We start from the raw sequence: 55816 nt of genomic DNA on the forward strand, positions 1-55816 counted from the left end.
TCCCCTTCGCTACAAATGACAATTCACAGTTGTGATGACTGTGCATTGCAGCGTGGAAGAAGTATACGTCGGGTTTTCCCTCAAAAAGCACTCCATGACACTTTTTTGTCGAAGTCGCTCTAACCAACCTTCGCAAGAGGGCGCTTCATAATTCTTCCATGGCATTGATTACTCTGATGAACGCCCAGCTGGCGTTCGGGCATGTAGCGCTGTTGGACCATGCCACGTTCGCGCTGGAATCCGATGAGCGCGTGGGACTGATTGGGCGCAATGGTGCAGGGAAGTCGTCACTTCTGAAAATTCTGGGCGGCTTGGCCCATGCAGATGACGGCACCCTGAGTGTCCAGCAGGGCCTGCGCATTACCTATGTGGCCCAAGAGCCTGATCTACAGCCTGAGGACACCGTCTTCCAATCCGCCGCCCGCGGGTTGGGCGAAGCTATCGCGCTGCGGGAACAATACCTGGGGGGCGCCACAGGCCTTGATTTGGATGCATTGCAATCTCAGATCGAGGCTTATGACGCCTGGAACTGGGAGCAACGGGTAGAGGAAACTTTGCACCGCCTGCACCTTGCCCCGGAGGCCATCGTGGGCACCCTCTCGGGAGGGACACGCAAACGAGTCGCGCTGGCGCAAGCCCTGGTGGCTCGCCCGGACGTGCTGCTGCTGGACGAGCCCACCAACCACCTAGACCTCGACTCTATAGAGTGGCTTGAAGAACTGCTACTCGACTTCAAGGGTGGCATCGTCACGATCACCCACGACCGTGCGTTCCTCGACCGGATCGCCACGCGCATCGTGGAGCTCGACCGAGGACAGTTGCGCTCCTATCCCGGCAACTTTGCGCAGTACGTGGCGCAAAAGGAAGAGCAGTTGGCGCAAGAGGCCGTCATTAATGCACGGGCGGACAAGCTGCTGGCGCAGGAGGAGGTCTGGATCCGCAAGGGCGTGGAGGCGCGCCGCACGCGCAGCCAGAGCCGCATCAGCCGACTGGAGACCCTGCGCGCCAATCGCGCCGCGCGCCGTGACGCGGTTGGCAGCGTCAAGATGGACATCGCCTCGGGCAGCCAGAACAGCTACCAGGGGAAGATCATCGCCGAGCTGGCGCACGTAACCAAAACCTTTGGCGACAAAACCATCGTGCGGGACTTCAGCGCCACCATCCTGCGGGGCGACAAGGTGGGTTTGATCGGTCCCAACGGTGCGGGGAAAACCACCCTGCTCAAGCTCATCCTGGGTGAACTGGAGCCTGACAGCGGTACGGTACGCCGCGGCGCCAACCTGCAGGTCGCGTATTTTGACCAGATGCGCCACAGTATCGACATGGATGCCACGCTGGAGGACTTCATCAGTCCTGGCAGCGAGTGGATCGAGATCGGCACGCAGCGCAAGCATGTGAAGAGCTACCTCGGCGATTTCCTGTTCTCCCCCGCCCGGGCGCACTCCCCCGTGCGCTCGTTGTCCGGCGGCGAGCGCAACCGCCTGCTGCTGGCACGGCTGTTTGCGCGGCCCGCCAACGTGCTGGTGCTGGACGAGCCCACCAACGATCTGGACATTGACACCCTCGAGCTGCTGGAGGAGCTGCTGCAGGATTACGACGGCACGGTGTTCGTAGTGAGCCACGACCGCACCTTCTTGGACAACGTGGTCACCAGCACCCTTGCGTTCGAGGGGAATGGCGTGTGGCGTGAGTACGAGGGCGGCGTGCAGGACTGGCTGGCCCAGTCGAACCGCAGCCGTTCACTCGCGGGCGGACCGGCGGTTCCTGAGAAAAATACAAGCAAAAACGAGCAAAAACGCCCGTCAGATAAGCGCGAGCAGCTACAAAAAAAGAAGCTTAGCTACAAGGAGCAGCGTGAACTGGAGCAGCTACCTGCCCAGATCGACGCGCTGGAGGCCGAGCAAAAGGCGATCCGCGAAGAATTGGCGGACGGCAGCCTGTACAGCCGGGACGGCGCGCGGGCGACGGCGCTGCATACGCGTGACGGAGAGATCGAAGATCTGTTGATGCAGGCGCTGGAGCGCTGGTCCGCGCTCTCGTCCTGACGAAGCCGCGGTCAGATGCGGTGATGCAACCGGTCGGTGGAACCGCGCAGGCGCGCAATCAGCGCCTGTGCGATCTGCGACAGCGGCAGCACCTCGTCGGCAGCGCCATGGGCGATAGCCTCGCGCGGCATGCCGAAGACGATGCAACTGGCTTCGTCCTGCACGTAGTTGTAGCTGCCTGCGTCGCGCATCTCACGCATGGCAGCAGCGCCATCGCCGCCCATGCCGGTGAGCATGATGCCGTAGGCATTGCGCCCCACCACGGCGGCTGCCGACTTGAACAGCACCTCCACCGAAGGCTTGTGCCGGTTGACCGGCGGGCTGTCATCCACCACCGCTACATAGTTGGCGCCGCTGCGTGCCAGGTAGAACTGCCGCCCCCCCGGCGCAATATAGGCATGGCCGGGCAGAATCCGCTCGCCGTTCACCGCCTCTTTGACCGTGATCTGGCACAGGCTGTTGAGCCTCGCTGCAAAACTGGTGGTGAACCCTGGCGGCATGTGCTGGGTGATCACGATGGCCGGAGAGTCCGCCGGCATATGGATCAGGACCTCGCGGATGGCCTCGGTGCCGCCGGTCGACGCGCCAATGCAGATCACCTTTTCGGTAGAGACGCGCCCCAGCAGCGCCGACGCCGCGGGAGCGGGAGCCGGCGCGGTAGCGGCACCTGCATCGGGGTGGACAATGGCGGCGGCGCTGCGCGCGGGGGCGCGCCGCACATGGGCCACGGCCGCAACGCGGATCTTGTCCACGATCTGAGCCGCCAATTCGTTCAGTCCGCTGGACAGCCCCACGCGTGGCTTGGCGACGAAATCCACGGCCCCCAGTTCGAGCGCCCGCATGGTCACTTCGGCGCCGCGCTCGGTCAGGGTCGAGATCATCACCACGGGCATCGGCCGCAGGCGCATCAAGCGCCCGAGGAAGTCGATACCGTCCATGCGCGGCATCTCCACATCGAGCGTGATCACGTCGGGATTTTTCTCACGGATCATCTCGCGCGCGATCAGCGGGTCGTTGGCCGTGCCGATGCACTCCATGTCGCTCTGGCGGTTGATGATCTCCGACAGCAGGCTGCGCACCAATGCCGAATCGTCCACCACGATCACCCTGATCTTGCCGCTCATGCCTTTCAAATCCTTGCTGTATTGTTAGTGCCGCCGATCAGAACAGATCCACGGAGCCTCCGCTGGTGGCGCGCGCCACGGTAGCCGCGTTGCCCCGCACCACTTCCTGCTCCAGCGTTTCGGGATGGGCATGCGCCAGGCGCTTGACCATCACCTTGCCCGTCACCGGAAAGAACACCACTTTGCGCGGATAGATGTCGAGCACGTCCTCCGACACCACCGGAATGCGCTCTGTGGCCAGATAGTCTTGCACAAAGCGGGTGTTGCGCTCGCCCACGTTGAGCGTGGTGAAGTTGTGCATCACCTGGGCACCGCCGAAGATCTTGGCCTGCAGCGTCTCGCGGCGAGCGCCCAGCTTCATCATCTCATTGATGAGCAGTTCCATGGCGTAGGAACCATACCGGCCCGACGCATCGGCGCTGTCCCCCTCGGGCAGCATGAAGTGGTTCATGCCTCCCACGCGCATGCGGCTGTCCCACAGACAGGCGGCAATGCACGATCCCAGCACCGTCATGATGGCCAGGCTGTCGTGCGATACAAAAAACTCGCCTGGCAAGACCTTCACCGCGTTGTGCTGGAAATGGTGATCGAAAAAGAAGAACGATGCCTCACCCGGCCTGCGCGGACAGGCCTTGAGCTCCTGGAGCGACATGGCAGGCGCGGCGCCTGCGGAGGCATTCGCAGGCAAAGGCGTGATGCGGGGCGTGCGCCGGCGCTCCAGCCCCCCGCCCGGCAAGGCAGAGGGCCGTGGATCAGCTCCGGGTGTGATGCTCATGGATTCGCCAGCGCCTCGCGGTAGGTCAAAAATGCCCGCATCAGATGCGTTCGTACACCGTCTTGCCTCGCAAGGCAAAAAGGTCGCGCGAATCGCTGAAGTTCTCGGCATGCCCCACGAACAGCATGCCGCCGGGCTTGAGCACACGGTGGATGCGCTCCAGCACCCGTCGCTGGGTGGGGCCGTCAAAATAAATCATCACGTTGCGGCAAAAGACTACGTCGAAGGGCTCGCGGAACGGCCAGTCGTCGCGGATCAGGTTCACGCTCAGGAACTCGATGGGTTTTCGCAACTCGGGACGCACACGTGCCAGCCCGGCGTTGCCGCCCTTGCCGCGCAGAAAGAAGCGCTGCAGACGCTCTTGGCTCAAGCCCTTCAGACCGTCGAGGCGATAGACCCCGCGGGCGGCCGTGGCCAGCACCCGCGAATCGATGTCGCTGGCCGTCAGCTTGAAAGACGCGTTGTTGCCCAGGGTTTCCAGGACGGTCATGGCGATCGAGTAAGGTTCTTCGCCGGTCGAAGCCGCATTGCACCAGATGTTCCATGGCCCGGCAGAGCGCATGCGCAGCAGCGACGCCAGGATCTCGAAATGGTGTTGCTCGCGAAAGAACGCCGTGAGGTTGGTGGTCAGGGCGTTCACGAACTCCTGCCACTCCGGCCCGTCGTGGCCTTCCAGCCAGCTCAGGTACTCATGAAAGCTGTCGTACCCGGTATCGCGCAAGCGGCGCGACAGGCGGCTGTACACCATGGCGTGCTTGCCATCATGCAGGCTGATGCCGGCGCGCTGGTAGATCAGGGACTGCACCCGCGCGAAGTCCTGATGGGTCCAGGCGAACTCGCGCCCTTCGCCACTCTCGGCCACGGGAGCAGCAGCCCCCGCAGCGGGGCGGGCCGGACGCCGCGGCGCGGGGGTGGGGCTGGCGGTCAGGCTCATGGCGCGCTCGTCAACGTGTGTATAGCGGGAAGGCTGCGGCTCGCCGCATCAGTCCCCGGCCATGGCAAGGCCCATGTCCATGCCGGCCATGAGTTTTTCGATGTCCAGCAGGATGAGCATGCGGTCGCCCACCGAGCCAAGCCCGCGGATGCACTGCGCGTCGATGGAGCTCTCGATGTCCGGGGCCGTGCGTACCTGCTCGGGCGCCAGCTCCATCACGTCGCTCACGGAATCCACCACGATGCCCACCACCCGCTCGCGCAGGTTCAGGATGATGACGACCGTGAAGCTGTTGTACTCGGCCTGCGCACAGTTGAAGCGCAGCCGCATGTCCACGATCGGCACGATGGTGCCTCGCAGGTTGGTCACCCCTTTGATGAAAGCCGGCGCATGGGCGATGCGCGTGGGGTTTTCATAGCCGCGGATTTCCTGCACCTTGAGGATGTCGATGCCGTATTCCTCCTGGCCCAGGCGGAACGTCAGGTATTCCCTCGCGCCCGCAGCCGTGGTCTCTGCGCCCTTGTCCACCAGACTCATGCCCTCACTCCTCGTCGTTCAGCGTTTCGCAATTCAGTGGCGCGCACGGCGCACCAGGGCAGCCGTGTCCAGAATCAAGGCCACGGTGCCATCCCCCAGAATGGTGGCGCCCGACACGTTGGGCACCTTGCGGTAGTTGGTCTCCAGGTTCTTCACCACCACCTGATGCTGCCCCAGCAGTTCGTCAACCAGCACGGCCACGCGGCTGCCATCGGCCTCCACCACCACCATGATGCTGCTGGTGGAATTCGCGTCGGGGCGCGGCACCTGGAAGATCTTCTCCAGCGCCACCACGGGCATGTATTCGTCGCGCACCTTCACCAGTTGGGAGCCCTGGGCCACGGTGTTCACTTCGCCACCGTTGACCTGGAACGACTCCACCACCGACGACAGCGGCAGGATGTACACCTCGTCGCTCACGCCCACCGACATGCCGTCCATGATGGCCAGCGTCAGCGGCAAGCGCACGGACACACGCATGCCGTAGCCTTCAGCGGAATCAATCTCCACCGAACCGCCCAGCGCGGTGATGTTGCGCTTGACGACGTCCATGCCCACGCCGCGGCCCGAGACATCGGTCACCACATCTGCCGTGGAGAACCCGGGCGCGAAGATCAGGTTCCAGACCTCGCTGTCGGGCATGGCGTCGGAAACATCCAGCCCACGCTCGCGCGCCTTCTTGAGGATCTTCTCGCGCGACATGCCCTTGCCGTCGTCGCGCACCTCGATCACGATGGAGCCCCCCTGGTGCGATGCCGACAGCGTGATGGTGCCGTGTTCTGGCTTGCCCGCAGCCAGGCGGTCGGCGGGCATCTCGATGCCGTGGTCGCAGCTGTTGCGCACCAGGTGGGTCAGCGGGTCGGTGATCTTCTCGACCAGGCTCTTGTCCAGTTCGGTCGCCTCGCCGTGGGTGACGAAATCCACCTTCTTGCCCAGCTTGCCCGCCAAGTCACGCAGCATGCGCGGGAATCGGTTGAACACGATCGACATGGGAATCATGCGGATCGACATCACGGATTCCTGCAGGTCGCGCGTGTTGCGGTCCAGGTCGGCCAGGCCTGCCAGCAGTTGCTGGTAGACGCCGGCGTCCAGGCCACGGCTGTTCTGCGCCAGCATGGCCTGGGTGATGACCAGTTCGCCCACCAGGTTGATGAGCTGATCCACCTTGCTCACCGCCACGCGGATGGTGGACGATTCCATGGAGGCCTGCGCGCCGCCCTTGGCCTCGGCGGAGGCGGCACGCGCGGCGGGCCGCTCAGCGGCACTGGCCGGTGCGGCGGCAGGAGCGGCCTCGACAGGCACGCCCGGCGCGCCGGCAAAGAAGCCGTACGGCTCGGCCAGTGCCGCAGCGGATGGCTCCAACGGCTCATGCGCCTCTTGCGCGGCAGGCGCTGCGGAGGTCGCCGCGTCGTGGATGGCCACCTGCTCCTTCGCCACATGGAATGCGAACAGGTCCAGCAGATCCTCGTCCGTGGACGTGGTCTGCACTGCGAACCGGCGCATGCCGGGGCGGTCTTCCGGCAGATCGTTGATGCTGCCCAAGCCCGGGATGTCGCGGAACAGGTCCTTGATCGCATCGGCCAATGTCACCTGGGCCAATGGACCGATGTAGATCTCCAGCGAGCGAGCGCCGCCGGGGACCGCCGCAGCGGGCACCACCGGCGCAACCGCGGGCGTGGGCGCAGGTGCCGCAGCAACCACAGGCGCTGGAGCGGGTACCGCTGCGGCGGGCGCTGCCGCTGGCACGGCGCCGGCTGCCAGTTCGCTGATGCGGCGCACGAGGTCATGCGTGGAAACCGCCTCACCCTGCCCGCCCGCCTGATGGCGTGCCAGCAGGCTGCGCGAGGCGTCCGCCGACTCCAGCAGCACGTCCACCATCTGCGGGATCAGCTGCAGTTCGTGGCGACGCAGCCGGTCCAGCAGCGATTCCATTTGGTGCGTGAGTTCCGCCACATCCGAAAAACCGAAGGTGGCCGAGCCGCCCTTGATGGAATGCGCGCAGCGGAAGATGCCGTTCAGCTCTTCGTCGTTGGCGGCATCCACGTCCAGGTCCAGCAGCATCTGCTCCATCTGGTCCAGGTTCTCGCCGGCCTCTTCGAAGAAGATCTGATAGAACTGGCTGAGGTCAAAGTCCGCGCCTGCGCCCTCTTGGTAGGTATCCGCCATGGTCCCGAGTTCCTGTGTGCTACGTCGTAGGTGTTGGTGTGGCCGGCGCGATCAGCGGATGACCTTTTGGATCACTTCGATGAGGCGCGTGGGGTCGAACGGCTTGACCAGCCAGCCGGTGGCGCCCGCGCTGCGGCCGGCCTGCTTCATCTGGTCGCTGGATTCCGTCGTGAGGATGAGGATGGGAATGCTCTTGAAACGCGGATGCTCGCGCAGCTTGCGCGTGAGACCGATGCCGTCCAGGCGCGGCATGTTCTGGTCGGCCAGCACCAGATGGATGTCGTGGGTCTCGGCCTTTTCCAGCGCGTCCTGGCCATCCACCGCTTCCACCACGTGGTACCCCGCTCCGGTGAGCGTGAAGGAAACCATTTTCCGCATGGACGGAGAATCATCGACCGCAAGAATGGACTGCATGTAAAGCTCCAACGACTTTTGATTTGAATAAGGTTAATGGGTTGGGAGATACGGGAACCGCGCCTGGATCAGAACAGCTCGATCGAGCCGGCCTCCATCTCGCTTTGCGTGACAGGGTTGGGCCGATCGGGCACCACGCCCTCCAGCGGCGCGGCGTCCTCCCCCTCTTCTTGTCCCATGGTCTCGGCCGCCAGGCGAAAGGCGCATCCCTGCAACACCTTGGTAGTGTGGATGATGAGTTGGGTCGCCATGTCGTGAAACTGCAACTCCGTCACTGCACTGCGCAAGGCGGTGCGCAAATCGGCCAACTCTGCCGACGCGCCGATGAGCTCATCCGTCAGCGAGGCGTTGGCCTCGCCGAAACGCGCGAGGAGGTTCTCGGTGGCGTGGTTGAGCAGCCCTTCCAGCCGGTGCAGGTCGTGCATGGCCATCAGCAGGGAATCCTGCAACTCGGCCGCCACCATGACGGGCACCTGCACGGCAGGCCCATCTGGCGTATTTAGCGTAGATTGCATCGTTTCTCCATTGCTGCTGGCGCACAGCCGGCGGCACCATCGTCCGGGGCCCATTCCTGTCGCCTGTACTGCAGCATTACGGCATCCGTTGTACCGCGCCACAGGCTGAAATGACCGTTTCGGGCCCAATTTGTTCCAATATGTATCCTATGATACCCACTCCCACCGATCTTGAGCCCCCGAAAAGACCCGTGCGAGTGCTGCATCTCGAGGACTCAACCGCCGACCACGCGCTGGTGCGGCTGACGCTGCGGCGCGCCGGGCTGTCCCATGAGATCCACCAGGTGGACTCCCTGGAGGCCTTCACCGGGTGGCTGGAGCGGGAATCGTTCGACGTGATCCTGGCGGACTACCGCCTGCCCGGCTTCACGGCGCTGGATGCCTGGCGCATCGTGGACCAATGCCCGGGGCACCCGCCCTTCGTGCTGCTGTCCGGCGCGATCGGCGAGGCCGCCGCGGTGGACGCCATGCGGCTGGGCTTTGCCGATTACCTGCTCAAGGACGACATGGCGCGCCTGCCGCATGTGCTGGCGCGTGCGATGGAGGTCGCGCAGGCCCGCCGCGCGCGCGAGGAGGCCGCGGCCGAGTTGGCCGAGTCCCGGCAGCAGTTGGCCGACCTGGCCGAGCACCTGCAGACCTCCATCGAGGAAGAACGCGCCGCCATCGCGCGCGAGATCCATGACGACATCGGCGGCGCGCTGGCCGCGGTGAAATTCGACCTGGCCTGGATCGGCCGCCACGCCGGTGAGGACGGCCTGCGCGAACACGCCGGCACCGCCACCGAGATGCTGCAGCACGCCATCGACGCGGCCCAGCGCCTCATGATGAACCTGCGACCGCCCGTGCTGGACCAGGGCCTCGTGGCCGCCGTGCGCTGGCTGGCCGAGACCTTCGAGCGCCGCACGCGCATCCCCGTGCGCGTCACCGCCAGCCGCGAGGCGCTGGACGTGCCGCCCGCGCTGCAACTGGTGGCCTACCGCACCGCGCAAGAGGCGCTGACCAACGTGCAAAAGCATGCGCAGGCCGGCCACGTGCGCATCGATCTGTCGGACCACGAGGACGTGCTGACGCTGGAGGTGACCGACGACGGCCGCGGCATGGCGCCCGAGATGCGCAAGAAGCCCCGCTCTTTCGGCCTGCAGGGCCTGCAGGAGCGCGCGCGGCGCGCGGGCGGCTGGATGGACATCAGCAGCCGGCCGGGCCATGGCACGTCGGTGATCATGACCGTGCCGCTAACATCGCCCGCAGGCAAAGCAGGAGATGTGCAGTGATCCAGGTGGTGCTATGCGATGACCATGCCGTGCTGCGGCGCGGCATACGCGACACGCTGACCGAGTCGCCCGATATCCACGTGACCGGCGAGGCCGGCAGCTATCCCGAGTTGCGCGAGGTGCTGCGCACGGCCGCCTGCGACGTGCTGCTGCTGGACCTGAACCTGCCCGGGCGCAGCGGCCTGGAGGTGATGGCCAGCCTGAAAGAGACGCACCCGGACATCAAGGTGCTGATCGTCTCGATGTATCCCGAGGACCAGTACGCGCTGCGCTGCCTGAAGGCCGGGGCGCACGGCTACGCCAACAAGGCGGGCGACCCGGTGCAGCTCATCGCCGCGGTGCAGACCATCGTGCAGGGGCGCAAGTACCTCACGCCCGAGGTGGCGCAGTTGCTGGCCGACAGCCTGGCGCAGCCCACGCCCGAGCTGCCGCATGAATCGCTGTCGGAGCGCGAGCTGCAGACGCTGGTGAAGATCGCCTCGGGCAAGCGCCTGTCGGACATCGCCGAGGAGCTGATGCTCAGCCCCAAGACCGTGAGCGTGTACCGCGCGCGGGTGCTGGAAAAGCTCAAGCTGGCCAACAACGCGGAGCTGACGGTGTATGCGATCCGCAATCGGTTGGTATGAAAGCAATAGCTGCCACCGCTTAATGCACAGGCATTTCAATATGCTTTGATATTGAGAATGGCTTGCAGCAAGCGCTGGCAGCTCTCTTTTTTGACCGGCTAACGCGGCGCGGCGAACAGGTCGATGGACTGCTGCAGCAGCGCCAGCATGGGCTGCTCCAGCATCGGCAGCGTGGCCGTGATGCCCAGCATGCCCACGGTGAGCGTGACCGGGAAGCCCACGGCATAGATGTTCATCTGCGGCGCCACGCGCGAGATGATGCCCAGGGTCAGGTTCACAAACAGCAGCAGCGCAATCATGGGCAGCGCGATCCACAAGGCGCTGGAGAACAGCGACGCGCCCAGCTCGTGCAGCCGCATCTGCCCGATGGCCTGCAGAAAGTTACCGCCCACGGGGAAGCTGTCGAAACTCTTGACCACGGCCATCAACACCATCAGGTGGCCGTTGATCACCACGAACAGCAACATGGAGATGTTGCCGAAGAAGCGCGCCACCGCGCTCACCTGCGCATTGCTCGCGGGGTCGAAGAAGGAAGCGAAGTTCAGGCCCATCTGCAGGCCGATGATTTCGCCGGCCAGCTCCACGGCCGCGAACACCAGACGCACCGCAAAGCCCATCGCCAGGCCAATCCCCACCTGCTGCACCACCGCGCCCGCAGCCTCGCGGCTGTTCAGGCTGATGACCGGCTGCTCGGGCAGCACTGCCTGCGCGCACACCGCCACCAAAAAGGCCAGCCCGATGCGCGTACGCACCGGGATCACGCGCATCGAGAACACCGGCGCCGACGTGAACAGCGCCAGCACGCGCAGGAACGGCCACAGCACCGGCGACAGCCAGGCCATGATCTGCGCCTCGGTGAACGTGATCAAGATGCCTACCCGACGACGGACGGAATGGCCTCGATCGTGCGGCGCAGGAAGTCCACCAGCGTGGTCAGCATCCACGGCCCGGCGATCGCGAACACCACCACGGCCGCGATCAGCTTGGGCACGAAGGCCAGCGTGGCCTCGTGAATCTGCGTCACGGCCTGGAAGATGCTCACCAGCAGGCCCACGGCCATCACCACCCCCAGCACCGGCATGGCGATCATCAGCAGCAGGGTGAGCGCATCGCGGCCCATGGTGAGCACGAACTGGGAGGTCATGCGAAATCCTTCACGTCGCGAAGCTCGCGGCCAGCGAGCCGATAAGCAGGTTCCAGCCATCGGCCAGCACGAACAGCATGAGCTTGAACGGCAGCGCCACCAGCACCGGCGACAGCATCATCATGCCCAGCGACATGAGCACGCTGGAGACCACCATGTCGATGATCAGGAACGGAATGAAGATCATGAAGCCGATCTGGAAGGCCGACTTCAGCTCGCTGGTCACGAAGGCCGGCACCAGCACGCGCAGCGGCGCGGTCTCGGCCGTCACGCCCTCGTCCAGCTTGGCCAGGCGTGCGAACAGCGCGAAGTCGGACTGGCGCGTCTGCTTGAGCATGAAGCCGCGCATGGGCGCCTCGGCCTTCTGGATGGCCTGCTCGAAGGTGATGGCGTTGGCGGTGTAGGGCACGTAGGCCTCCTGGTACACCTTGTCCAACGTGGGCCCCATGACGAACAGCGTGAGGAACAGCGACAGGCCGATGATGACCTGGTTGGGCGGCGCGGACTGCGTGCCGATGGCCTGGCGCAGCAGCGACAGCACGATCACGATGCGCGTGAAGCCCGTCATCATGAGCAGCACGGCCGGCAGGAACGACAGCGCCGTGAAGAACAGCAGCGTCTGGATGGGCACTGAGTAGCTCGTGCCGCCCGGCCCCGAGCCGATCACCAGCGGCAGCGCACCCGCGGGCTGCTGCTGCGCCCAGGCGGCGCCCGCCAGCAGCAGGCCAGCCGCACCGGCCGCGATGCCGCGCACGGCCTTATGCATGGCCGTCTCCGCCCGCATGCGCCGGTTGTACGGTCTGCGCGCGCGCGGCCGCCATCTCGGCGGCAAACGAAGGCACTGGGGCCGACCCCGGCGCTGCAACCGCCGGCAGTACATGCAGGCAGTTGATCTGCTGCGCGGTCACGCCCAGCACCAGCAGCGTGCGCTGCTGCGGCGGGCCGACCTCCACGGTCACCACGCGCTGCTGCGGCCCCACGGCCACCGCCGAAAGCACACGCGAGGCGCCTCCCGCATGGGCCTGCAAGCCGGCTTGGCGCTGCTGCAGCCGGCGAATCAGCCATGGCAAGGCCGCCAACGCGCCGACGAACAGCACCACCAGCAGCAGCGTCTGCGTCATACCCACGCTATCCACGGCTGACGCGGCGCAGCCGCTCCGAAGGCGTGACCACGTCGGTCAGGCGGATACCGAACTTATCGTTCACCACCACCACTTCACCCTGGGCGATGAGGTAGCCGTTGACCAGCACGTCCATGGGCTCGCCGGCCAGCGCGTCCAGCTCCACCACCGAGCCCTGGGCCAGCTGCAGGATGTATTTGATCGGCACCTTGGTGCGGCCCAGTTCCACCGACAGCTGCACCGGAATGTCCAGCACCATGTTGATGTCGTGCACCTGCGGCTCGCCGCCGGCGGCATAGGGGCGCGCGGGCTCGCCCGACAACGGGCCTCCCTGCTCGGCATCGATGGTCTGCCCGTCGACGCGCTTTTGCTCTTCCAGTGCCTCGGCCCAGCCGGCAAACGGGTCGTCCGCAGCGGACCCGCCAGAGTTGTCGTTGTGGTCGGATTCAGTTGACATTCTTTTCTCCCATCCAGTGCGCTTCGGCACCGCGCAGGCATTCCTCGATGCGGATCGCGTACTTGGAGTTGTGCGTGCCGTACTGGCACTCGAAAACGGGCACCCCCTCGATGGAGGCGCGGATGCGCGGCTCGCGCTCCAGTTCGATGAAGTCGCCCGGCTTCATGGCCAGCAGTTGCTCCACCGTGGCGTCGGCGCGCGCCAGCTCGGCCACCAGCGTGACCTCGGCGGCCTGGATCTCGCGCGTGAGCACGCGCACCCAACGCCGGTCCACCTCGATCGCGTCACCCTGCACCGACGAGTACAGCACGTCGCGGATGGGCTCCAGCGTGGCATACGGCATGCAGATGTGGATCGCGCCGGCCAGGTCGCCGATCTCCAGTTGGAAGGCGGTGGACACCACGATCTCGCTGGGTGTGGCGATGTTGGCGAACTGCGGCTGCATCTCCGAGCGCTGGTAGGCCAGCTCCAGGGGGTAGATGCCTTGCCAGGCCTTCTTGTATTCCGCGCAGATCACGTCCACCAGGCGGTTGATCACGCGCTGCTCGGTGGCCGAGAAGTCACGCCCTTCGATGCGGGTCTGGAACTTGCCCACGCCGCCGTACAGCGTGTCGATGATGCCGAACACGAGCGACGGTTCGCATACGACCAGGCCGCTGCCGCGCAGCGGACGAATGGCGACGATGTTGAAGTTGGTCGGCACCACTAGCTCGCGCAGGAAGGCGCTGTAGCGCTGCACCGACACGGTGCCCACGGAGATCTCAGGGCTGCGGCGGATGAAATTGAACAGGCCGATGCGGAAGTTGCGCGCAAACCGCTCGTTGACGATTTCCATCGTCGGCATGCGGCCGCGCACGATGCGCTCCTGGCTGGAGATGTCGTAGTTGCGGACGGCGCCGGCCTCGATCTCCTCCTTGACGGTCTTCTGGCTCTCGCCTGTCACGCCCTCCAGCAGGGCATCGACTTCTTCCTGGGACAGAAAGGACTCACTCATGGCTGCAACCTTTCCTCACTGGATGATGAAGCTGGAGAACAGCACCTGCCGCACCGGATTGGTGTCGGCGCGGGGACGGGGTTCTTCTTCTTCGACATCCTCGTCCAAGGGATCGCGGCTGACCGAGCGCTTGCGCGGCTTGGGCACGCTGTAGCCCAGCGGGCGCGACACCTCGCGGCGGATGTCCACCGCCAGCTTCTCCTTGCCCTCGCGCGTCAGCAACTCGTCGGTCGTACGCTGCGACAGCAGCAGCAATACGCCGCTGCGGATGGTGGGCATGTAGGCCTTCACCTGGTCCGCCGTCTTGCCGTCGGCCAGCTCCAGCGTGATGCCCACCTGGGCAAAGCGGTCGCCACCGGGGTCGGCCAGGTTGACCACCATGTTGTCCATGGGTAGGAAGGTGGGAGGTGTCTTGGGCGTGCCCGCCTGGGCGACCGCCCGGCCGCCGCCCTCCTCGTCCTCGGCCGCGTGGCGCTGGGACAGCATCATCCAGGCTGCGGCGCCGCCCGCCACCAGCACCAGGGCGAGAACGGCCAGGATGATGATCAGTTTCTTGCTTTTGGCCGGGGCAGCAGTGTTGTCGGACACGTTGGGGCTTTCTTGCGCAACAAGGGCAGGGGAAGTGGGCCGCGGGCGGCGGGCCGAAAGGCCCTTCCCCGCAGTGATGGCCGATTATTGAACGCCCCGGCGCCCCGCGAAAGCCTGAATAAGCGCCCAAAACCCGGGTTTTCAGCCGCATGCGCCTCGATGCGCACCACTGCCGCTGGGGCGGCACAGGGGCCACCCCGGCGGTGCGTCAGACGAAAATATCCACCGAGCGCTCGGCCACGCCCCGTCCGCCACCGGCCTGCCCCGCAGGCGTGGCGGCCTGCACGGCGGCCTGGCGCGCGCCCGGGCGGCCCTCGTCCCGTCGGCCCTGCCGGTCGGCGGCACCGCCACCCGCCGTGTCCACCGTCACGCCGGCGAGCTGCAGCCCCTCGCGCTGCAGCATCTCCCGCAGCTGGGCCGTGCTGCCGTCCAGCCACTGGCGCGCATCGGCTTGGTCGCTGCGGAAGGTCACATGCGCCTCGTCGCCCGTGAGCGCCACCCTCACCTCCACGGGCCGGCCATCCTGGTCCAGCGTCAGTTCGGCATTCTGGGTTTTCTGGTGCACCCAGTAGGCCACCTGCTCGGCCAACTGATCCGCCAGGGCGTCCTCCGCCCCGGCCATGCCCGCCAGCGTGGCGTCGGCCGACTCCAGCCCGGCCCCCTCGGCAGGTGACCTGAAAGGCTCCGCGCCCGAAGTGCCTGCGGCAGCGTCCGCACCCCGCAGTCCCGCGGTGGTGACCGCCCCGCCAGCGCCCGCCGCTGCGGAGCCGGGTGCGGCGCCCGAGATGCCCGCGGGGGCTGCCTGCGCAGCCATCCATTCGCCGGGCTGGGCCTGCAACGGCGTGCCAGCGACCGGCACGCCGTCGCGCCGCTGCGCGGTCGCATCCACGGCCTGGGACACCTGCGCCGCAAGGTGCGACACCGTGTCCGCTGCCTGCTGCAGGCCAGAGCGCGCCGCATGGACACCGGCGCGCAAGGCATCCCCTGCGGCCCCGGCGGCGTCCTGTGCCGCAGCCTGCAGTGCCATGCCTTGCGCGCGCCAGGCTGTGCCGCGGCCCGCGGCGGCGCCGGGCCCCGCCATGGAGGCCCCGCCCTGCAGAGCCGCCCGCTCCGCCGCGCCATCCAGCAGGGCGGTCTGCCCCACCAGCGTATCCTGCCCCGCGCGCACCAGGCCCAGGCCCAGGCGGCCGGCCAGGGCATCCGCCTCGGCTGCGATCGACTCACCCGTCCGCTGCGCGAGCGCGGCTCCCGGCTGCAGGCCGGCCGCCCAGGCCGCCAGCGCGCCCGCGTCCGGCAGCGCCTCAGGCGACTGCAATGCCTCGCCAGCCACCGCCAGCGTGTCCAGCACCGTGGCCGCGCCCTCGCCGCCCAGAGCCGCCAGCAGCAGGGCAAAGCCGTCGCCCTGCGCTGCCGCCTGGTCGTCAGCGGCGGCGCCTGCCTTGGCGGAGGTGCCCCGGGCGCCGCGCGCCTCGTGCGCAGCCGTGGAAGGCGAGGAGGAAATACGGGTCTGTTCCATGGTCAATACTCCTGATCCTGCGGGGAGCGTGCCCCCCGCCCGGCGCGCAACGCGGCGCGCTCATCGGTTTGTTTCTGCTCACGGCGCTGCTGCTGTAAGGCCACCTCGGCGCGCCGCCGCTCCAGCACCTTGCGCAGGCTGGCCAGGCGCAGTTCGGCCTCCAGCAGCGCCTGCCGGGCCTTGTCCACACGCACGTCCTGCCCGCTCACCACGCCCGTCTGCAGGCCGATGGCATGGTCCAGCCGGCCCATGAATTGGTAGTGGTGGTACATCACCTCGGGTTGCATGGCGCTGTCGGCCTTCATGCCCCAGCGGCCTTGCGTTTCCGCGGCGTAGCCCGTGAGCTGCTCCAGCTGGGCCTGTGCGGCGTGGCGCGCGTCCTGCACGTTCTTGAGCGCCTGGCGCGCGGCGTCGCGCCGGCGTTCGGCCAGCTCCACCGCCACCTCGAAGGCCTTCAGCGACGACATGCGGCGTGCCCTTCCATCGCCCTAGCCTCACGCGCCTTCCAGCGCCTGGCCCATGGCGGCGATGCTGTCGTCCATGGGAGCGGCCTCGAACATGCTCTGCTGCAAAAAGGCTGTCATGCCCGGCTGCAGGCGGATCGCCTCGTCCAGCTGCGGGTCGGATCCGCTCATGTATGCGCCGACCTGGATCAAATCACGGCTCTTCTGATAGCGCGAGTACACCGCGCGGAAGCCGCGCGCCAACTCGAAGTGCGCGCGCGGCACGACGTTGTGCATCACGCGCGAGGCAGATTGCTCGATGTCGATGGCCGGGTAGTGCCCGCTTTCGGCCAGCGCGCGCGACAGCACGATGTGCCCGTCCAGGATCGCGCGGGCTGCGTCGGCGATCGGGTCCTGCTGGTCGTCGCCCTCGGACAGTACGGTGTAGAAGGCGGTGATGGAGCCCACGCCGTTCAGTCCGTTGCCGCTGCGCTCCACCAACGCCGGCAGCTTGGCGAAGCAGCTGGGCGGGTAGCCCTTGGTGGCCGGGGGCTCACCGATCGCCAGGGCAATCTCGCGCTGCGCCATGGCGTAGCGCGTGAGCGAGTCCATGAGCAGCAGCACATGCTGGCCCTTGTCGCGGAAGTGCTCGGCAATCGCCGTGGCATAGGCCGCGCCCTGCATGCGCAGGAGCGGCGGTGCATCGGCCGGTGCGGCCACCACCACGGCGCGGCCGCGGTCCTGCACGCCCAGGATGTCTTCGACGAATTCCTTGACCTCGCGCCCGCGCTCACCGATCAGGCCGACCACGATCACGTCGGCCTGGGTGTAACGGGCCATCATGCCCAGCAGGACGCTCTTGCCCACGCCCGAGCCGGCGAACAGGCCCAGCCGCTGGCCACGGCCCACGGTGAGCAGGGCATTGATGGCGCGCACGCCGGTGTCCAGCGGCTCGCGCACCGGGTCGCGCTCCATGGCATTGATGGGGCTGCGGTCCATGGGCTGGGCCGTCACCTGCGCCAGCGGTCCCGCATGGTCCAGGGGGTTGCCCTGCGAATCCACCACACGGCCCAGCAGGCCGTCACCCATGGGAAGGAGCAGTGCGCCCACGCCCGCGCCGGCTTCCTCCACCGGCGCCGCGCCCAGGTGCAACGCCGGCACGTAGGCGGGAGCCGGCATCACGCTGGCGCCGCTGGACAGGCCATGGATGTCTCCCGCGGGCATCAGGTAGGCCGTGTCGCCCGCGAACCCCACCACCTCGGCCAGCACTGGCTCCTGGCCGTTCATCTGCACCTGGCACTGCGACCCCACGGGCACGCGGATGCCGGTGGCTTCGAGTACCAGGCCGGTCAGGCGGGTGAGCGTGCCGCGCGTCTCCAGCGGCTGCTCCGGCGCCAGGCGCGCGCGCGCCTGTGCCATGAAATCATCCCAGGCGCGGGCCGGCTCAATCGCCATGGTCCACGTCCTTCCAGGCCGCGGTCAGGCCCAGCGCGGCAATGGCACGGCGCCAGCGCTTGTCCAGCGACCCGTCCACCACCATGCCGCCCGACTCCACCTGGCAGTCGCCAGGCTCCACGGCGGTGTCGGCCAGCCACTGGATGCGGCCGGCGGGAAACTCCTCGCGCAGTGGCTGCTCCAGCGCGGCCCAGTCGCCCGGGTTCAGGCGCACGGTGGCGGGCCGCGCCTCGCTGACCAGCATGCCCAGCGCCTCGCGCACCACGGGCAGTACCGCCTGGGAATTGCCCGCGACCTCCTGGCGCACCACCTGGCGCGCGATGTCGCAGGCCAGTTGCAATACCTCCTGCGCCATGCCCTGCTGCATGCCGGTGAAGCTTTCTTCCAGCGCCTGGGCGAGCCGGGCCAGCCGCTCGGCGCCTTCGCGCCCCTGGCCGGCCACGTAGTCGTCCATGCGCTGCTGCCACTGCAGCCGCGTCTGCTCCTGGCCTTCGGCCAGGCCCTGGGCATAGCCCTCTTCGCGCGCCTGCTGCACCAGGGCCTGGTGCTGCGCCTCGTCGATGCCAGGCTCCACGGGCGCCGCCTCGGGCTCCAGCACCGGCGGCTCGGGCGCCAGCGGCTGGCTGCCCGGGGGAAACTCCACGTCACCGAACTCCCAACGGGTGACGTCGCCCACCTCTTCGCGCGGGATGAAGCGGGTGTAATAACGCAGGGACCGGGTCATTGATCAGTCCTACACAAAGGCGTCGTCGCCGCCGCTGGCCAGCGCGATCTGGCCCTCGTCGGCCAGGCGCCGCACCGTCTTGAGGATTTCCTTTTGCTGCGCCTCCACCTCGGACAGGCGCATCGGGCCGCGCGACTCCAGGTCTTCGCGCAGCGCCTCTGCGGCGCGCGAGGACATGTTGGACAGAATCTTGTCGCGTACCTCGGGCTGCGCGCCCTTGAGCGCAACCACCAGGGTCTCGGAAGCCACTTCGCGCAGCACGGTCTGGATGGCGCGGTTGTCGAGCTTGACGATGTCGTCGAACACGAACATCTTGTCCATGATCTTCTGGGCCAGGTCCATGTCATAGCCGCGAATGGACTCCAGCACCGCCGCATCCATGCCCGAGCCCAGCAGGTTGATGATCTCGGCCGCCGCCTTGATGCCGCCCAGCGAGCTCTTGCGCACCTTGTCGCCGCCGGCCAGCACCTTGAACAGGACCTCGTTCAGGTCCTTCAAGGCCGTGGGCTGTATGCCCTCCAGCGTGGCGATGCGCAGCATCACTTCGCTGCGCTGGCGCTCGGTCAGGTGCATCAGGATGGCCGAGGATTGCTCCGCGTCCAGGTGCACCAGGATGGCCGCGACGATCTGCGGATGCTCGTTGCGCAGCAGTTCGGCCACCGACAGCGGATCCATCCACTTCAGGCTTTCGATGCCCGACACGTCGCCGCCCTGCAGGATGCGGTCGATCAGCAACGCGGCCTTGTCGTCGCCCAGGGCGCGCTTGAGCACGGCACGCACGTAGTTGCTGGTGTCGGACACCAGCAGGCTTTGCGCGGCCGCATCGCTGGTGAAACGGTTGAGCACCTCGTCCACCTTCTCGCGGGAGACGGTGCGCATGCGCGCGATGGTCTCGCCCAGCTTCTGCACTTCCTTGGGCGACAGGTGCTTGAAGACCTCGGCGGCCTCTTCCTCGCCCAGGGACATCAGCATGATGGCGGCGTCGTTCAGGCCTTGCTCGTCCATGACAGTCTCGTGATTCGGTGCGGGCCGGCGGCGTCAGTCGCCATTGACCCAGGTTTTGAGAATGCTGGCCACCGCGACGGGGTTGTCGCGGGCCAGTTGGCGCGCCTCTTCCAGGCGCAGTTGCTCCGCCGTGGGCTGCAGCTCTTCGGGTTGCGCGGGCGCCGGCAAGCCGGGGCGCTGCAATTCTTCGGAGGCGATGGCACTCAGCTGCGCCCCCGCCGGCTGCTGCGCCGCCATCTGCACGGCGCGGGCGCGGGCCTTGAGCGCCGGGCGCAGCAGCCCCAGCAGCAGGATGGCCGCGGCCAGAGAGATGCCCAGCGGCCAGCCCAGCGTCTTGGCCAACTCGATCGTTTCGGGCTGCTTCCACAGCGGCAGTTCGCCCGGGGGGACCTCCTCCACCAGGAAGGGGGCATTCATGAGGTTGACGGAATCGCCGCGCTCCTTGTTGAAGCCGATCGTCTCGCGCACCAGCGCCGTCATCTGCTCCAGCTGTTCAGGCGTCAGCGCCTTGTTCACCGCGGGCTTGCCCGGCCCTTCGCTCACGGGCTGGTAGTTCACCACCACGGCCGCGTTCACACGCTTGATGGCGCCGGCACCGCCGCGCGTCACCTGGGTGGTCTTGTCCACCTCATAGTTGGTGATGGACTCGCGCTTGGCCTGGCCCGCAGCGCCGCTGCCCGGCGCGCCGCCGGCCGCCGTGGGCGCGGGGTTGGCACCGTTGATGGGAGCCGCAGAGGCCTGCGGCGGCTGGTTGGTCACCGCGCCAGGCACGCCCGTGGGTGGCTGCGCGCCGGGCGTGCCGCCGCTTTCCACCACCTGCTGGCTGCGTACCGCGCTGGCATCGGGCGCCAGGTTGGGCTTGTGCTGCTCGACGGTGGACTCGGTCTGGTTGAAGTCCACTTCGGCGGTCACCTGGGCCTTCACGTTGTTCTTGCCCACGACGGGCTCCAGCAGGTCCAGGATGCGGCGCGCGTACTGCTGCTCGATCTGCTGCACATAGGCCAGTTGCTGCGCGTCCACGCCGGCGCCGGCCATGTCGGGCGTCTGCGACAGCAGCTTGCCGGTATCGTCCAGCACACTCACGGCTGAGGGAGCGAGTTCCGGCACGCTGGAGGCCACCAGGTGCACGATGCCTGCGAGCTGTGCGCGGTCCAGGAAGCGCCCAGGGTACAGGCTGAGCAACACCGAGGCCGAGGGCTTTTGCTGCTCGCGGAAGAAACCGTTTTGCTGTGGCAGCGCCAGGTGCACGCGTGCGCTCTGCACCGAGGCCAGCGCCTGGATCGAGCGCGTGAGCTCCCCCTCCAGCCCGCGCTGGAAGTTCAGGCGCTCCTGGAACTGGGTGACACCGAAGCGGTTGGTCTCCATCAGCTCGAACCCGGTCACCGATCCCTTGGGCAGGCCCTGCGTGGCCAGGCGCAGGCGCACGTCGTGCACGCGCTCGGCCGGCACGAGGATGGCACCGCCCCCTTCGGTGTACTTGTAAGGCACATTCATCTGCGACAGCTGCGCCACGATGGCGCCGCCGTCCTTGTCGTTCAGGCCGGAGAACAGCACCCGGTAGTCGGGCTGGCGGCTGTAGAAGAATGCGGCCAGCAGCGCCGCGACCAGCAGCGCTGCCACCACCCCCAGGCGCAGGCGTGCGGGACGGTCGAGCGAGGCCAGCCGCTGCGGCCAGCCAGGGCTGGCGACGGGAGGCGGAGCGACGGGAACTTCGGCAACTGCAGACATCGGGTTTTCCACAAAAAGACGGGCGCCAGGCGAGGCTCTGGCGTGCGGCGATTATGGAATCCGCCCCGTCCGCCGTTCAGCCGATAAAGCGCGGCTTTGGCCATCATTTCCCGCCTCTGCGCGCCCCACGGCGCCCTACGATTGCGCCATTCCTGACATTTCCCGATCCAACCATGGACCTGCGCATCAACAGCACCCAGTTTCCCCTCACCGGCACCCAGGTGGCGCGCCGCGTCACCGCGCCGCAGGAAGGCGTGCAGGAGGCCGGCTTTTCCTCGGCGTTCAAGAACGCGCTGCAGTCCGTGAGCGCCGCGCAGGACCAGGCCAGCGGCCTGCAGCGCGAAGTGCAACTGGAAAACCCCAACGTCAGCATCGAGGAAACCATGGTCGCCATGCAGAAAGCACAGATCGGCTTCCAGGCCACGCTGCATGTGCGCAACCGCATGGTGCAGGCCTACACCGACATCATGAACATGCAGGTGTAAGGTGCGCATCGACGCGACTTTAGCTCATGATTTGATAGCTGCTAGCGCTTACCAGATAAGCGCTAGAGGCATATTTCGCATATAAAAAAGCCGGCCACCTTGCGGTGCCGGCTTTTTGCATTGCCCCTGCAGCCCCCGCGCGGCGCCACCACGCCGCAGCCAGGGAAGGAAGCACAACGTCAGTGCATCATCTGCGGCTGCCCGTCGAACAGGTGCTCGAACTGCGCCAGCCAGGGCTCGGCCAGGCAGCGGATCTGGGCATCGTTGCGCAGGATGCGCTGCATGATGCGGGCCTTTTCCTTGCGGTGCTCAGGCGCCAGTTCCTGCTGCTGCGACTGGTAGCGCAACTGCTCGATGAGCACCGCGCAGGTGCCCTCGTAGCGCACCACGCCGTCCCAGTCCTTGAGCTTGGCCGCCTCCAGCATCTTGGCGCTGCTGTCCTCGATGGCCTTGTAGTAGTCAATCAGCATGTCGGGCATTCTTCAGGCCTCCGCCAGCGCGGGCTGCGCCACGTCGTTGGCCGCCTCGGTACTCTTCTTCATCTCTTTCCAGGCCAGCGCGATCGGCTCGATCAGGCGGGCCACCTCCTGCAGCTTTGCGTCGTCATTGCCGGCGTTCGCCTCAATGAGCCGGCGCAGCGCGTAGTCGTACACCGCCTCCAGGTTCGCCGCCACCTCGCCGCCCGACTCGCGGTCCAGCGCGGTCATCAGGCCCTCTTCCAGGATGCGCACGGCCTTGGAGATGCTGTTGCACTTGGTCAGCACGTCGCTGCGCGCCAGCGCGCCACGGGCGGTGGCCACGGCACTCAGCACGCCATCCAGCAGCAGGCTGACCAACTGGTGCTGGTCGATCGTGTGCATGCTGGTTTCGACATTGATCCGCTGGTAGGCGGACGCTGCGCGGGGGTTGAGGGCACTGAACATGGCGGTAATCCTTGAGCTGGCTGCTATTCAATTTATCGGCATTGCGCCGTCAAACTGAAGCGCTTTCAGCCCGAGGACTTGTTCCAGGTGGTGACCTGCTGGGCGATGTAAGCGTTCAGCGCATTGAGCGACGCCATCTTCGTGTCCAGCGCCGTGTAGCGTTGCGTCAGGCTCTTTTCCAGGCGGTCGGCGCGGTCGGTGATGCGCTCGATCTCCTTGGCGTTGAGTTTGAGTGCGCTCTCGTACAGCTTGGTCTTGGAGGCAAAGAACCCGTCCGTGTCGAGCAGCTGGGACGTCATGGCCTTGAACTTGCCGGCAAAGCCGTCTTCCACGCGCCCGCCCTCGGGCCCGCGGAAGAATTCCTTCACGGCGTCGGGGTCTTCCATCGCCTTGTTGAATTTCGTGGCGTTGAGCTCCAGAGAGCCGTCCGGCGAAACGTTCCCCAGCCCCAGCCCACCCGCGGACACCACACCGACGGCCGACAGGTTGCGCAACGCACCCGAGCTGTTGACGGACTGCAACGCCATGCGCAGCGTGTTCTGCAGGGCCAGCACGGTGGAGTCCCCCTGGAGCAGGCCGGCGGTCTGCGTCTCCTTGTCGTACTTGGTGCTTTCGTTGAGCGCGCTGTTGACAGCGTTGTACGCGGCAACGAAGGCCTCGATGTTCTTCTTGACCGCCGAAGTGTCCTTCTCCACGGTCAACGTCACGGCCTCCGTGGTGACCTTGTTGGCCGTGAAGGTCACGCCCGCCACGGTATCGGCGAACGCATTGGTCGCGGAACTGACGGCGATGCCGTTCACCGTGGCGTTGGCATTGCGTGCGTATTCCGTGGTCATTCCGGTGGACAGGCGCGACAGGCCGGCGCCGTCGGCCAGGTTGCCGTCCGCGTCGGACACGCTCAGTTGGAACCCGGCCGCCTCGCCGGTGGTCTTGCTGCGCAGCAGCAGCCGTTCGCCCGACGCGTCGTTCAACACCGTGGCGGTCACCCCGGCCTTGGACCCGTTGATCTTGCTGGCCACGTCGGCCAGCGTGTCGGTGGCGCTGATCTCGAGGTTGACCGCCTCGCCGCTACCCGCGGTGAATGCCTTGGGATCGCCCGCCCAGGTTCCCGTGGCCAGCGTCAGCGTGCCCGCACCCACCGGCTGCTTGGTGGGCTGCAACGCGGCCGACATGGACGACTGGGCCATCGCCAGGTTCTGCACCTGCACGCTGAAGGACGTGACCGCTGCGCCGCCCACCGCGCTGACGGATACCGCGTCGGCATTGGAGGAAGTGGCCTTGACGCCATTCCACCCGGTGACGCTGGTGAGTTTGCTGGCCGCGTCCGCCAGCGTGGACACCAGCGACTTGAATTGGCCGAAGGTAGACACCTTGGCACTGGTGAGCGCCGCCTGCTGTTGCAGGCCGTTGGTCTTCGTGATGGGCAGCTTGACGGCATCTACCGACGCCTTGATCAGCCCATTGACGTCCACATTGCCGCCCAGGCCGATACCGATCGAGGAAAAACTTGCCATGACCATCTCCGTATGCATGCAAACCGGCATGCGTGCCGGTAACGCCAGAAATTATCAAGCCGAAGGGCCCTGTGCGTCTCGTTGAATAGGACGGAAGAATCCTGCCAATCCCGCACGTCACGCTCGCCATGCCACCCCACAAGCGGGAAAGCGCGGCCGTGAGAATCTCACTGCCGCGCTCGGGGAGAGATGCGGGAACGAATCCCGCGTCTCACCTGAAGGCTGCCGTATCAGCGCAGCAGGGCCAGCACGCCCTGGGGCAGCTGGTTGGCCTGGGCCACCATGGCGGTGCCGGCCTGCTGCAGGATCTGGGTGCGCGACAGGTTGGCCGTTTCAGCTGCGAAGTCAGCGTCCTGGATGCGGCCGCGCGAGGCGGACATATTTTCGGAAGAAGTCTGCAGGTTGTTCACGGCGGTCTCGAAGCGGGACTGCAGGGCACCGAAGCTGGCGCGCTGGCCGTTCACGGCAGCCAGGGCCGAGTCGATGATCTTCAGGGCCTTGGTGGAGCCTTCCACGGTGGACACGTCGATGGTGTTCACTGCCTTCAGGGACGACGCGGCTGTGGTGGACGCCAGTGCAGACGTACCGGTGATCGAGTAGCCCTTGTCGGACGAGAACTCCAGCGTGCCGCGGGAAACCACGGCACCGCCAGCCGCAGCGGCAGCCGTCGCCGCACCGAAAGTCGGCGTAGTGGTGGCTTCTGCGTTCTGTGCAGCCAGCGTGACACCAACCGTCGCGCTGTTGTTCGTCAGGTTGATATCGGCGCCGGCCTCGTTGGTGAGGATGATGCCATCCGCCGCGGCATTGAGCTTGGCGGTGACGCCGGTCTGCGAGGACACGTCGTTGAACGCCTTGACTGCCTCGGCCAAGCCGGCAGCCGTATTGCCCGACACGTTGAACGTGACGTTAGCAGCGGTGGAGTTATCACCCTTCACTGCCAGGGACACGGCACCCGTGGCGGCAAACTTCAGTTCCGACACGTTGCGTGCAGATGCGGTCACGCCAGTGGCGTCAGACAGTGCATTGATGGCTGCAGCAGCGGTAGCGGCAGTGTCCGAGGCCCCAAGGGTAGCCGTCTTGGTCTGCAGGCCGGCGATCACCACCGTGCCGGTCAAAGCGGTGGCCGTCGCTGCGGCGTCCACCAGCTTGCTGTTGTTGATCTGTGCACCGTAGGTGGTGGTGCGGAAGTTGCCCGTGGTGGCAGTGATGGTCTGGTTGGCATTCGCGCCCACCTGGAAGGTGGCGGAGCCAAACGAGCCGTCCAGCAGTTTCTGGCCGTTGAACTCGGTGGTCACGGAGATGCGGTCCAGTTCGGACAGCAGTTGGCCCACTTCAGCCTGAATGGCCTTGCGGTCGGAGGCGCTGTTGGTGGCGTTGGCCGACTGCACGGACAGTTCGCGCACACGCTGCAGGATGTCGCCGGACGCCTTCAGTGCGCCTTCAGCCGTCTGGGCCAGCGAGATGCCGTCGTTGGCGTTGCGCACGGCCTGGTTCAGGCCGCGGATCTGGCTGGTGAAGCGCTCGGATATGGCCAGGCCGGCGGCGTCGTCCTTGGCGCTGTTGATGCGCAGGCCCGACGACAGGCGCTGGATGGAGGTGTTGAGGGAGGCCTGGCTCATGCCCAGGTTGCGCTGGGCGGTCAACGAGGCGACGTTGGTATTGATGGTCGATGCCATTGCAAATCTCCTGAAAGAACTGACTGAATAAGGCGTTACCGCCATCTGGGCCCAGAACCGTCTGGCCTCAGGGTTCACAGGGCCCCCTTGGGCGCCTTGTTGAACGGCGGGTCGTCACTTCTTGTTTCAAACGGCCCGTTGAATGTGTTTTCGGGCTGTGGCTGGAAAACTTTAGGGACAAACGCACGGACTGGACGGTTTTTGCGCCGCTTATCGCGGCAACGCCCCCACGCCGGCTCTCCACAATCTGCCCATCGTTCCCGCACAGTCCGCCGGAGGGGCCACGCTTAAGCCGGCAGAAATCATCGTTTCCAGCCACGCAGGAGTTCCGCCATGGCAGCTACCATCAATACCAACGTCGCCTCGTTGACCGCCCAGCGCAATCTGGGGGTCAGCCAGGGTTCGCTCAATACCTCCATCCAGCGCCTGTCGTCGGGCCTGCGCATCAACAGCGCCAAGGACGACGCCGCCGGCCTGGCCATCTCCGAACGCTTCACCAGCCAGATCCGCGGCCTGAACCAGGCGGCACGCAATGCCAACGACGGTATCTCACTGGCGCAGGTGGCCGAAAGCGCCCTGGCGGGAGCGGGCAACATCCTGCAGCGAGTGCGTGAACTGTCCGTGCAGTCGGCCAACGCCACCAACAGCGCCTCCGACCGCAAGGCCCTGCAGGCCGAAGTGGGCCAGCTGCTGTCCGAGCTGGACCGCCTGGCCGTGACCACCGAGTTCAACGGCCAGAAACTGCTGGACGGCTCGTTCGGCTCCGCCACCTTCCAGGTGGGCGCGAATGCCAACCAGACCATCACCGCCACCACGGGCAACTTCCGTACTGCCACCTACGGAGCGCAGTTGAAGCAGTCCGCGCCAGTGGTGGTCACCGCCACCAACACCCCCACGCCGCTGACCGGCACGTTCGACGTGGCGGGGCTTCAGACCAAGACGATCAACCTCACCGCTACGGACACCCTGGCGACGGCTGCAGCCAAGATCAATGCGGCGTCGGAGGCCACCGGGGTGACGGCCTCCGCACGCAACCAGGTCGAGCTGACGACCTTTGTGGCCGGTGGTTCCTATTCCCTCGCGGTGGTGGGCGATAACGCCACTGCGGCAAACGTCACCTTCAGCGTCAGCACCGCGGGCGCCACCGCGGCGGGCCTGGCCGAGGGCATCAAGGCCTTCAATGACGTGTCCTCCCAGACGGGCATCACCGCCAAGCTGAATGCGGACGGGGACGGCATCATCCTGATCAACGAGTCGGGGGCCGACATCCAGATCCAGAACAATTCCGCGGCCGGCAACACGCTTGCTGTGGGCGCCTACGATGCCGTGACGTCTGCCAGCTCGGGAACCCCGACTTTCGTGGCCGGCGTGGCCGCCGCGCCGGCGGGAGGGTACGCGACGGCCCGCGGTTACCTGGAAATGAACTCCGACAAGGGCTTTTCCATCGGGAACCTGACCGGCACGCCTCCCGTCACGGCAACGCCTTCCACGCTGAACTCCGTCAATACCATTGACGTGTCCACCGTGGACGGCTCCACCAAGGCGCTGAAGATCATCGATTCCGCCCTGGCGGCAGTGAACGGCCAGCGCGCCAGCTTCGGCGCCTTGCAGGCCCGCTTCGAGACGACGATCGCGAACCTGAACACCTCTTCGGAGAACATGTCCGCCTCGCGCGGCCGCATCCAGGACGCCGACTTCGCGGCCGAAACGGCCAACCTGTCGCGCACCCAGATCCTGCAGCAGGCCGGCACCGCCATGGTGGCCCAGGCCAACCAAATCCCGCAGGGCGTGCTGGCCTTGCTGAAATAAGGCGGTCCGTTACTGCTTCCAAAATAAGAGCTGTCAGCGCCCTGACCGTGGGCACTACAGCTCTTTTTCATAGGAACCACCGACCGTTGACAAGGGAACCCGGTCAAGCCGGCTTCATTTTTCTCGCGACAATCCGATACAAAAGTCATTCCCTTATGCAAGGCTGCGGGGCTCCCATGCCCGCTTTGCCCGTTTAGAACCCCAGCATGCTCGTCATCCTCGGCTACATCATCACCTTCGGCTGCGTCTTCGGCGTGTTCGTCGCCCATGGCGGCAACGTTCAGGTGCTGCTGACGGCCCTGCCCTTTGAAATGATCACCATCGGCGGGGCCGCGCTGGGCTCATTCATCGTGACCAACCAGCCCAAGGTGCTCAAGGCCACCATGGCCACCCTGCCCCAGGTGTTCAAAGGCAACAAGTACACCAAGGCGCGCTACATGGAGCTGATGGCCATGCTCTACGAGATCCTGCAGAAGGCCCGCAAGGAAGGGCTGATGTCGATCGAGCAGGACGTGGAGTCGCCCAAGGAATCAGAGCTGTTCAAGAAATTCCCCACCGTGGGCAGCGACCCGCACGTGATCGAATTCACCACCGACTACCTGCGCATGATGGTCTCGGGCAACCTGAACGCCCACGAGATCGAGGCGCTGATGGACAGCGAGATCGAGACCCACCACGCCGAGGCGCACGCCCCCGTGGCGGCGCTCACGCGACTGGCCGGCGCCCTGCCGGCCTTCGGTATCGTGGCCGCGGTGCTCGGGGTGGTGAACACCATGGGCTCGGTGGGCCAGCCGCCCGCCGTGCTGGGGGGCATGATTGCCTCGGCGCTGGTCGGCACCTTCCTGGGCATTCTGCTGGCCTACGGCGCGGTGGAGCCGCTGGCCGGGCTGCTGGAGCAAAAGGCCGCCGACGCCGCCAAGGAATACGAGTGCATCAAGTCCACCCTGCTGGCCAGCATGCAGGGCTACAACCCCGCCACCTCCATCGAGTTCGGCCGCAAGGTGCTGTTCTCCGGGGACCGCCCGGGCTTCGTCGAGCTGGAAGCCCACGTCAAGGGCAAAAAGTGACGCGCCACGCCTGAACCGCCTTTGCCATGGCCGAAAAGAAGCTCCAGCCCATCATCATCAAGCGCGCCAAGAAGCGCCCCCATGCGCCGCACGGCGGTGCATGGAAGATCGCCTACGCCGACTTTGTGACGGCCATGATGGCCTTCTTCCTGCTGATGTGGCTGCTGGGCTCCACCGCCAAGGGCGAGCTGCAGGGCATTGCGGCCTACTTTTCGTCGCCGCTCAAGGTGGCGATGCAGGGCGGAGACGGGGCGGGCAACAGCTCCAGCGTGATCCCGGGCGGCGGCAACGACCTGTCCAAGGTGCACGGGCAGGTGCGCCGCTCCAATTCCGACAGCTCCACCAACATGCGCTCCAGCGTGGAGGCCTCGCGCGCCGAGCGTGCCCGGCAGGACGCACAGCGCATCAAGGCGCTGCAGACCAAGATCGAGGCAATGATCACCGAGAACCCTCGCCTGAACGAATACCGCTCGCAGATCCGGCTGGACCTGACGCCCGACGGCCTGCAGATCCAGATCGTCGACGATCAGAACCGCCCGATGTTCGACAGTGGCAGCGCTCTGGTCAAACCCTACATGCGCGACATCCTGCACCAGATTGGTGCAGCCTTGGGCGGGGTAGAAAACCGCATCAGCCTGTCCGGCCACACGGATGCCGTGCCTTATGGCAATGGCGACCGCGGCTACAGCAACTGGGAGCTGTCGGCCGACCGCGCCAACGCCTCGCGACGCGAACTGGTGGCCGCAGGCATGCCCGACGCCAAGCTGGGCCGCGTGGTGGGGATGGCTGCCAGCGATCTACTGGAGCCCGAGAACCCCCGCGCCGCCGTGAACCGGCGTATCACCATCACCGTACTCACCCATGAAGCCGAAGAGCGGCTCATGGGTAAAAAGAACATGGTATTTCCGTTACCGTCGCCCGTGGCAGAAAAGCAGGACAATCCAGCTTCCTCATCGCCGAATCAGTAACAACTTGTCACGTTGCTGATGACTTACGACAATAGCCCCATATTCACCGAAAGGGTCCTTTGTGTCCTCCGCCCTTCGCTTTCTGATCGTTGACGACTTTTCCACCATGCGGCGCATCGTCCGCAACCTGCTCAAGGAAAGCGGTTTCGCTGATGCCGACGAGGCCGAAGACGGCGTGGCGGCACTGAACAAGCTGCGCAACGGCAAGTTCGACTTCGTGGTCACCGACATCAACATGCCGAACATGAACGGCTTCCAGTTGCTGGGCGAGATCAAGAAGGACGACAAGCTCAAGCACCTGCCCGTGCTGATGGTGACGGCCGAGGCGCGCAAGGAAGATATCGTCGCCGCCGCCCAGGGCGGCGCCGCCGGCTACATCGTCAAGCCCTTCACCAAGGCCACGCTGGAAGAGAAGGTCAACCTGATCCTCAAGAAAATGGGGCTGTGAGCATGACGGCGGCAGAAAACGGCGCGCCAGCCGACGGGACAGACGACGTCCACCACAAGATAGGCCTGCTCACGCGGCAGCTGCATTCCGCCCTGAACGAGCTCGGCTACGCGGACCAGTTGCGCGGCACCATGGGTGAGCTGCCCGATGCGCAAAGCCGCCTGTCCTACATCGCCCGCTTGACGGGCGAGGCGGCCGAGAAGGTGCTGGGCCGGGTGGAGCAGGCCAAGTCGCTGCACGACCACGTGGCCTCGGAAACGCGCCGCGTGGTCACCTCGCTGGTGGCCGACCCCGTGGCCGCGGTGGCCAAGGGCGAGATCTACAACTTCCTGACCGATGTGGAGCGCGCCACGCAGGAGGCTGACAGCCACCTGACCGAGATCATGATGGCGCAGGACTTCCACGATCTCACCGGCCAGGTGATCGCGCGCGTGGTGAACCTGGCGGCGACGATCGAGCAGCAGCTGGTGCAGTTGCTGATCCAGACCGCGCCGCCGCAGGCGCAAACACCCATCGCGCCCGAGCCGCGGCGCGACCAACTGCAGGGGCCCGTGGTCAATCCCGAGTCCGCACCCGACGTGGTGACCAGCCAGTCGCAGGTGGACGACCTGCTGGCCAGTCTGGGGTTCTGACGCGGCCGGGCCCAGGCAGGAGCCCGGCGCATGACATAAACATCAGCAAAATCAGGCTCTAACGCCCACTGGGCAAGCGCAAACAGCTATTATTTTAATAGCTTACCAATCGTCGGCGCAACCGCCGCCACCGCCGCGAATAACGCCGGCGCAACCCCTTTATTCGGGCTTTAGCTTTCGCCCCGGCTCCCGACAATGGCGTGACCCAGCAGTCACGCCGCCATGAGCTCGAGCCAAGACAAAAACCTCCCAGCAACCGAGCGCAAGCTCCAGAAAGCGCGCAGCGACGGCCAGGCCGCGCGCTCGCGGGACCTGTCGCACCTGGCCATCCTGGGCATGGGCGCGCTGGCGCTGCTGGTGCTCGCGCCCTGGTTCGTGGAATACCTGCAGCGCGCGATGCGCCAGCAGCTCGCATTCAACGCGGCCACTGTGCAGGCGCCCGGCCACATGCTGGAGCGCCTGCAGACCATGGCGGGCGTGGGCCTGCTGGCCAGCGCCAGCTTCGCCGCGCTCACCGGCGGCGCGGCGCTGCTGAGCGCCGTGGGTGCCGGCGGCTGGGTGTTCAGCTTCAAGCCCATCACGCCGCAGTTCAACCGGCTCAACCCGCTGACCGGCTTCACCAACCTGTTTTCCAAGCAGCAACTCGCCAACGTGAGCAAGATGGTGCTCATGACCGGCATCCTGTCGTTCGTGGCCTGGAACTTCATGGGCCAGAGCATCGAGAAGATGGCCGCGCTGGTGCTGCAGCCTTCGCCCATGTCGCTGCGCCACGTGGGCGACTGGATCGTCTCGGGCACCAGCCTGCTGCTGCTGGTGGTGTTCCTGTTCGCCGTGGTGGACGTGCCGCTGCAGGCGTTCTTCTTCAAGTCGCGCCTGAAGATGTCGCACGAGGAAGTCAAGCAGGAGCACAAGGAATCCGACGGCAATCCGCAGCTCAAGGGCCGGCAGCGCCAGCGCGCGCGCGAGATCGCCGACGGCGCCAGCATCACCGCCGTGCCCAAGGCCGACTTCGTGGTCATGAACCCCACGCACTACGCCGTGGCCCTGAAGTACGACGACGCCACCATGGGCGCACCCCAGGTCGTCTCCAAGGGCACCGACCTGCTGGCCTTCAAGATCCGCGAAGTGGCCCAGGCGCATGGCGTGCCCGTGCTGCAGTCCCCCATGCTGGCGCGCGCGCTGTATGCGCACGCCGAGCTGGAGCAACCGATTCCCGCACAGCTATACACCGCCGTGGCCCAGGTGCTGGCCTACGTGTACCGCCTGAAGGCCGCGCTGCGCGGCGATGGCCGCATGCCCGAGGCCCAGCCCGATCCCTACGTGCCGCCCGAGCTCGACCCCCACAGCGCCCACCACACCCGGCGCCCCGCACCCGCCACAGGTAACGCAAGATGACGTCCCCCTCGATCCATTCCGTCCGGCAATGGGCCGGCAACCACGGCCCGGCACTGCAGGGGCTGTCGGCCCCGCTGCTGGTAGTGGCCATCCTGGCGCTGATGGTGCTGCCCGTGCCGCCCTGGATGCTGGACACCTTCTTCACCCTCAACATCGCCGTGGCGCTGATGGTGATGATGGTGGCCGCGTACATGATCAAGCCGCTGGACTTCGCGGCCTTCCCTTCGGTGCTGCTGCTCACCACGCTGATGCGCCTGTCGCTGAACGTGGCGTCCACCCGCGTGGTGCTGCTGGAAGGCCACACCGGCCCGGGCGCGGCCGGCGCGGTGATCGAGGCCTTCGGCCACTTCCTGATCGGCGGCAACTTCGCCGTGGGCCTGATCGTGTTCGCGATCTTGGTGGTGATCAACTTCGTGGTGGTGACCAAGGGCGCGGAGCGCATCGCCGAGGTGTCGGCCCGCTTCACGCTGGACGCCATGCCCGGCAAGCAGATGGCCGTGGACGCCGACCTGAACGCCGGCCTGATCGACGAGAAGGAAGCCAAGCGCCGCCGCGCCGAGGTGCAGGAAGAGGCCAACTTCTTCGGCTCCATGGACGGCGCGAGCAAGTTCGTGCGCGGCGATGCCGTCGCCGGCATCCTGATCCTGATCATCAACATCGTGGGCGGCTTCGCCATCGGCATGCTGCAGCATGGCCTGTCGGCCAACGATGCCGCCAACAGCTACATCCTGCTGGCCGTGGGCGATGCGCTGGTGGCCCAGATCCCCGGCCTGCTGATTTCCGTCGCGGCCGCGATGGTGATCTCGCGCGTGGGCAAGGACTCCGACATGGGTCAGCAGATCGTGCAGCAGTTGCTCATGTCGCCACGCGTGCTGGGCGTGACCGCGGGCGTGCTGATCCTGCTGGGCCTCATCCCCGGCATGCCGCACACCGTGTTCCTGGTCATGGGCAGCCTCCTCGGCTACGGCGCCTGGATGCTGCTGCAGCGCCAGCGCCGCCCCGCCCCGGTGGAAGAAGCCCCCGCGCCCGTGAGCGACGGCGAGGCCAGCTGGGACGACCTGCAGCCCGTGGACCTGCTGGGCCTGGAGCTGGGCTACCGCCTGATCGCCTTGGTGGACAAGAGCCGCCAGGGCGACCTGCTCACGCGCATCAAGGGCGTGCGCCGCAAGTTTGCGCAGGAGGTGGGCTTCCTGCCGCCGGCCGTGCATGTGCGCGACAACCTGGAGCTCAAGCCCAGCGCCTACCGCATCACGCTGCGCGGTGTGGTGGTGGGCGAAGGCGAGGCATTCCCCGGCATGTACCTGGCCATCAACCCCGGCGGCATCTCCACGCCGCTGATCGGCACTCCCACCACCGACCCCGCCTTCGGCCTGCCCGCGCACTGGATCGACGCCGCGCAGAAGGAAGCGGCACAAATGGCAGGCTTTACCGTGGTTGATTCGGAAACCGTGATGGCGACCCATTTGTCACACTTGATGCAAGTGCACGCCGCCAAGCTCCTGAGCCGCACCGAGACGCAGCAGCTCGTGGAGCATGTGACCCGGCTGGCACCCAAACTCATCGAAGAAGTCGTGCCCAAGATGGTGTCCATCACAACATTCCAGAAAGTGCTGCAGCTGTTGCTGGAGGAGTCCGTGCACATCCGCGACATCCGCACCATCATCGAGACGCTGGCGGAACACGCCGGTAGCACGCAAGACCCGATGGAACTGGCGCGCCGCGTGCGCATCGCCCTGTCCCCCGCCATCGTGCAGCAGATCTACGGCCCCACGCGCGAGCTCAGCGTCATCGCCATCGAGCCCGGGCTGGAGCGCCTTTTGATGCAGGCCCTGGGCAATGCCAGCGGCCCGGCGCTGGACCCCGGCGTGGCCGACCTGCTCACCCACAAGGCCGCCGAAGTCGCCCTGCAGCAGGAAGAGCTGGGCATGCCCGCCTGCCTGCTGGTGCCCGACCAGATCCGCAACGCCATCGCCCGCCTGGTGCGGCGCGTGGCTCCCCGCTTGCAGGTGCTCGCCCACAGCGAGATTCCTGAGACCCACACCATCCGCATCGGCCCGATCCTCAAAGGTGCATCCGCATGAACATCAAACGCTTTACCGCTCCCACCGCACGGGAGGCCCTGGCCAAGGCGCGCATGGCCTTCGGTGAAGGCACGCTGATCCTGTCCAACCGCCCCACGGCGGGCGGCGTCGAGGTGGTGGCCACGGCCGAGGACGCGCTGTCGTCCCTGCACGGCGGCGCCGAGCCGGCACCCAACCGTCTGCAGGAGCGCGCCGACGACCTGGCCGCGAGCCAGCCGGTGCGCATGTCCCAGACGCAGCCCCATGCAGCCCCTGTCCCGCAGCCCGCACGCCAGCCGGCGCCCGCAGCACGCAGCACCGTGGCGCACGACACCGAGCAACTGGCCATGAGCACGCTGTCGTTCCAGGACTATGTGCGCGAGCGCATGCTGCGCCGTCGCCACGAGGCCTTGCACGGCACGAGCGCCCCCGCGCCGCTGAACGAGCGCGCAGCGCTGGAGCGCGGCCTGCCCGAGCCACGCTTCGAACCCCGCGCCGAGCGCCTGCCAGAGCCACCCGCGCCACAGCCCGTGAATGCCCCGGTGGCACGCCACAACCCATTGCGGCCCATGCATGCCGCCCTGGGCGCAGAGCAGCTCACGCCGCGCCGCGCCGAGGCGCCCGCCACAGCCGCGCCCACGCTGGCGGCCGGCCTGGGACAGCAGAACCTCATGAAGGAACTGCAGTCCATGAAGGAGCTGATCGAGGACCGCTTCAACACCCTGGCCTGGCTGGGCCAGGCCCGCCAGAACCCGATCCAGTCCACCCTGATGCTCAAGCTCATCCGTGCGGGCTATTCGCCCGCCCTCTCGCGCGCGGTGCTGGAACACCTGCCCGAGCATCTGGGCGCCCAGGAGGCCGTGCGCTGGCTCATGGAAGTGCTGGAGCGCAACCTGCGCACCGACGCGCAGACGCTGCCGCTGTACGAGGAAGGCGGCATCTTCGCCATGGTGGGCGCCACCGGCGTGGGCAAGACCACCACCACCGCCAAGCTGGCCGCCTTGTGCGCGCGCATCCACGGCCCCGCCAGCGTGGGCCTGATCACGCTGGACACCTACCGCGTGGGCGCGCACGAGCAGTTGCGCTCCTACGGCCGCATGCTGGGCGTGGTGGCGCACCTGGCGCACGACCGCGCGGCGCTGCAGGACCTGCTGGGCCTGCTGTCGTCCAAGAAGATGGTGCTCATCGACACCACGGGCGTGGCCCCGCGCGACCCGCGCAAGCGCGACCTGCTGGACGTGCTGGCGCTGCCCGGTGTCAAGCGCCTGCTGGTGCTCAACGCCAGCAGCCACGGCGATACACTGGACGACGTGCTCACCGGCTTCAAGACCACCGGCTCGCAGCAGGCCATCCTGTCCAAGGTGGACGAGGCCGTGAAGCTGGGCCCGGCCATCGATGCGCTGATCCGCCACCAGATGGTGCTGCGCGGCGTGACCAACGGCCAGCGCGTGCCCGAGGACTGGGAAGCGGCCGACGCCCGCAAGCTCGTGAGCGCCTCCATGCGCACGAGCGTGAAGTCGGCCTTCGACCCCAAGGCCGCCGAGTTGAACTTCTTCTTCTCGCACGCCACGGAAACGGCCGATGAGCGAGGGATGGCCGATGTTGCTTGATACCGCTTTGCACCAGGCCGCCGGGCTGCACAGCTACACGCCGCAGCAGGACCTGCGCCTGCTGGCCGTGCTGAGCCAGCCGGGCAGCGGCCCGTGGCTGGAGATGCTGTGGCAGCTGTGCTCCAGCCTGCAGCGCCTGGGCTACCCCGTCGTGGTGCTGGACGGCACGGCGCTGGAGAGCCCGCACATGCCCGGCCTGGACCAGCTGCTGCACCCGGCTCCCTGGAACGGCGCGCAGACGCTGGCCTCCGCTACCGGCGCGTCGCTGGCCGTGGTGCCCGCGGCCCGCGGGCTGGCCCGCCTGGCGCAGCAGTCCGAACACCATGGCGCCACCGTGCTGCAGCGCCTGCAGCCCTTGTTTCGCGCCTACGCGCTGGTGGTGCTGCATGCTCCGCCCGAGCAACTGGCGCCGCTGCTGCGCGGCAGCGCCAGCGTACCGCTGATCATGACCGGCCCCGGCGCGCAAGGCATGGTGCGCAGCTACCGCCAGCTCAAGCACATGGCGCTGCACGCCGGCGTGCGCTGCACGGTGGCGTCCATCCTCGCGCCGCAGGAGCCTGTGCAGCACCGCCAGACCGCCGAGGCGCTGGACACGCTGCAGCGCAGCGCGCGCACCCACCTGGGCCTGCAGGTCCACACCACCACCGTGGCCGCGGCGCGCGCGCAGGACATCCAGCGGCTGGCCTTGCAACTGCTGGAAAACGCATGCACTATTGACGCTGCCATGCCCCTGCTGCCCCCGCACAGCCTGTGCGCCTCCCTCTCGCCCCTGGACCGGAGCCACTGACCCGATGTACACCGCGAAAGGCCAGCTCGACCGGGACGCGCTGTTCCACCAGCACGTGCCCCTGGTGCGGCGCATCGCCCACCACATGATCGCCAAGCTCCCGCCCAACGTGGAGCTGGACGACCTGATCCAGGTCGGCATGATCGGTCTGAACGACGCGCTCTCGCGCTACGAAGTCGCGCAGGGCGTGCAGTTCGAGACCTTTGCCAGCCAGCGCATCCGCGGCGCCATGCTCGACGAGCTGCGCGAGGGCGACTGGATGAGCCGCAGCTCGCGCAAGAGCCAGAAGGACATCGAGCATGCCCTGCACCGCGTGGAGCAGCGCCTGGGCCGCAGCCCCATCGAGTCCGAGATCGCCGCCGAACTGGGCATGAGCCTGGAGGACTACCAGACTCTGCTGAGCAAGGTGCGCGGCACGCAGCTGGTGTACCTGGAAGACTTTCACCACGATGACGAGGACGAGGGCTTCCTGGACCGCCACGTGGCCGACGAGGGCGCCGATCCCATGGCCGTGCTACGCGACCAGCGCCTGCGCGCCTCGCTGGTCGAGGCCATCAAGGCCCTGCCCGAGCGCGAGCAGTACATCATGGGCATGTACTACGAGCACGACATGAACCTGAAGGAAATCGCCGCCGTCCTGGGCGTGACCGAATCGCGCGTGTGCCAGCTGCACAGCCAGGCGATTGCGCGGTTGCGGACGAAGATGCGGGGGCACTGATTCTTTGGATGAAATAGCTGTTTTGCGCTTGCTGGACAAGCGCGGGCAGCTATTTTTTTTGAGCTTGTGCTGCGGCTTTTCATGGCGCTGGCCGGGATATGCGCCCGGCGGCGCACCTACCTTTCTTTGCTTTGTCAAAGAAAAGTGCCTCGCCCGCCGGGGCGGGTCCCGGTCACAGCATCAAACCCCAAGAACCCGTCAAAAAAGATAGCTGCCAGCGCTTATCCCATAAGCCTCAGCCAGCAATTCGGGCTAAAAGTCACCCCGGTGCCCGGTAAATCCGCGCCCCCGCGGCGCCGGACGAGGGCCCGTAAGTCACCCCCTCCACCGGCGGCAGCAGCGACGCCGCCTGCCGCTCAGTCAGCGCCATCACCCGGGCCAGTTGGTCGCGCACCAGCGTCAATTGCCGGCCGATGGCCTGCACCCTTTGCGTGGCGGCGGGCTCCAGCGCGCCCGCCACAGGCGCCAGGGCCTGGGCCAGCGCCATGGCAGCGCCGCGCAGCTGCACCGCAGTGTCTTCAAAAGTCTGGGGGTTGGAAGCAAGAAGCGCAGCCTGCATGTCCTGCAGCTGCGCTTCGATGAAGGTGAGGGTGTCGTCGAGTGACATGGGGTGCAAGTCTAGAGCCTGTCACCCCGGCGGGCCAGCCGGCCCAGGAGGGCGGGTCAGCCCCGCGAGTGGGACAGGGTTTCGTAGGCGTTGGACAGCAGCTTGTCGGCCACGGCTTCGGCGTCCACGCGGAAGGTGCCTTTTTCGATGGCGGCCTTGATCGCTTTGACCTTGGCGGTGTCGAAGTCGGCCGTGGACTTGGTGGCGTCCACCCCGCGGGCGGCGGCCGACAGCGTGACGGGCACGCCTGCGGCGGCGCGCGTCGCGCCCTGGGCCGCTTCTTCAGCGGCCGGCGCAGGTGCGGCGGCCTTGGCCTGCTGCTTGTTGGCAGCGGCCTTTGACAGCGCAGTCGCAGTATCCGGGTTGTGTCCAATCTTCATCGCACTCTCCACCACCCCTGTGAGATGTGGGGCCAGTAGCCATGTTTTCGGCCGGCAGGGAGCAGACTTTAGCGCTTTGTGGTGCCTCGCGGCTCACAAAGTGGCCTCTATTGTCCCATCCTCAAGCACAGTACCCCCAATAATGCGCCCATTGGCCATTCGAACGCGCACATTCTGTCCTTGAGCGCCCGCGCTCATGGCCTGGCCCGAGGAGGTGACCGCATAACCCGGCCCCTGCACCACCACGCGCACCGCAGAGCCGGCCTTGAACAGGTCGGGGGCGCGCACCATGTTCTGGCGCAGCGCCTGGCCGGCGGACAGCGGACGGGTGGCGGTCTGCCCCACCCAGTCCTTGGGATTGGCCACGATGGCCGCGGGTTCTGCGGCCCAGTCCACCTCGGCCTCGATGGCATCTTGCTCGCTCAGCACTGCGCCGGTGCCCACATTGCCGGCCAGCACCCAAGCGGGGCCGAAAGCCTTGACCGTGATGGGCAGGAACACGTTCCAGCGGGTGGGGCCGTCCACGCAGCGCAGGCCCAGGCGGGTGCGCCCCCACAGGCGGGCACCAGCGGGCAGATAGGGTTCCACGCGCGCGCAGGGCGCCAGGCGCAGGCGCGAATCCAGCGTGCCCACACTGACTTCCATGCGCAGCGGCAGCCCCCCGGCCTGCGCCTGGGCCAGCGCATCGTCCAGCCAGTGCTGGGTGATCGAGCCCAGCTCGGCGGTCTGATCGCCTCCCTGCTGGGCATGGGCGGGCAGCGCCAGGGCAGAGCCCAGCGCCAGCGCGCCGCCCATCAGGAAGCGAAGGCAGGCAAGGCGGGATGAGCGCAGGATAGGAAGCGGCATGACGGGACTCCAACGGGTCTGACGGCGGTCCGGCACAACGGGCCCCGGACGCCTTTTCACACCTGCCACTGTAGGCTGGCCACCGCATGCGCCAAGCGCGGAACAGCGGGCCAATCCCAGCGCTCTTCGCGCTTTAGAAAAACGGGGCGATTTCCATAATCGACGCACGCCACAAGCCCCCCGGGGCCATGGCGGCCGAACCCCTTTTTTTACACGCCGAGGCCCACATGCTCGACAAGATGACCAACCGCCTGGACTTTCACGGAAGCGCCTTGCTGCTGCGCTCGGAGCGCCAGCGTGCCATCGCGAGCAACATCGCCAACGCGGACACGCCCGGCTACGTGGCGCGCGACTTCAAGTTTGCCGATGCCATGCGTGCCGTGAACGAAGCCCAGAACCCCAGCCCCCTGCGCAGCCAGAGCGTGAGCGACCCGCGCCACATCCCGCTGCCGGCAGCCGCCAGTGGCAGCTCGGACAGCACGCTGGGCTATGCCCTGCAGACCCAGCCGAGCCTGGACAACAACACCGTGGACATGGACCGCGAGCGCGCCGCGTTCGTGGACAACGCCGTGCGCTACGAGGCCACGCTGCGCTTCATCAACGGCCAGTCCAAGACCATGCTCAGCGCCATCCAGGGCCAGTAATCCCGAAAGAGAGCACCCGCCATGTCCATGTTCTCCATCTTCAACGTCTCGGGCAGCGCCATCAGTGCGCAGTCGCAGCGGCTGAACGTCGTGGCCAGCAACCTGGCCAACGTGGACGCCGTGGCCGGCCCCGACGGCCAGGCGTACAAGGCGCGCCAGGTGGTCTTCCAGACCGCGCCCATGGGGCCCGAGAGCGCCGCGGGCGTGCGCGTGTCGTCCATCCAGGAGAGCGACCAGCCCGGCCGCCGCGTGCACGACCCGGCCAACCCCATGGCCGACGCCGAAGGCTACGTGACCCACTCCAACGTGAACGCCGTGGAGGAGATGGTCAACATGATCTCGGCCTCGCGCTCGTACCAGAACAACGTGGAGGTCATGAACACGGCCAAGACGCTGCTGCTCAAGACCCTGCAGATGGGCCAGTAAACCGCCCCCGAAAGCACGCCATGATCCTCAACCCCATCGGCACCACCGCCACGACCAACACCGGCGCTTCGGCCAACGCGACCAACGACCCCGCGGCCATGCAAGACCGCTTCCTCAAGCTGCTGGTCGCGCAGTTGAACAACCAGGACCCGATGAACCCCCTGGACAACGCGCAGATGACCACGCAGATGGCGCAGATCAACACCGTCACCGGCATACAGACGCTCAACCTCACCATGCAAACCATGGCCGAGGAGTTCTCGACCATGCAGCAGATCCAGGGCATCTCGCTCATCGGCCGCTCGGTGCTGACCGAGGGCGACCGCCTGAGCGTCAGCGACGGCAAGGGCAAGGGCTACTTCAACCTGGACAACACCGCCACCGACGTGCAGGTGGACATCGTCACGCCCGGCGGCGTGGTGGTGGACACCGTGGACCTCGGCGCACAGGACAAGGGCCGCCGCTCTTTCGAGTGGGACGCCGCCGGCTACAGCGGCAACGCCGCCGACCTGCGGTTCCGCGTGCGGGCCACGTCGGGCGAGACCGCGGTCACCGCGACAGGGCTGTCCGAGGCGCAGGTGGTCGCCACGGGCTCCAACGCCGGTGCGCTGACGCTCACGCTGGACAACGGCGACATCGTCAACTACTTCCGCATTCACAGCGTGCTCTGAGAGCCGCGCTTTCCTCCAGGAGAACACCATGGGTTTCCAGCAAGGCCTCTCGGGCCTGAACGCGTCGGCCAAGAACCTCGATGTGATCGGCCACAACATCGCCAACGCCAACACCACGGGCTTCAAGGCCTCGCGCACCGAATTCGCGGCCATGATCGCCTCGGCCATCGGCGCGTCCAGCGGCACCAACTCCGGCATCGGCGTGGAGGTGTCGGCCATTGCGCAGCAGTTCAACCAGGGCAACCTCACCGTCACGGGCAACAGCCTGGACGTGGCCATCAACGGCAACGGCTTTTTCACGCTGCAGATGCCGGATGGCTCGCGTGCCTACACGCGCGCCGGCAACTTCAAGCTGGACAACGTGGGCAACGTGGTCACCAATGACGGCGCCCAGGTCATGGGCTACCCCATCGACCCCGTGACCGGCCTGCGCACCTCCAGCACGGCCGTGCCGCTGACCTTCCCCACCACGGCGCCCATCCCGGCCCGGCAGACCACGGCCATCAAGACGGCCTTCAACCTGGATGCCCGCACGCCCAACGCCAAGGGCGACCCGGGCGCCACCCCGCCCGTGGCGGCTACGCCGCGCACGACCTACGGCACCTCGCTCAACGTGTACGACAGCCAGGGCGTGGCCACGCCGCTGTCCTTCTACTTCGAGAAGAACGGCGCGAACACCTGGGACATCTACAACCAGCTGGACGACCTGACCACCACGCCGCCGACGGTCCCCGCCATCACCGGCCGCCTGATCGCCGACAAGAACGGTGCCGTCGCCGCCACGCTGGAACCCGTGGCCACCTCGGTCGCCAATGCGGACCCGGCGTTGACGGAAAAGGACGATTTCCCCACGTCCTTCACCTACCGTTTCTACGGCCCGGACGACCAGGGCGTGTATGCCATCCGCGAGACCACGCTGAGCTTCACCAACCCCGAAGACGCCTGGGACTTCACCTATTCGGACGCGCCCACCAACAGCCTCGTGGCCTCCGCCCGCCTGAAGGACAACCTGGTGGACTACGCGGGCGGCACGTCGCCCGCGGGCGGCACCTTCGGGGTGGCCGACCTGACCGATGCGCCCGCGGCCGCCAAGCAGTCGTTCGAGCTGGCGCTCATGGTCAACCCCAGCCCGGCCAACCCCAACAGCCCCACGGCGCCGGGCAGCAACCCCGCGCCAGGCTCCTACCCTGTCACGCTGGACTTGAACAATGTCACCCAGTTCGGCACCAAGTTCGCCGTCTCCGAGCTCTCGCAGGACGGCTACACCTCGGGCGAGCTCACGGGCATCAATGTCGAGAACAACGGCATGATCATGACCCGCTACTCCAACGGCGTGACGCGTGCCGAGGGCCAGATCGCGCTGGCGAGCTTTCGCAACACGCAGGGCCTGGCGGCCGTGGGCGGCAACAACTGGGTGGAGACCTACGAATCGGGCCAGCCCGTGCTGGGTGCGCCCACGGATGGCAACTTCGGCGCGCTGCGCGCCGGCGCCCTGGAAGACTCCAACGTGGACCTGACGGCCGAGCTGGTCAACATGATGACCGCCCAGCGCGCCTACCAGGCCAACGCCCAGACCATCAAGACGCAGGACCAGGTGATGTCCACCCTCGTCAACCTGCGCTGATAACCCACTGACGCCGAGGCCACGCCATGGACCGCATCATCTACACCTCCATGACCGGCGCGAATGCCGCCGCGCACCGGCAGGCGGTGCTGGCCAACAACCTGGCCAACGCCTCCACCACCGGCTTTCGCGCCGAGATGTCCAACTTCCGCTCGGTGCCGCTGCAAGGCGGCGGCTCCACCACGCGCGTGTTCGCGCTGGAGGCCACCTCGGGCCATGTGGACACCCCCGGCCCCGCGCAGACCACAGGCCGTCCGCTGGACGCCATGGCCGTGGGCAATGCCTGGTTCGCCGTGCAGGGGCTGGACGGCGTGGAAACCTACACGCGCGCCGGGTCCTTTCAGGTCACTGCCGCCGGACAGCTGGTCACCAGCACCGGCATGGCCGTGCTCTCGGACGGCGGCGCACCCATCGACGTGCCCCCTAATGCCGAAGTGACGCTGGGCGCCGACGGCACCATCACCGCCCGCCTGGCGGGCGAAGTACCCCAGCCCGTGGCCCGCCTGAAACTGGCCACGCCCGCGGCGGACAACCCGCTCAAGCGCGGCGACGACGGGCTGTTCCGCACGGCCGGCGGCGACCCGCTGCCCGCCGACCCCAACGCGCGCCTGCGCTCGGGCGTGCTGGAGGGCTCCAACGTGAACCCGGTGGAATGCATGGTCGGCATGATCGCCGCCGCCCGCCAGTTCGAACAACAAATGCGCCTGCTGCAGACCGCCGAGAGCGACGACAAGAGCGCAGGCCAGCTGCTGAGCCTCAACGGCTAACCCTGAAGGACTACCGCCATGATGAATTCGCTGTGGATCGCCAAGACCGGCATGACCGCCCAGCAGACCCAGCTGGATGTGATCTCGCACAACCTCGCCAACGTGTCCACCACGGGCTTCAAGCGCAACAACGCGGTGTTCGAGGACCTGATCTACCAAAACCTGCGCCAGGTCGGCAGCCAGACCACCGAGGAGAACCAGTTGCCCACGGGCCTGCACCTGGGCCTGGGCGTGAACGTGGTCGCCACCAGCCGCAACTTCACGCAGGGCAGCCTGCAGCAGTCGGGCAACAGCCTGGACGTGGCCATCGACGGCAACGGCTTCTTTGAGGTCCAGCTGCCCGACGGCACCACCGGCTACACGCGCGACGGCGCGTTCAAGCTCGACTCGCAGGGCCGCGTGGTCACCTCCAGCGGTCTGCCCGTGGCGCCCGGCATCACCGTGCCGGCGGACGCCAAGAGCATCAGCATCAGCGAGCGCGGCATGGTAAGCGTGACCGTGGCGGGCAACCCCAACCCCCAGCAGATCGGCCAGCTGGGCATGTCCAGCTTCATCAACTCCGCAGGCCTGGAGCCTGTGGGCCAGAACCTGTACCGCGAGTCCGCCGCCTCCGGCGCGCCGCAGCAGGCCGAGCCGGGCACCAACGGCCTGGGCATCATCAAGCAGGGCTTCCTGGAGAACTCCAACGTCAACGTGGTGGAGGAACTGGTCACCATGATCCAGACCCAGCGCGCCTACGAGATGAATTCCAAGGCTATCCAGACGTCCGACCAGATGCTGGCCAAGCTGTCGCAGCTGTGAGCCGCACGACAAGGAACCCTGCCATGACCACCTCCCTCCTGCGCCTTCTGGCAGCGGCCACCGCTGCCGCGCTGGCCGCCGGCTGCGCCAGCATCAACCCGCCCCCGCCGGTGGACGTGCTGCCCACCACGCCGCCCCCGATCGCCGCCCTGCCGCGCCCCGCCGGCCCGGCCTCGGGAAGCCTGTTCCATGCCGCCAGCTACCGGCCTGCTTTCGAGGATCAACGCGCGCGCCTGGTGGGCGACATGGTCACCATCGAGATCCTGGAGAGCATCGACGCCAAGCAGGACACCAAGTCCAACGTCAACCGCAACGGCGACACCAAGGGCAGCATCACGGCGCTGCCGCTGCTGGCCCCCTCCACGGTGGGCAAGCTGGCCGCGCGATCGGGCCTGGGCGCGGGCTACGAGAACACCTTCAACGGCAGCGGCAACACCGCCAGCAAGAACGAGTTCAAGAGCAACATCACCACCCTCGTCACCGAAGTGCTGCCCAACGGCCACCTGGTCATCACCGGCGAGAAGCAGGTGGGCGTGAACCGCAGCGTGGATGTGCTGCGCTTCTCGGGCATCGTCGATCCCCGCCACCTGCGCCGCGGCCAGCCGGGCCATCCGGGCAGCGTGATCGACTCGCGCTACGTGGCCAATGTGCGCGTGATCTCGCGCGGCCTGGGCGAGCAGGCCGAGGCCCAGGCCATGGGCTGGCTGGCGCGCGCGTTCAACACCATCAGCCCGTTCTAAATGACGCTGCAACGCTTGTGGGCAGGTGCCCTGCGCGCGGCCGCGCTGGTGGCGGCACTGGCCTGCGCTCCGGCGGGCGCACAGGACTTCCGCGACCCGGTGGACCAGCCCTTCACCGTGTGGCCCAACATCCCGGTGATCCGCGCCTCCGACCTCGGCGACTACGGCCAGGACCGCCAGATCATTGCCGACCTGCATGCCGACAAGGCCGACCCCGCCAAGGTGGCCGCCGCGCTGCAAGCGGTGGACGGCCTGCAGGCCCACCACGAGCGCGCGGCCCTGGCCGAGCTGGGGCGCAGCCTCAACGTACAGCTGATCGCCGAGCTGGACCGACAAGCACGGCGCATCAACACGCGCAACCCCAAACTGCGCTTCGACTTCGCCAACATCACCCCCGAGCAGCTGCAGCGCCCCTCCGCACGGGACGACCTTCCCAGCCGCGTGGGCCGCATCACACTGGCCGCCTACATCACCTACACGCGGCTGGACGGCGCGCTGGTGCAGGCCACGGCCACGCTGGTCAAGCTGCGCAGCGGTGCGTCGCAGAGCTTCACCGCCACGGCGCCCGCGCCGCTATTGGCCGAGGCGCTGGCGCGCGACCTGTTCGACTACTTCCAGGGCACGCGCTTCACGGCCCACCAGAACCCGCTGGGCAGCGCGCAGTGGCTCACGGCCGCGCCGGGCCATGCAGACCGGCTGGTGTCGCGCGACGCGGCCTTGCGCTACTGCCAGTCGCAGAACGCCGCCCTGCCCACGGCGGCAGAACTGGAAACCGCCGAGGCCGCGGGCTTCTACGGCGGCGGCGTGGCCCTGCAGCCGGCTGGCGTGTACCACGTGCAGGCGGGCCTGTACGACACGGCGCTTGCGCACGACGGCGCGGGCCGCGCGCGGCCCAACCACCTGGCCAGCGTGCCCAACGGCTACTACTACTGCATCCGCCATGCCGCAGCGCCCACCAGGGCCGCGCGCACGCGCAAGTAAACTGTTATTTTTATAGCTACTAGCGCTTGATGGTAAAGCGCTGGAGGCCAATTTTGCTATCAGCGCTGCGCCACCGGCAAGCCACGCCGCACCCGCCGCCCCAGCGCCGATAAACGCCCCAAAAGCCCCCGCTTTTCCGCGCATTGCTCGAAGGCCCGGCTGCCCACAATCGGGGGCATGAAAGCCTTGCCCAACTCCCGCATCGTCCATTGCCTGGTGGCCCTGGCCACCGCCCTGGGCCTGGCCGCGCCCGCGCAGGCCGTGCGCCTGAAGGAAATCGCGGCCGTGCAGGGCGTGCGCAGCAACCAGTTGTCCGGCTACGGCCTGGTGGTGGGCCTGGACGGCACGGGCGACCAGTCCACGCAGATGCCGTTCACCGCGCAGGCCATGTCCAACTACCTGCAGCAGGCGGGCATCAGCCTGCCGCCGGGCACCACGGCGCCGCAGCTCAAGAACGTGGCCACGGTGGTGATCACGGCGCAACTGCCCGCCTTCGCCCAGCCGGGGCAGATGATCGACGTGGCGGTGTCCTCCATCGGCAACGCCAAGTCGCTCAAGGGCGGCACGCTGATCGCCACGCCGCTGCGCGGCGCGGACGGCGAGATCTACGCCCTGGCGCAGGGCAACGTGGTGGTGGGCGGGGCGGGCGCATCGGCCGGCGGCAGCAAGGTGCAGATCAACCACCTGAGCGCCGGACGCATCCCCGACGGCGCCCAGGTCGAGCGCGCCGTGCCCACGCCGCTGCACGACAGCGACACCATCACCCTGGGCCTGAATGCCTCGGACTTCCAGGCCGCGCGCAAGGTGGCGCTGGCCATCAACGCACGCTCGGGCCCGGACACCGCCGTGGCGCTGGACGGGCGCACCGTGCAGGTGCGCGCGCCGCAGGACCCCGGCGCGCGGGTGAATTTCATCGCCGAGCTGGAGGAGCTGCAACTGCCCGACTCCACGCCCGCGGCCAAGGTGGTCATCAACGCGCGCACCGGCTCCATCGTGCTCAACCAGGCGGTGACGCTGGGCCCCTGCGCCATCGCGCACGGCAACCTGTCCATCACCATCAGCACGACGCCAGTCATCAGCCAGCCCAGCCCGCTGTCGCGCGGCGTGACCGTGGTGGCGCAAAAGAGCGACATCGCCATCCAGCAGGACGGCGGCAAGGTGATGCAGGTGCCCGCCTCGCCGCAGCTGGCCGACGTGGTGCGCGCGCTCAACACGCTGGGCGCCACACCGCAGGACCTGCTGGCCATCCTGCAGGCCATCAAGGCCGCAGGCGCTCTCAACGCCGAGCTGGAGGTGATCTGATGCCGCTCCTGCGTGCCCTTCCCCGCGGCGACGCCGCTTCCATTCAAGGCCCATGCCGCGTGCGGCGCGACGGGAGGCGGACATGAGCCTTTCGCTCCCCAATGCAGGCGCAACGTCCGTACGCCAGGCACTGGCCGTGGACGGCCGCGCACTCAACAGCCTCAAGGCGCAAGCCAGCCAGGGCGACGCCCAGGCCACCAAGGACGCCACGCTGGAGGCGGCCAAGCAGCTCGAATCCCTGTTCATGCGCGAGCTCATCAAGAGCATGCGCGAGGCCACCATGAAGTCCGGCCTGCTGGAGGGCGCCGAGGGCAACCTGGCCAGCGACCTGTTCGACCAGCAGCTGTCGGTGCAGATGGCGGGTCAGCCCGGTGGGCTGGCCGAGGCCATCCAGCGCCAGCTCTCGCGCCAGTTGGGCGGCGACGGCCAGACCACGCTGGTGCCGGGCTCCACGCTGAGCATGGACGTCGCGCTGCGCAAGGCCGCGCCTGCCGACAATCCGCGTGCCGCGTCGCCCAAGGGCCGTGACGACTTCGTGCAGCACCACCGCGCCGCGGCCGAGCGCGTGGCGCGCAGCAGCGGCATTCCCGCCAGCTTCATGCTGGGCCAGGCCGGGCACGAGACGGGCTGGGGCAAGGGCGAGATCCGCCACAAGGACGGCAGCAACTCCTTCAACCTGTTCGGCATCAAGGCCGGCAAGGGCTGGACCGGCAAGGTGGCCGAGGTGACCACCACCGAATACATCAACGGCGCGCCGCGCAAGGTGGTCGCCAAGTTCCGCGCCTACGACTCGTTCGAGGAGTCGTTCCGCGACTACGCACGCCTGATCAACGACAACCCGCGCTACGAGAAGGCGCGCGAGAAGACCCATTCCGCCGTCGCCTACGCCACGGAGCTGCAGAAGGCCGGCTACGCCACCGATCCGCAATACGCCGCCAAGCTCAGCCGCGCCATCCAGAGCACGCTGGGCGTGGCGCGCACCCCCAGCGCGCCCGTGCTGGCCCAGGCATCCGGCACGCAGGCCTGAATCCATAAGAACCAACGCACTGAACCATGAGTCTTCTGAACGTCGGCGCCCGCGCCCTCCTCGCCAACCAGGTCGCCTTGCAGACCACCGGGCACAACATCGCCAACGTCAGCACGGCCGGATATTCGCGCCAGAACGTGGCGATGGAGACCGTGCAGGGCCAGTTCACCGGCTCAGGCTACATCGGCAACGGCGTGCAGGTGGCCACCATCCTGCGCAACCACAGCGAGCTGCTGACGCGCCAGGCCGCGGCCGCCCAGGCGGTACAGGCGGGCGACACGGTGCGCGCCGAGCGCCTGGGGCAGCTGCAGGACGTATTCCAGGGGGGCACCAGCGGCCTGGGCGCCGCCATCACCGACATGCTGAACTCGCTGGCCGACGTGGTGTCCTCGCCGACCGACATCACGGCGCGCACCGTCACGCTCACGCGCATGAACGAGATGGCCGCGCGCATGCGCAGCAGTGCGGAGCAGCTGCACGAGATCGCCTATTCGGTCAATGAACAGTTGCAGAACGACGCCACGCGCATCAATTCGCTGGCCAAGAGCATCGCCGACGTGAACGAGCAGATCGCCCGCGTCAAGGGCAACGGCCAGAGCCCCAACGACCTGCTGGACAAGCGCGACCAGCTGATTCGCGAACTCAACCAGTTCATCCAGACCACGCAGATCCCGGCCGACGATGGCACGGTGGGCGTGTTCATCGGCGGCAGCCAGGCGCTGGTGCTGGGCGACAAGGCCAGCGAGGTGCTGGTGGCGGAATCCCAGCAGTTCCCGGGGAGCCAGCTCACGCAGCTGTTCTTCAAGCCCGCGGGCGGCGCGCCCGTGGAGTTGAACGAGGGCATGCTGGGCGGCGGCGAAGTGGCCGGCCTTCTGCGCTTTGCCAACCAGGACCTGGCCGAGGGCCGCAACCTGCTGGGGCGCATGGCGCTGGCCATCGGCACCACCTTGAACCACCAGCAGACGCTGGGCCTGACGCTGGAGGGCCAGCCCGGCAAGCCGCTGTTCTCCACACCCGCATCGGTCGTAGGCCACACCAGCGGCACCGCGGTGGGCAGCATCGACCTGAGCGACAGCACGCAGTTCTCGCCCACCGAGTTCGCCGCGTCGGACTACGAAGTGCGCTTCACGGGCCCGGCCCCCGCAGGCCAGATCATTCGCCTGTCCGACGGCAAGACCACGGCCGTCGCCGACCTGACCGACCCGGCGGGCACGATGGTGGACGGACTGACCTTCAAGTTCACCACCGCGGGCGCCGTGAACGAACGCGTGCTGTTCAAGCCCTTCGCCAGCGCGGCGGCCAACATCCAGTCGCTGGTGTATTCCCCGCGCGACCTGGCCGCCGCCAACCCCATCAATGCGGCCATGGGAACCTCCAACGCGGGGACGCTGCAACTGGCGGAACTCAAGGCCACGGGCCAGCCCAATCCCCCGGGCCTGGTGCTGCCGCCCAACGGCGACACAGCCACGCCGCCCACCTTTCCCGGTGGCATCCAGCTGGCCTTCACCGCCGGCCCGCCCGCGACATACGACGTGTACAACCGGGGAACCACGCCCCCCACGGCGGTTGCCACGGGCCAGACGTTCACACCGGGCGTCCCCATCCAGATCAATGGCTGGTCCATCACCCTGCAGGGCACGCCCAAGGATGGCGACACGGTCAACGTGGGCAATGCCCTGGACCCGCAGTACGGCGACATCTACACCCGCAACGCGGGCAACGCCAGCGCCCTCATGGCGCTGCGCGACGTGAAAATGTTCGACGAGTCCTCGCTGGCCGACGGCTATGCGGGCCTCATGGCCCAGGTGGGCACGCGCACGCAAAGCGCGCAGTACGCGGCCAAGCTTTCGGGCTCCATCGCCAGCAACCTGGAAGCCAGCCGCACGGCCGTCTCCGGCGTGAACCTGGACGAGGAGGCCGCGCGGCTCATCCAGTACCAGCAGGCCTACCAGGCCTCCGCCAAGATGCTGCAGATCGCGCAGAACATTTTCGACAACCTGATCCAGACCATGGGCCGCTGAAAGGAATCGCCATGAGCAGCTCTTTCTATCGCGTCAGCACCGCCAACATGTACGACGCCACGCTGCGCAACCTCAGCGCACGGCAGAAAACCCTGGTGGACCTGCAGGAGAACCTCACCGCGGGCAAGCGCGTGGTGCGTCCCAGCGACGACCCCGTGGCCGCCGCCCAGGCCGAGCGCGCGCTCACGCGCATCAGCCGCATCCAGACCGAGCAGCGCGCGCTGGACGTGCAGCGCAACGCCATCGCGCAGGCAGAATCCACCCTGGGCGACGCCGTGGGCCTGGTGCAGGAGATTCGCCAGCTGGTCGTGGCCGCTGGCGGCGGCGCGCTTAAGCCCGAGGACCGCAAGACCTACGCCAACCAGATCCAGAGCCTGCGCGAGCAGCTCACGCAGGTGATCAACCGCAAGGACACCAACGGCGTTCCCCTGCTGGGCGCGCTGGGCAGTGCGCTGGAGCCCTTCACCGGCCCGCTGCTGAGCAACCCCGACTACCTGTTCGCCGGACTGCCGGGGCAGGCAGCCAGCAGTGGCGCGGCGATCCCCACCACCGTGGACGGGCATGCCGCGCTGATGTTCGACCCGGTGCGCGACGGCGTGTACACCGCCACCGTCACGCGCGGCGCGGGCAGTTCCCTGGTAACGAGCGCCATCACGACCTCCAACCGCGAGGCACTGGACGGGGCGCAGTATGCGCTGGCCGTGAACACCGTCACGGTGGACCCGGTAGCGGGCACCACCGTCGTCGACTACACGTTGACCAAGACCGCCAAGGACGGCACGGTGACCACCTCGAACGTGACCACCGCGCCCGTCAAGACCGGCCAGCCCATTCCCATCACCATCAACGAGGGCCCGGACACGGTCATGTCGTTCAGCCTGACGGGCACGCCCGCGGCGGGCGACAGCGTTGCCCTGCAGCCCAGCTCCAGCCTGATGGGCACCATCGACAGCGCGATCCGCGGGATCACCGACGCCACCGACAGCGTGGCCGCGTCCCAGGCCGTCGGCCAGGCCCTGGCCAACATCGACGCCGGCATGGAACGCCTGCACAACATGCGCGGCTATGCGGGCGAGCTGCTCAACCGCGCCGACCGCATCACCGGCGACCAGGACAAGCGCTCGATCCAGCTCGAAGCCGACCGCTCGCGCGCGGAGGACCTCGACATGGTGCAGGGTATCTCGGACTTCCAGAACGCCAGCGTGGGCTACGAGGCCGCGCTCAAGTCCTACGCGCAGGTGCAGCGCCTGTCGCTCTTCAATTTCATCAGCTGACGCCGCGCACGCAGGGTTTCGCCACGTGCGCGCCCGCGCGACTGGCGTGACAATGGCCGGCATCCCGCTCTGACCACACTTCTACCCCATGGTCCAATCCGTTCTTGGCAGCCTGGTGCTGGGCTACCGGCCCCTCTGGAATGCCGCGCGCCGGCTGGCCGGCATCCAGCTGTACGTTCACAGCGAGGGCGCCACCCTGGTGGATGCGCCGCACCTGCTGCGCACCATCCAGGAACTGTGGACCTCCAGCTCGCCGCCGCTGCTGCTGTCCGCTCGCTCGCAGCAGCTGCTGGTGGACCTGCTGGAGCATGCCCCTCGCGGCGCGCCCTGGATCGAAGTGCCCCAGGCCTGGCTGGACGTGCCCGCGATCCGCGAGCGCGCGCGCCAGGCCCACGCCCGCGGCCTGCGCCTGGTGTGGCGCGGCGAGCTGGACCACCTGCCCGACGCCGACACCGCGCGGCTGTTCGACAACAGCCTGCTGCACCTGTCCAGCAGCGATGCCGTGCAGGCCCTGCAGGCCGCCGCTGCGGGGCGCAGCGATGCCAGCCCCCGTGCCGCCGGCCAGCGCAGTCCGCTGATCGCCGGGCAGGTGTATGACAACGTGGCCAGCCGCGCGCTGCTCACGCACTGCCTGGACGAGGGCGGCGCGCTGGCCGTGGCCGGCTGGCCCGTGGAGGACGTGCTCTACAGCCTGCGCCATCGCCAGCCCCAGCCCGCGCACGAGGTGGTGCTCAAGCTCATGAAGGCCATCGACGACGAGCAGTCCATCGACCGCTTCGAGCAGATCCTGGGCGAGGATCCGCTGCTGGCCTACCGCTTCATGGTCTACACCAACTCCGCTGCGCTCGGCCTGTCCACCGGCGTGGATTCGCTGCGCCGCGGTCTGGTGATGATGGGCTACGGCTCGCTGGGGCGCTGGCTGGCCGACCAGTTGCCGCACGCTGCCACCGAACCCGATCTGCGCCCCATCCGCGCCAGCATGGTGCTGCGCGCGCGCCTGACCGAGCACCTGCTGGACGCTGGCGTGGGCAAAGACCTGCGCCGCGAGGTGTACCTGAGCGGCCTGTTCTCGCAGCTGGACGAGGTGCTGCGCGAGCCTCTGGGCACCATCCTGCGCCGCGTACCGCTGTCCGAGCGGGTGTACGACGCGGCCGTGCTGCGCACCGGCCCCTACGCCCCCAGCCTGGAGATGGCCTGCGCGCTGGAGAGCGACGACGCGGGCACCATCCGGCAGCTGTGCGAGACGCATGAGCTGGAGCTGGAATACGTCAACCGCGCGCTGCTGCGCGTGCTGTCCGAGCTGGTGGTGGAGCGCCCGCACGCGCACTGATGGCGACTCACGGCCCGTGGTGTTTTTGGGCCGTAGCGCACAATCCAGGCGCGCAGACCACTATCAAATCATGAGCAAATCCGGCCCTTCAAGCACCGACGCCTCCCGCGCCCACGCAGCCACCAGCCGCGGCGCCTTCTCCTCCAGCCTGGGCGTGCTCGCCGCCACGCTGGGTTCCGCCGTCGGGCTGGGCAACATCTGGAAGTTCCCCTCGCTCACCGGGGCCAACGGCGGCGCGGGCTTTCTGCTGATCTACCTGCTCTCGACGCTGTTCATCGGCCTGCCGCTCATGGTGGCCGAGATCGCCATCGGCCGCCAGGCGCGCGCCAATCCCATCTCTGCGCTGCGCCAGTTGCAGCCCCGCGGCGCGCCGTGGTGGCTGATCGGCGTGGCAGGCATGGCGGCGGCGTTCCTGATCATGGCGTTCTATTCCGAGGTCGTCGCCTGGGTGTTTGCCTACGTGGCCAAGGCCCTGTCGGGCAACCTGCTGTCCAGCGACCCGGTGCAGACGCAGGCCAGCTTCGACGCCCTGGTGCGGGACCCGGTGCAGGCGCTGCTGTGGCAGTGGGTGGTGCTGGCCTTCATCGGCGGCATCCTGCTGCTGGGCGTCACCCGCGGCATCGAGGCGGCCACCAAACGGCTGATGCCGCTGCTGTTCCTGCTGCTGGTGCTGCTGGGCGGCTACAGCCTGACGCTGCCCGGCGCCAGCCAGGCGCTGTCGTTCCTGTTCGCGCCCGAGTGGCACAAGATCACGCCCGCGGTGGTGCTGACCGCCATGGGCCTGGCGTTCTTCAAGCTGTCCATCGGCATGGGCACGATGATGACCTACGGCAGCTACTTCACCGCCGAGCAGAACATCCCGGCCACCGCCACGCGCGTGATGCTGGCCGACCTGTCGGTGTCGCTGCTGGCGGGCATGGCGATCTTCCCCGCGGTGTTCAGCTTCGGCTTCCAGCCGTCGGCGGGGCCGTCCCTGGTGTTCATCACGATCCCCGCGGTGTTCGCGCAGATGCCGGGTGGCTCGGTGCTGCTGGCGGCGTTCTTCCTCCTCACCGCCATCGCCGCGACCGGCGCCATGCTCTCCCTGATGGAGGTGCCGGTCGTCATCCTGCACGAGCGCTGGGGCCTGAGCCGGCCCCGGGCCACGCTGCTCACGCTGCTGATCCTGGGGCTGCTGGGCGCGGGCTGCGCCCTAAGCCAGAGCACGCTGGCCGCTTTCCAGCCGGGCGGGCGCACCCTGTTCGACTGGGCGGACTACCTCTCGTCCAACCTGCTGCTGCCCGCGGGGGGCATCGCCATCGCGCTCTTCGTCGGCTGGGCCTGGGGCGAGCGCGCATTCGCGGCGCAACTCTCCAACCACGGGCAGTTGGGCAACCAGGGGCTGGCCCGCGTCGTGAGCCTGCTGCTGCGCTGGGTCACGCCGGTGCTGATCCTGCTGGTCATGCTCGCGGGGCTGGGGGTGTTCTCCGGCGCGTGACGGCGCGGCACCTCGGCGTTTTGAGCAAAAACACCGCGCAACCCTTTCCTGGCAAGCGCAAGCAGCTAGTTTTTTCATAGCACACGCCATCCATGGCGCCGGCATGGCCTTTGCGCCGTGCGTGGCGCAGGACGCATGATGGCCGGCTCTTCCATAGCCGCCAGCCCACAGGAGAACTCCATGCACGACGCCCCGCCCGCCACCCCCCTGTGCCGCCTGCTGGGCTGCCGCCTGCCGCTGGTGCTCGCGGGCATGGGCGGCGTGTCGCGCAGCGAACTGGTGGCTGCGGTGACCGAGGCCGGCGGGTTCGGCTTCCTGGGCATGGTGCGCGAGCCGCTGGCGCTGATCGAGCGCGAGGTGGCGCAGGTGCGCCGGCGCACGGCCTTGCCCTTCGGCGTGAACCTGATCCCCGCGGCCACGCCCGCGCCCCTGCTGCGCGCGCAGGTGGACCTGCTGATCGCGCTGCAGGTGCCCGTGGTCAGCCTGTTCTGGGACGTGGATGACGGCGTGATCGCGCGGCTGCGCGCAGCGGGCATCACCGTGGTGCACCAGATCGGCTCCGCCGCCGAGGCGCTGCAGGCGCAGGAGGCCGGCGCGCAGGCGCTCATCGCGCAGGGCGTGGAGGCCGGCGGCCATGTGCGCGGACGCCAGCCGCTGGCCGAGCTGTTGTCCGAGGTACTGGCGATGGCCAGCGTCCCCGTGGCCGCCGCGGGCGGCCTGGCCGATGGGCAGGGCGTGGCGCGTGTACTGGCCCAGGGCGCGCAGGCCGCGGTGCTGGGGACCGCCTTGATGGCCACGCACGAGTCCTTCGCCCACGACGCGCACAAGCAGCGGCTGGTGGCCGCGCAGGCCGGCGACACCGTGCTGACCGAGGACTTCCACATCAACTGGCCGCCCCACGCCGCGGTGCGTGTGCTGGCCAACAGCGTCACGCGGCGCGAGCGCGGCGACCCGTTCGCCGCCACAAGCGACATCCCACGCACGGTGATCGGCGACGAGGAAGGCCGGCCCATCTACCTGTTCAGCACCGACTCGCCGCTGCGCTCCATGACCGGCGACTTCGAGGCCATGGCGCTGTACGCCGGCCAGGGTGTGGGGCGCATCACGGCCATCGAACCCGCGGGCGAGCGGCTGCGCCGCATCGCCGCCGAGGCCGCCGCACACCTGCGGCTGCTGAACGACACGCCCGTGGCCGTGGCGTCCCCCGTGTGCTACGCGGGGGAT

The 55816-nt window shown here is 67.5% G+C and carries 56 protein-coding genes (1 of these 56 cut by a window edge); 29 read left to right on the top strand and 27 right to left on the bottom strand.

Annotated elements, in window-relative coordinates; all coding sequences use genetic code 11:
* Nucleotides 1–158: 158 nt before the first annotated feature.
* Nucleotides 159–2045, top strand: coding sequence for an ATP-binding cassette domain-containing protein (locus AC1PPL_RS11540; RefSeq protein ID WP_479973307.1), 1887 nt, complete (start codon nt 159–161; stop codon nt 2043–2045).
* A gap of 11 nt (nt 2046–2056) precedes the next feature.
* Here AC1PPL_RS11540 and AC1PPL_RS11545 read toward each other — a convergent pair whose 3' ends face one another.
* From AC1PPL_RS11545 to AC1PPL_RS11575, 7 genes are all read right to left on the bottom strand, one after another.
* Nucleotides 2057–3169, bottom strand: coding sequence for a protein-glutamate methylesterase/protein-glutamine glutaminase (locus AC1PPL_RS11545; RefSeq protein WP_088888286.1), 1113 nt, complete (start codon nt 3167–3169; stop codon nt 2057–2059).
* Nucleotides 3170–3206: 37 nt separating this feature from the next.
* On the bottom strand, nt 3207–3944 hold the full coding sequence (gene cheD / locus AC1PPL_RS11550; protein WP_287802414.1) for a chemoreceptor glutamine deamidase CheD: 738 nt from the start codon (nt 3942–3944) through the stop codon (nt 3207–3209).
* 40 nt (nt 3945–3984) lie between these two features.
* Nucleotides 3985–4878: a CheR family methyltransferase gene (locus tag AC1PPL_RS11555; protein ID WP_479973308.1), complete on the bottom strand. Its 894-nt coding sequence runs from the start codon at nt 4876–4878 to the stop codon at nt 3985–3987.
* Nucleotides 4879–4926: 48 nt separating this feature from the next.
* Nucleotides 4927–5415: a chemotaxis protein CheW gene (locus AC1PPL_RS11560; protein WP_287927497.1), complete on the bottom strand. Its 489-nt coding sequence runs from the start codon at nt 5413–5415 to the stop codon at nt 4927–4929.
* A 33-nt stretch (nt 5416–5448) separates the two neighbouring features.
* A complete protein-coding gene (locus AC1PPL_RS11565; RefSeq protein ID WP_479973309.1) occupies nt 5449–7581 on the bottom strand; it encodes a chemotaxis protein CheA in 2133 nt (710 codons plus the stop codon).
* A gap of 51 nt (nt 7582–7632) precedes the next feature.
* The gene (locus tag AC1PPL_RS11570; protein WP_011806878.1) at nt 7633–7995 is read right to left on the bottom strand and encodes a response regulator; all 363 of its coding nucleotides are present in this window, start codon (nt 7993–7995) and stop codon (nt 7633–7635) included.
* 68 nt (nt 7996–8063) lie between these two features.
* A complete protein-coding gene (locus AC1PPL_RS11575) occupies nt 8064–8510 on the bottom strand; it encodes a hypothetical protein (RefSeq protein WP_015914337.1) in 447 nt (148 codons plus the stop codon).
* A 149-nt stretch (nt 8511–8659) separates the two neighbouring features.
* Here AC1PPL_RS11575 and AC1PPL_RS11580 point away from each other — a divergent pair, with 149 nt between their 5' ends.
* Both AC1PPL_RS11580 and AC1PPL_RS11585 read left to right on the top strand, forming a co-directional pair.
* Nucleotides 8660–9781 (top strand): sensor histidine kinase, encoded by a 1122-nt coding sequence (locus AC1PPL_RS11580; protein WP_479973310.1) that lies wholly within the window; start codon nt 8660–8662, stop codon nt 9779–9781.
* Nucleotides 9778–10407, top strand: a complete 630-nt coding sequence (locus tag AC1PPL_RS11585; protein WP_103738840.1) for a response regulator — start codon at nt 9778–9780, stop codon at nt 10405–10407. Before AC1PPL_RS11580 ends, AC1PPL_RS11585 begins: the two co-directional genes overlap by 4 nt.
* 98 nt (nt 10408–10505) lie before the next feature.
* Here AC1PPL_RS11585 and fliR read toward each other — a convergent pair whose 3' ends face one another.
* The 13 genes from fliR to fliF form a co-directional block, all read right to left on the bottom strand.
* On the bottom strand, nt 10506–11276 hold the full coding sequence (fliR, locus tag AC1PPL_RS11590) for a flagellar biosynthetic protein FliR (RefSeq protein WP_011806882.1): 771 nt from the start codon (nt 11274–11276) through the stop codon (nt 10506–10508).
* A 5-nt stretch (nt 11277–11281) separates the two neighbouring features.
* Nucleotides 11282–11551 (bottom strand): flagellar biosynthesis protein FliQ, encoded by a 270-nt coding sequence (gene fliQ / locus AC1PPL_RS11595; RefSeq protein ID WP_011806883.1) that lies wholly within the window; start codon nt 11549–11551, stop codon nt 11282–11284.
* 10 nt (nt 11552–11561) lie between these two features.
* A complete protein-coding gene (gene fliP, locus AC1PPL_RS11600) occupies nt 11562–12317 on the bottom strand; it encodes a flagellar type III secretion system pore protein FliP (RefSeq protein ID WP_479973311.1) in 756 nt (251 codons plus the stop codon).
* Nucleotides 12310–12672: a FliO/MopB family protein gene (locus AC1PPL_RS11605; RefSeq protein ID WP_313147207.1), complete on the bottom strand. Its 363-nt coding sequence runs from the start codon at nt 12670–12672 to the stop codon at nt 12310–12312. The genes fliP and AC1PPL_RS11605 overlap by 8 nt, the downstream gene beginning before the upstream one ends.
* 7 nt (nt 12673–12679) lie before the next feature.
* Nucleotides 12680–13129 (bottom strand): flagellar motor switch protein FliN, encoded by a 450-nt coding sequence (fliN, locus tag AC1PPL_RS11610; RefSeq protein WP_011806886.1) that lies wholly within the window; start codon nt 13127–13129, stop codon nt 12680–12682.
* Nucleotides 13119–14123 carry a flagellar motor switch protein FliM gene (gene fliM / locus AC1PPL_RS11615; protein WP_011806887.1) on the bottom strand — a complete coding sequence of 335 codons (1005 nt, stop codon included), beginning with the start codon at nt 14121–14123 and terminating at the stop codon, nt 13119–13121. The genes fliN and fliM overlap by 11 nt, the downstream gene beginning before the upstream one ends.
* A gap of 15 nt (nt 14124–14138) precedes the next feature.
* Entirely contained in the window at nt 14139–14711 is a 573-nt protein-coding gene (locus AC1PPL_RS11620) for a flagellar basal body-associated FliL family protein (protein WP_479973312.1), read from the bottom strand.
* Nucleotides 14712–14919: 208 nt separating this feature from the next.
* Entirely contained in the window at nt 14920–16227 is a 1308-nt protein-coding gene (locus AC1PPL_RS11625; protein WP_479973313.1) for a flagellar hook-length control protein FliK, read from the bottom strand.
* Between the two features lie 2 nt (nt 16228–16229).
* Entirely contained in the window at nt 16230–16694 is a 465-nt protein-coding gene (gene fliJ, locus AC1PPL_RS11630) for a flagellar export protein FliJ (RefSeq protein ID WP_103738844.1), read from the bottom strand.
* 27 nt (nt 16695–16721) lie between these two features.
* Nucleotides 16722–18125 (bottom strand): flagellar protein export ATPase FliI, encoded by a 1404-nt coding sequence (fliI, locus tag AC1PPL_RS11635; RefSeq protein ID WP_287740232.1) that lies wholly within the window; start codon nt 18123–18125, stop codon nt 16722–16724.
* On the bottom strand, nt 18115–18849 hold the full coding sequence (locus tag AC1PPL_RS11640; protein WP_011806892.1) for a FliH/SctL family protein: 735 nt from the start codon (nt 18847–18849) through the stop codon (nt 18115–18117). The genes fliI and AC1PPL_RS11640 overlap by 11 nt, the downstream gene beginning before the upstream one ends.
* A gap of 9 nt (nt 18850–18858) precedes the next feature.
* Nucleotides 18859–19854, bottom strand: coding sequence for a flagellar motor switch protein FliG (fliG, locus tag AC1PPL_RS11645; RefSeq protein ID WP_011806893.1), 996 nt, complete (start codon nt 19852–19854; stop codon nt 18859–18861).
* Nucleotides 19855–19887: 33 nt separating this feature from the next.
* On the bottom strand, nt 19888–21582 hold the full coding sequence (gene fliF / locus AC1PPL_RS11650) for a flagellar basal-body MS-ring/collar protein FliF (RefSeq protein ID WP_011806894.1): 1695 nt from the start codon (nt 21580–21582) through the stop codon (nt 19888–19890).
* 173 nt (nt 21583–21755) lie between these two features.
* Between fliF and fliE the strand changes: the two genes are divergently transcribed.
* Nucleotides 21756–22067, top strand: a complete 312-nt coding sequence (gene fliE, locus AC1PPL_RS11655) for a flagellar hook-basal body complex protein FliE (protein WP_015914350.1) — start codon at nt 21756–21758, stop codon at nt 22065–22067.
* Nucleotides 22068–22246: 179 nt separating this feature from the next.
* Here the strand turns inward: fliE and AC1PPL_RS11660 are convergent, their stop codons facing one another.
* From AC1PPL_RS11660 to AC1PPL_RS11675, 4 genes are all read right to left on the bottom strand, one after another.
* Nucleotides 22247–22546, bottom strand: a complete 300-nt coding sequence (locus AC1PPL_RS11660) for a flagellar protein FliT (protein ID WP_015914351.1) — start codon at nt 22544–22546, stop codon at nt 22247–22249.
* Between the two features lie 3 nt (nt 22547–22549).
* The gene (gene fliS, locus AC1PPL_RS11665; protein ID WP_088888278.1) at nt 22550–22990 is read right to left on the bottom strand and encodes a flagellar export chaperone FliS; all 441 of its coding nucleotides are present in this window, start codon (nt 22988–22990) and stop codon (nt 22550–22552) included.
* Between the two features lie 65 nt (nt 22991–23055).
* Nucleotides 23056–24504 (bottom strand): flagellar filament capping protein FliD, encoded by a 1449-nt coding sequence (fliD, locus tag AC1PPL_RS11670; RefSeq protein ID WP_252101915.1) that lies wholly within the window; start codon nt 24502–24504, stop codon nt 23056–23058.
* A gap of 230 nt (nt 24505–24734) precedes the next feature.
* Nucleotides 24735–26180 carry a flagellin N-terminal helical domain-containing protein gene (locus AC1PPL_RS11675; protein ID WP_287964306.1) on the bottom strand — a complete coding sequence of 482 codons (1446 nt, stop codon included), beginning with the start codon at nt 26178–26180 and terminating at the stop codon, nt 24735–24737.
* Nucleotides 26181–26513: 333 nt separating this feature from the next.
* Between AC1PPL_RS11675 and AC1PPL_RS11680 the strand changes: the two genes are divergently transcribed.
* The 10 genes from AC1PPL_RS11680 (at nt 26514) to AC1PPL_RS11725 (ending at nt 37674) form a co-directional block, all read left to right on the top strand.
* Entirely contained in the window at nt 26514–27989 is a 1476-nt protein-coding gene (locus AC1PPL_RS11680) for a flagellin N-terminal helical domain-containing protein (RefSeq protein ID WP_088888276.1), read from the top strand.
* A 206-nt stretch (nt 27990–28195) separates the two neighbouring features.
* Complete coding sequence (gene motA, locus AC1PPL_RS11685) at nt 28196–29056, top strand: flagellar motor stator protein MotA (RefSeq protein ID WP_015914356.1); 861 nt, start codon at nt 28196–28198, stop codon at nt 29054–29056.
* Nucleotides 29057–29082: 26 nt separating this feature from the next.
* Nucleotides 29083–30024: a flagellar motor protein MotB gene (gene motB / locus AC1PPL_RS11690; protein ID WP_287984944.1), complete on the top strand. Its 942-nt coding sequence runs from the start codon at nt 29083–29085 to the stop codon at nt 30022–30024.
* A 61-nt stretch (nt 30025–30085) separates the two neighbouring features.
* Nucleotides 30086–30472 carry a chemotaxis response regulator CheY gene (gene cheY, locus AC1PPL_RS11695; protein WP_011806904.1) on the top strand — a complete coding sequence of 129 codons (387 nt, stop codon included), beginning with the start codon at nt 30086–30088 and terminating at the stop codon, nt 30470–30472.
* 2 nt (nt 30473–30474) lie between these two features.
* On the top strand, nt 30475–31104 hold the full coding sequence (locus AC1PPL_RS11700; RefSeq protein ID WP_088888274.1) for a protein phosphatase CheZ: 630 nt from the start codon (nt 30475–30477) through the stop codon (nt 31102–31104).
* Between the two features lie 222 nt (nt 31105–31326).
* The gene (locus AC1PPL_RS11705) at nt 31327–32499 is read left to right on the top strand and encodes an EscU/YscU/HrcU family type III secretion system export apparatus switch protein (protein ID WP_088888273.1); all 1173 of its coding nucleotides are present in this window, start codon (nt 31327–31329) and stop codon (nt 32497–32499) included.
* The gene (gene flhA, locus AC1PPL_RS11710; RefSeq protein ID WP_479973314.1) at nt 32496–34580 is read left to right on the top strand and encodes a flagellar biosynthesis protein FlhA; all 2085 of its coding nucleotides are present in this window, start codon (nt 32496–32498) and stop codon (nt 34578–34580) included. The genes AC1PPL_RS11705 and flhA overlap by 4 nt, the downstream gene beginning before the upstream one ends.
* Nucleotides 34577–36169: a flagellar biosynthesis GTPase FlhF gene (flhF, locus tag AC1PPL_RS11715; RefSeq protein ID WP_479973315.1), complete on the top strand. Its 1593-nt coding sequence runs from the start codon at nt 34577–34579 to the stop codon at nt 36167–36169. Before flhA ends, flhF begins: the two co-directional genes overlap by 4 nt.
* Entirely contained in the window at nt 36159–36956 is a 798-nt protein-coding gene (locus tag AC1PPL_RS11720) for a hypothetical protein (protein ID WP_015914362.1), read from the top strand. The genes flhF and AC1PPL_RS11720 overlap by 11 nt, the downstream gene beginning before the upstream one ends.
* Before the next feature lie 4 nt (nt 36957–36960).
* Nucleotides 36961–37674: an RNA polymerase sigma factor FliA gene (locus AC1PPL_RS11725; protein WP_287740240.1), complete on the top strand. Its 714-nt coding sequence runs from the start codon at nt 36961–36963 to the stop codon at nt 37672–37674.
* Nucleotides 37675–37933: 259 nt separating this feature from the next.
* Here the strand turns inward: AC1PPL_RS11725 and AC1PPL_RS11730 are convergent, their stop codons facing one another.
* The 3 genes from AC1PPL_RS11730 to flgA form a co-directional block, all read right to left on the bottom strand.
* Nucleotides 37934–38281, bottom strand: coding sequence for a hypothetical protein (locus AC1PPL_RS11730; protein ID WP_123676771.1), 348 nt, complete (start codon nt 38279–38281; stop codon nt 37934–37936).
* A gap of 56 nt (nt 38282–38337) precedes the next feature.
* Nucleotides 38338–38661, bottom strand: coding sequence for a flagellar biosynthesis anti-sigma factor FlgM (gene flgM / locus AC1PPL_RS11735; RefSeq protein WP_103739126.1), 324 nt, complete (start codon nt 38659–38661; stop codon nt 38338–38340).
* 93 nt (nt 38662–38754) lie between these two features.
* Complete coding sequence (gene flgA / locus AC1PPL_RS11740; protein WP_123676772.1) at nt 38755–39507, bottom strand: flagellar basal body P-ring formation chaperone FlgA; 753 nt, start codon at nt 39505–39507, stop codon at nt 38755–38757.
* Nucleotides 39508–39734: 227 nt separating this feature from the next.
* Here flgA and flgB point away from each other — a divergent pair, with 227 nt between their 5' ends.
* From flgB to AC1PPL_RS11815, 15 genes are all read left to right on the top strand, one after another.
* Nucleotides 39735–40151 (top strand): flagellar basal body rod protein FlgB, encoded by a 417-nt coding sequence (gene flgB, locus AC1PPL_RS11745; protein ID WP_088888269.1) that lies wholly within the window; start codon nt 39735–39737, stop codon nt 40149–40151.
* A 21-nt stretch (nt 40152–40172) separates the two neighbouring features.
* Nucleotides 40173–40577 carry a flagellar basal body rod protein FlgC gene (flgC, locus tag AC1PPL_RS11750; protein WP_011806915.1) on the top strand — a complete coding sequence of 135 codons (405 nt, stop codon included), beginning with the start codon at nt 40173–40175 and terminating at the stop codon, nt 40575–40577.
* Nucleotides 40578–40597: 20 nt separating this feature from the next.
* Nucleotides 40598–41248, top strand: coding sequence for a flagellar hook assembly protein FlgD (locus AC1PPL_RS11755; protein WP_015914365.1), 651 nt, complete (start codon nt 40598–40600; stop codon nt 41246–41248).
* A 28-nt stretch (nt 41249–41276) separates the two neighbouring features.
* Nucleotides 41277–42872, top strand: a complete 1596-nt coding sequence (locus AC1PPL_RS11760) for a flagellar hook protein FlgE (protein ID WP_479973316.1) — start codon at nt 41277–41279, stop codon at nt 42870–42872.
* A 26-nt stretch (nt 42873–42898) separates the two neighbouring features.
* A complete protein-coding gene (locus AC1PPL_RS11765) occupies nt 42899–43639 on the top strand; it encodes a flagellar basal body rod protein FlgF (protein WP_011806918.1) in 741 nt (246 codons plus the stop codon).
* Nucleotides 43640–43657: 18 nt separating this feature from the next.
* Nucleotides 43658–44440, top strand: a complete 783-nt coding sequence (flgG, locus tag AC1PPL_RS11770) for a flagellar basal-body rod protein FlgG (RefSeq protein WP_011806919.1) — start codon at nt 43658–43660, stop codon at nt 44438–44440.
* 23 nt (nt 44441–44463) lie between these two features.
* Nucleotides 44464–45180, top strand: a complete 717-nt coding sequence (locus AC1PPL_RS11775) for a flagellar basal body L-ring protein FlgH (protein WP_015914367.1) — start codon at nt 44464–44466, stop codon at nt 45178–45180.
* A complete protein-coding gene (locus AC1PPL_RS11780; protein WP_479973317.1) occupies nt 45181–46161 on the top strand; it encodes a hypothetical protein in 981 nt (326 codons plus the stop codon).
* A gap of 177 nt (nt 46162–46338) precedes the next feature.
* The gene (locus AC1PPL_RS11785) at nt 46339–47463 is read left to right on the top strand and encodes a flagellar basal body P-ring protein FlgI (protein ID WP_123676775.1); all 1125 of its coding nucleotides are present in this window, start codon (nt 46339–46341) and stop codon (nt 47461–47463) included.
* 82 nt (nt 47464–47545) lie between these two features.
* A complete protein-coding gene (flgJ, locus tag AC1PPL_RS11790; protein ID WP_015914370.1) occupies nt 47546–48490 on the top strand; it encodes a flagellar assembly peptidoglycan hydrolase FlgJ in 945 nt (314 codons plus the stop codon).
* Between the two features lie 26 nt (nt 48491–48516).
* A complete protein-coding gene (gene flgK / locus AC1PPL_RS11795; protein WP_479973318.1) occupies nt 48517–50511 on the top strand; it encodes a flagellar hook-associated protein FlgK in 1995 nt (664 codons plus the stop codon).
* Nucleotides 50512–50522: 11 nt separating this feature from the next.
* Nucleotides 50523–51785, top strand: coding sequence for a flagellar hook-associated protein FlgL (gene flgL, locus AC1PPL_RS11800; protein ID WP_123676777.1), 1263 nt, complete (start codon nt 50523–50525; stop codon nt 51783–51785).
* 88 nt (nt 51786–51873) lie between these two features.
* Entirely contained in the window at nt 51874–53115 is a 1242-nt protein-coding gene (locus AC1PPL_RS11805) for an HDOD domain-containing protein (RefSeq protein ID WP_479973319.1), read from the top strand.
* Nucleotides 53116–53185: 70 nt separating this feature from the next.
* Nucleotides 53186–54592 carry a sodium-dependent transporter gene (locus AC1PPL_RS11810; protein WP_479973320.1) on the top strand — a complete coding sequence of 469 codons (1407 nt, stop codon included), beginning with the start codon at nt 53186–53188 and terminating at the stop codon, nt 54590–54592.
* A 180-nt stretch (nt 54593–54772) separates the two neighbouring features.
* Nucleotides 54773–55816: the 5' portion of a nitronate monooxygenase gene (locus AC1PPL_RS11815; RefSeq protein WP_479973321.1), read on the top strand. The gene runs 435 nt beyond the window's last position; only the first 1044 of its 1479 coding nucleotides appear in the window; its start codon is at nt 54773–54775; its stop codon lies beyond the right edge, outside the window.

The sequence above is a fragment of the Diaphorobacter sp. B2A2W2 genome, assembly GCF_056730635.1.

Bases quoted from the DNA above. Each gene is read 5' to 3' on its own strand.
- fliP (WP_479973311.1), bottom strand. From the start codon at position 12,317: ATGCATAAGGCCGTGCGCGGCATCGCGGCCGGTGCGGCTGGCCTGCTG.
- AC1PPL_RS11720 (WP_015914362.1), top strand. From the start codon at position 36,159: ATGTTGCTTGATACCGCTTTGCACCAGGCCGCCGGGCTGCACAGCTAC.
- fliI (WP_287740232.1), bottom strand. From the start codon at position 18,125: ATGGCGATTGAGCCGGCCCGCGCCTGGGATGATTTCATGGCACAGGCG.
- AC1PPL_RS11755 (WP_015914365.1), top strand. From the start codon at position 40,598: ATGATCCTCAACCCCATCGGCACCACCGCCACGACCAACACCGGCGCT.
- flgC (WP_011806915.1), top strand. From the start codon at position 40,173: ATGTCCATGTTCTCCATCTTCAACGTCTCGGGCAGCGCCATCAGTGCG.
- flgL (WP_123676777.1), top strand. From the start codon at position 50,523: ATGAGCAGCTCTTTCTATCGCGTCAGCACCGCCAACATGTACGACGCC.
- motB (WP_287984944.1), top strand. From the start codon at position 29,083: ATGGCCGAAAAGAAGCTCCAGCCCATCATCATCAAGCGCGCCAAGAAG.
- AC1PPL_RS11640 (WP_011806892.1), bottom strand. From the start codon at position 18,849: ATGACCCGGTCCCTGCGTTATTACACCCGCTTCATCCCGCGCGAAGAG.
- flhF (WP_479973315.1), top strand. From the start codon at position 34,577: ATGAACATCAAACGCTTTACCGCTCCCACCGCACGGGAGGCCCTGGCC.
- flgB (WP_088888269.1), top strand. From the start codon at position 39,735: ATGCTCGACAAGATGACCAACCGCCTGGACTTTCACGGAAGCGCCTTG.
- AC1PPL_RS11605 (WP_313147207.1), bottom strand. From the start codon at position 12,672: ATGACGCAGACGCTGCTGCTGGTGGTGCTGTTCGTCGGCGCGTTGGCG.
- AC1PPL_RS11575 (WP_015914337.1), bottom strand. From the start codon at position 8,510: ATGCAATCTACGCTAAATACGCCAGATGGGCCTGCCGTGCAGGTGCCC.
- fliE (WP_015914350.1), top strand. From the start codon at position 21,756: ATGGACCTGCGCATCAACAGCACCCAGTTTCCCCTCACCGGCACCCAG.
- fliJ (WP_103738844.1), bottom strand. From the start codon at position 16,694: ATGTCGTCGCTGAAGGCCTTCGAGGTGGCGGTGGAGCTGGCCGAACGC.
- flgK (WP_479973318.1), top strand. From the start codon at position 48,517: ATGAGTCTTCTGAACGTCGGCGCCCGCGCCCTCCTCGCCAACCAGGTC.
- AC1PPL_RS11675 (WP_287964306.1), bottom strand. From the start codon at position 26,180: ATGGCATCGACCATCAATACCAACGTCGCCTCGTTGACCGCCCAGCGC.
- fliG (WP_011806893.1), bottom strand. From the start codon at position 19,854: ATGGACGAGCAAGGCCTGAACGACGCCGCCATCATGCTGATGTCCCTG.
- AC1PPL_RS11705 (WP_088888273.1), top strand. From the start codon at position 31,327: ATGAGCTCGAGCCAAGACAAAAACCTCCCAGCAACCGAGCGCAAGCTC.
- flgJ (WP_015914370.1), top strand. From the start codon at position 47,546: ATGAGCCTTTCGCTCCCCAATGCAGGCGCAACGTCCGTACGCCAGGCA.
- motA (WP_015914356.1), top strand. From the start codon at position 28,196: ATGCTCGTCATCCTCGGCTACATCATCACCTTCGGCTGCGTCTTCGGC.
- fliN (WP_011806886.1), bottom strand. From the start codon at position 13,129: ATGTCAACTGAATCCGACCACAACGACAACTCTGGCGGGTCCGCTGCG.
- AC1PPL_RS11810 (WP_479973320.1), top strand. From the start codon at position 53,186: ATGAGCAAATCCGGCCCTTCAAGCACCGACGCCTCCCGCGCCCACGCA.
- AC1PPL_RS11730 (WP_123676771.1), bottom strand. From the start codon at position 38,281: ATGTCACTCGACGACACCCTCACCTTCATCGAAGCGCAGCTGCAGGAC.
- AC1PPL_RS11560 (WP_287927497.1), bottom strand. From the start codon at position 5,415: ATGAGTCTGGTGGACAAGGGCGCAGAGACCACGGCTGCGGGCGCGAGG.
- AC1PPL_RS11785 (WP_123676775.1), top strand. From the start codon at position 46,339: ATGAAAGCCTTGCCCAACTCCCGCATCGTCCATTGCCTGGTGGCCCTG.
- AC1PPL_RS11565 (WP_479973309.1), bottom strand. From the start codon at position 7,581: ATGGCGGATACCTACCAAGAGGGCGCAGGCGCGGACTTTGACCTCAGC.
- AC1PPL_RS11725 (WP_287740240.1), top strand. From the start codon at position 36,961: ATGTACACCGCGAAAGGCCAGCTCGACCGGGACGCGCTGTTCCACCAG.
- AC1PPL_RS11570 (WP_011806878.1), bottom strand. From the start codon at position 7,995: ATGCAGTCCATTCTTGCGGTCGATGATTCTCCGTCCATGCGGAAAATG.
- AC1PPL_RS11660 (WP_015914351.1), bottom strand. From the start codon at position 22,546: ATGCCCGACATGCTGATTGACTACTACAAGGCCATCGAGGACAGCAGC.
- AC1PPL_RS11780 (WP_479973317.1), top strand. From the start codon at position 45,181: ATGACGCTGCAACGCTTGTGGGCAGGTGCCCTGCGCGCGGCCGCGCTG.
- AC1PPL_RS11680 (WP_088888276.1), top strand. From the start codon at position 26,514: ATGGCAGCTACCATCAATACCAACGTCGCCTCGTTGACCGCCCAGCGC.
- flgM (WP_103739126.1), bottom strand. From the start codon at position 38,661: ATGAAGATTGGACACAACCCGGATACTGCGACTGCGCTGTCAAAGGCC.
- fliM (WP_011806887.1), bottom strand. From the start codon at position 14,123: ATGAGTGAGTCCTTTCTGTCCCAGGAAGAAGTCGATGCCCTGCTGGAG.
- fliD (WP_252101915.1), bottom strand. From the start codon at position 24,504: ATGGCAAGTTTTTCCTCGATCGGTATCGGCCTGGGCGGCAATGTGGAC.
- fliF (WP_011806894.1), bottom strand. From the start codon at position 21,582: ATGTCTGCAGTTGCCGAAGTTCCCGTCGCTCCGCCTCCCGTCGCCAGC.
- AC1PPL_RS11765 (WP_011806918.1), top strand. From the start codon at position 42,899: ATGGACCGCATCATCTACACCTCCATGACCGGCGCGAATGCCGCCGCG.
- AC1PPL_RS11700 (WP_088888274.1), top strand. From the start codon at position 30,475: ATGACGGCGGCAGAAAACGGCGCGCCAGCCGACGGGACAGACGACGTC.
- flgA (WP_123676772.1), bottom strand. From the start codon at position 39,507: ATGCCGCTTCCTATCCTGCGCTCATCCCGCCTTGCCTGCCTTCGCTTC.
- cheD (WP_287802414.1), bottom strand. From the start codon at position 3,944: ATGAGCATCACACCCGGAGCTGATCCACGGCCCTCTGCCTTGCCGGGC.
- AC1PPL_RS11555 (WP_479973308.1), bottom strand. From the start codon at position 4,878: ATGAGCCTGACCGCCAGCCCCACCCCCGCGCCGCGGCGTCCGGCCCGC.
- AC1PPL_RS11545 (WP_088888286.1), bottom strand. From the start codon at position 3,169: ATGAGCGGCAAGATCAGGGTGATCGTGGTGGACGATTCGGCATTGGTG.
- AC1PPL_RS11580 (WP_479973310.1), top strand. From the start codon at position 8,660: ATGATACCCACTCCCACCGATCTTGAGCCCCCGAAAAGACCCGTGCGA.
- flgG (WP_011806919.1), top strand. From the start codon at position 43,658: ATGATGAATTCGCTGTGGATCGCCAAGACCGGCATGACCGCCCAGCAG.
- fliQ (WP_011806883.1), bottom strand. From the start codon at position 11,551: ATGACCTCCCAGTTCGTGCTCACCATGGGCCGCGATGCGCTCACCCTG.
- AC1PPL_RS11805 (WP_479973319.1), top strand. From the start codon at position 51,874: ATGGTCCAATCCGTTCTTGGCAGCCTGGTGCTGGGCTACCGGCCCCTC.
- AC1PPL_RS11625 (WP_479973313.1), bottom strand. From the start codon at position 16,227: ATGGAACAGACCCGTATTTCCTCCTCGCCTTCCACGGCTGCGCACGAG.
- flhA (WP_479973314.1), top strand. From the start codon at position 32,496: ATGACGTCCCCCTCGATCCATTCCGTCCGGCAATGGGCCGGCAACCAC.
- fliS (WP_088888278.1), bottom strand. From the start codon at position 22,990: ATGTTCAGTGCCCTCAACCCCCGCGCAGCGTCCGCCTACCAGCGGATC.
- AC1PPL_RS11775 (WP_015914367.1), top strand. From the start codon at position 44,464: ATGACCACCTCCCTCCTGCGCCTTCTGGCAGCGGCCACCGCTGCCGCG.
- AC1PPL_RS11540 (WP_479973307.1), top strand. From the start codon at position 159: ATGGCATTGATTACTCTGATGAACGCCCAGCTGGCGTTCGGGCATGTA.
- AC1PPL_RS11760 (WP_479973316.1), top strand. From the start codon at position 41,277: ATGGGTTTCCAGCAAGGCCTCTCGGGCCTGAACGCGTCGGCCAAGAAC.